The sequence below is a fragment of the Streptomyces griseus subsp. griseus genome (assembly GCF_000720255.1).
GTDB classification, from domain to species: Bacteria; Actinomycetota; Actinomycetes; order Streptomycetales; family Streptomycetaceae; genus Streptomyces; species Streptomyces griseus_I.
On the sequence record NZ_JOJE01000039.1, the window covers coordinates 57672 to 113331 of the forward strand.

Genomic DNA, 55660 nt, shown 5'->3' on the forward strand with positions numbered 1-55660 from the left:
CCCTCCCCCGAGCCAGCCGCTTCACATCCAACGCCCCTTCCTCCAGCGCCGCGACCCAGGCGTTCCCCCACCAGGTCTGCGCGAACCGGGCGTCGTCACCGGCCGACCCGCGCGCCGGGAACGCCGGGAACGTGCGCCGGAGGTCACCGTCGCGGGCCGGGACGCCCATGGATCGAGGGTGCTCCTTCTCGGCCGAGCTCAGCGCCGGCGCGGGGCTGCCGGCTTCAGCGGAAGCGACCGCCTCCCCGGGTTCCTGCCCCGCATCCGACGGCATGCGAAAGGCACCCGCGAGCAGACTCCGCAGGTCACGTGCGGCTCCGCCACCGGGTGCGTGGTGATGACGCGGTCCCTCGGGACCCGCCTCGGGGCTCAAGCCACCGGATTTCGAGCCACCCCCCGGGCCTCCGGCGGCAAGGTCGTGACTCCGGGCACCGCCTGTGCGGCCGGCCTTCCCGCCCCGGTGTCCAGCGCGAAGCGCGTCCGTCCCGGACGACCGTCGGGGCTCGGGCTCGGGATCGGCTTCCTTCCGGAGCTGCGACGCCTCGGCCCGGGCAGCCCGCAACGCCTGCCGGGCAACATCACCAGGACGCTCACCCCGCACGACCCCACCGGAGACATCAGGCGCGGCAGGCACGTCAGGCGCGCTGGGCACATGCGGAGCGCTGCGCACACGTGGAGCGTTGGGCACACGTGGAGCGATCGGCACATGTGGATCGTTTGGCACATGTGGATCGTTTGGCACATGTGGATCGTTGGGCACGCCAGTCCCATCGGGCACGGCAGGCACACCGGGCACACCAGCCCCATCGGGCACGTCAGGCACATCGGGCACGGCCCCGGCGTCCGGGCCCCCCTCCTCCGCACCACCCGAGTTCTCGCCCCCCGCCCCGCGCCGCCCGGCGAGCGCCTGCCGCAGTGCCGCGCGGGCAGCGTCCGCAGGTCGGACCACGTCCCCCGGACGCGCCACATCACCGGAGGGCGGCCGGACCGGCTCCGGCGATCGAACCCGATCCGAGTGGCCCTCGGGCTCCTTCGGAACCGAGCCATGACCCTCGGCACCCTCCGCGCGCTCGCCGACAGGCTCTCCCGTCTCCCCCTTCGCCCGTTCCCGCGCAGCCCTCAGCGCTCGGCGTGCCGCATCCGCGGGGCTCGTGCTCTCGGCGCCGCCCACGACCCTTTCGTCGGCGCCCGCCCCACCCACCGGCGGCTCTTCCTGCCCGTCGGTCATCTCGCTCACGCCTCCCTCCGCAGCCTGACCAGGTCGGACAGTTCGCGGTCGGTCAGTTCCGTGAGGGCCGACTCGCCGGAGCCGAGGATCGCGTCGGCCAGGGCGCGCTTGGATTCGAGCATCTCGGCGATGCGGTCCTCGACGGTGCCCTCGGTGATGAGGCGGTGGACCTGGACGGGCTGGGTCTGGCCGATGCGGTACGCGCGGTCGGTGGCCTGCTCCTCGACGGCGGGGTTCCACCAGCGGTCGAAGTGGACGACGTGTCCCGCGCGGGTGAGGTTCAGGCCGGTGCCGGCGGCCTTGAGGGACAGCACCAGGACCGGGGTCGTTCCGTCCTGGAAGCGGTCCACCATCCGTTCGCGCTCGGGGACGGGTGTGCCGCCGTGCAGCAGGTCGACCGGGATCGCGCGTACGGCCAGGTGGGAGGCGATCAGGCGGGCCATCCCGACGTACTGCGTGAAGACCAGCGCGGAGCCGTCCTCGGCCAGCAGTGTGTCCAACAGCTCGTCGAGCAGGGCCAGTTTGCCGGAGCGGGCGGCGAGGCTGTCGCCGGTGGCGGCCTCCTCCTTGAGGTACAGCGCCGGATGGTCGCAGATCTGTTTCAGCGCGCCGAGCAGCTTGAGGACCAGGCCCCGGCGGGCGATGCCCTCCGACGTCTCGATGGCCAGCATCGACTCCCGCACCACCGCTTCGTACAGCGCGGCCTGTTCACGGGTGAGGGGGACGGGGTGGTCCGACTCGGTCTTGGGGGGCAGTTCGGGGACGATGCCCGGGTCGGACTTCTTGCGGCGCAGGAGGAAGGGACGCACCAGGCGGGCGAGACGGTCCACCGCGTCCGTGTCCTCGCCGGTCTCCACCACGCGCGCGTGCCGGGCGCGGAAGGACTTCAGGGGGCCGAGGAGGCCCGGGGTCGTCCAGTCCAGAAGGGCCCAGAGTTCGGACAGGTTGTTCTCGACGGGCGTGCCCGTCAGGGCCACGCGGGCGGGCGCCGGGATGGTGCGCAGCGCCTTCGCCGTGGCCGAGTGGGGGTTCTTGACGTGCTGGGCCTCGTCCGCGACGACCATGCCCCACCGCTGCGCCGCCAGCATCGGTGCCGCCGAGCGCATCGTGCCGTACGTGGTGAGGACGAAACCGCCGGTCAGGTCGTCCAGGGTGCGGTCCGGGCCGTGGAAGCGGCGGACAGGGACGCCGGGCGCGAAGCGGGTGATCTCCCGCTGCCAGTTACCGAGCAGGGAGGCCGGGCAGACCACCAGGGTCGGCTCGCTGCGGGCCCGTTTCAGGTGCAGGGCGATGAGGGTGATCGTCTTGCCGAGGCCCATGTCGTCCGCGAGGCAGCCGCCGAGGCCGAGGGACGTCATGAGATCGAGCCAGGCCAGGCCGCGGAGTTGGTAGTCGCGCAGGGTGGCGTGGAGGCCGGCCGGCGGGTCGGCCGGCCGCGGACCGGCCGTGAGCCGGTCGCGCAGTGCGGCCAGGGCACCGACGGGGACCGCCTCCACCGTCTCCCCCTCCACCTCGGCGGTGCCGGTGAGGGCGACGGACAGCGCGTCGACCGGGTCGAGCAGGCCGAGTTCCCGTTTGCGGGCCTTGCGGACGAGGGCCGGGTCGACCAGGACCCACTGGTCCCGGAGACGGACGACCGGTCGGTGGGCCTCCGCGAGGGCGTCCATCTCGGACTCCGTGAGCGGGTCGCCGCCGAGCGCCAACTGCCAGCGGAACTGGAGCAGTTCCTCGCCCTCGAAGAAGCCGGTGCCGTCGGTCGCCGAGCCCGGAGCCGGTCGTACCACCGCGGCCGCGCTCAGATCGTGCGCCAGGTCCCTCGGCCAGTGCACGGCGACTCCGGCGGCCGCGAGCCGGGTGGCCGCCCTGCCGAGCAGGTCGCCCAACTCGTCCTCGGACAGGGTCAGGACGTCGGGCGCGTCCTGGTCGGCGAGCCGGGCGAGCGGTGGCCAGACGCGGGCCGCGCGCCGTACGGCGAGGGCCGCGTCCACGCGCGCGCGGGGGCCGAAGGAGGCGTCGGCCTCACCGGCCCACAGCGCGGCCGCGTCGGCGACCAGAGTGGGGTCGGCGAGGCTGTGCACCTGGACGATCGCCGCGCCCGCGGTCCGCACCGCGCCGGCCTCGTCGAACAGGTCGTACGCGGAGAGGTCCAGGCGCAGTGAGATCCGCACGCCCGTGTCCATGCCGGCGGCGACCTCGGCGGCCCACTCGTGCGCGTCGGGCAGTCGGTGGGGGCGGCGGTCGGCGAAGGGTTTCCCGGCGGAGTGCGGGGCGGCGGGGGTACGGGGCAGGGTGTCCGCGACGGCGTCCAGGAAGGCACGGACGAGCGCCTCCGGCTGGGGCAGGCGCAGTGGGCCGGCGCCGGGCAGCGGGACGGCATGGCCCTCGGCCGGGAGGGCCGCGGCGACCGCGCGGAGGTGGGCGACGTCGAAGGGATCGAGGGGGCCGGCGCGCCAGGCGTCGTGTCCGGTGGCGGTCAGGCCGGGCAGCAGACGGCCGCGTGCGGCGAGCCGCAGGGCGTGCAGCGCGGCCGCGCCCCAGCAGGCGGTGGCGGGGTGGGCGGCGGGATCGTGGCGGGCGCGCACGAGCAGCGGGAGCGCCTCGGCGAGCGGGAGGGACACGGCGGGGGTGGTCCTGCGCCGCACGCCCGCGCCGTGCCGTCGTACGACGGTGAGCTCCATGAGTGCGGTGGGCAGGTCGCCGCCCTCGGGGTCCCAGAAGGCGACCCGTCCGTCGCGCGGGAGCGGTGCGGGAAGGAAGACGGCCGCCAGACGCACGGGGACGGGCTCCCTCGTGTCCCCGGACGCCCCGGCCCTCCCGGTCACCGATGCCGTGTCGGTCATGCGCTCCTGTTCACCTCCCGCCCGCGAGTCGGATCAGACGTCTTCGACTCTACGGGCGGGGTCTGACAATCGGCCCCGGCGATGGGTTCGTGGGTCGGCAGGTCAGGGGACCGTGCGGGAGACGACGTAGACCATCGGGTGGTCCGGGTCCGCCAGGTTGACGACGATGTCGTGGGTGGGCGCCGGGTTCTTCCGCGTGCGGACGAGACCCCACCACGGGCCGGGCCCGGCGAACTTCCAGCCGGTGATCTTCTGGTCGCGCCGGCTGATGGCGATGTCGTCCTGCTTCAGCCGGGTCCGGTCGGTGTCCAGGGCCTCCAGGAAGACGTCGAGGTTGGGGGCGGTGGTCTGGAACTGGACGTAGAGACGGCTGGTCTTCCAGTTGTTCGTCTCGTAGTAGGCGACCTTGGTGGACAGGTGCGGGACGGGCACCTGGTAGAGGCGGCGCTGCACGGTCGACGGCCAGCCCGCGGTCAGACCGGTCGCCGAGTACTTCGCCTCCTTGTCCTTGCCGCTGTCACGGCTCTGGTTGGCGGAGATCACCAGGTAGCCCGCCGGCACGCCGATGAGCAGGACGATGATCAGAAGAGTGATCGCCCTGCGGCGGATCATGTGGCGGCGGTCCTCGGTCGGCCGGGGTGGCTCGTCCGGGGGCGCGGCCTGGTGGGGCAGCGAGGCCGTCATGCCGTGTCCCGGCTACGGCGGACGGCCTCCGCGTACCGCTCGTAGCGCTCGTAGCGCTCCACCCGGCGCCGCTTGGCGCGCCGGAAGCGCCGGGCGACCAGCCGGGCGAGGTCGGCGGCTCCGACCATGCCGGCCTCGGGACCGAGCTGGGCGCGGACGATACGGGCCTCGGGGCGGTAGCCGCGCCCGGTGAGGTGGCGCTTGAAGGCGTCCCTCGCGGGGCCGATCAGCAGGTCGTCGGCGGCCGAGACCCCGCCGCCGATGACGAAGCAGGAAGGGTCGAGGGCGGCTGCCAGGTTCGCGATGCCGACGCCGAGCCACTGGCCGATGTCCTGGAGCAGTTCGACGCACATGGCGTCGCCCTCACGGGCCAGCTCGGTGATCATCGGGCCGGTGATGTCGCCGATGTTGCCTTTGACGTGCTCGATGATCCCGTACGCCACCGGGGAGTCGGCGGCGGCCAGCTCGCGCGCCTCGCGCACCAGTGCGTTGCCGGAGCTGTACTGCTCCCAGCAGCCGCGGTTGCCGCACGGGCAGCGGTGGCCGCCGGGGACGACCTGCATATGGCCGAACTCGCCCGCCACGCCGTACTTGCCCCGCTTGACCTGGCCGTCCTCCAGGATCGCGCCGCCGATACCGGTACCGAGCGTGATCATCACCAGGTGGTCCTCGCCGCGACCGGCGCCGAAGCGCCACTCCGCCCAGGCGGCGGTGTTGGCGTCGTTGTCGACGAGGACGGGGACGGAGAGGCGATCGGAGATGCGGTCGCGCAGCGGCTCGTTGCGCCAGGACAGGTGCGGGGCGAACAGGACCCGGTTGCGGTCGGCGTCGACCCAGCCGGCGGCGCCGATGCCGACGGCGTGCACGTCGTGCCGGTCGGAGAGGTCGAGGACCAGCTCGACGATGGTGTCCTCGACGACCTTCGGGCTCTTGGACTTGTCCGGGGTCTCGGTGCGGACCTTCTCCAGGATGTTGCCGTCGGCGTCGACGACGCCCGCCATCACCTTCGTACCGCCGATGTCGATGCCGACCGTGGGCACGCGGGGCGCGGTCAGGAGCGAGCGGCGCTCCCGGGTGCCGACCGTGCGGAGTGCGGGGGCGCGCCGGGAACCGATGGGGGCGCTGAGGTCGCGGTAGGTGCTCATCGGGGCTGATTCTGCCTCACGGGGGTGTGGGGTGCGGTGCGGGGGAGCCTCGGGGGTGCCGCCTCCTCTGCCGGGTGCGGATGCGTTGTGGCTGGTCGCGCCCGCGCGGCGGAGCCGCATATGACACAGCCCCGCGCCCCATGGGCGCCTACCCGCGTGTGTCCCGGATCATCGAGCGGGTTTCCGCCTGCCGGACCCTTGTCCGGACAATGAGACCAACGAGGCGGGCGCGGGTGTCCCCGTCAGGGCCGCACCAGGAGCTGGAACTCGAAGGAGTAGCGGCTCGGGCGGTAGGTGTGGTCGCCGAACTCGACCGCGCGGCCGGTGTCGTCGAAGGTCGTGCGCTGCATGGTGAGCAGGGGGGCGCCCTCGGGCTCGGCGAGTCGTTCGGCCTCGGCGGCGGTGGCGGCGCGGGCGCCGATGGACTGGCGGGCGCTGTGCAGGGTGATGCCGGCGGACCGCATGAGCCGGTACAGCCCGGTGGCCTCCAGTTGCGCGGTGTCCATGTCGAACAGGCCGGTGGGGAGGTGGTTGCACAGGTACGCCATCGGCTCGCCGTGCGCCAGCCGCAGCCGCTCCACCCGGTGTACGTCGCTGTCCTCGGCCACGCCGAGAGCGGCGGCGACCTCGGCGGTCGCGGGGACGACGGTGTTGACGAGGACCTTGGTCGCCGGACGCTGTCCGGCCGCCTCCAGGTCGTCGTAGAGGCTGCTGAGCTCCAGGGGGCGCTTGACCTGGCTGTGGACGACCTGGGTGCCGACCCCGCGACGGCGCACCAGGAGGCCCTTGTCGACGAGCGACTGGATGGCCTGGCGGACGGTCGGCCGGGACAGGCCGAGCCGTGCGGCGAGCTCGATCTCGTTGCCGAGCAGGCTGCCGGGGGTCAGCGTGCCGTGCTCGATCGCGGCCTCCAGCTGCTGTGACAGCTGGAAGTACAACGGCACGGGGGAACTCCGGTCCACACGGAGTTCGAGCTGCACGGTCGGGTCCACATCTGGTTTCGGCACGGGCCGAGCGTAGCTCTGTGGCCGGTTGACGGGAAGTTGTGTAGTTCGATTGTCAGGACATGCGCATTGACATCGCCGTGGCTCCGTGGCCACTTTGTTTTCATGCGCATCGGTGTCATCGGTACAGGTCGCATCGGGACGATCCACGCCCGCACACTCAGCCGTCACCGTGAGGTCGGTTCCCTGATCCTCACAGACGCCGACCCGGCGCGCGCGCAGGAGCTCGCGGGACGGCTCGGGGAGACGGCGGCGCCGGGAATCGACGAGATCTTCAGGTGGGGCGTGGACGCGGTGGTCATCACCACGGCCACCCAGGCACACGCCGAACTGATCGGCCGGGCGGCGCGTTCGGGGCTTCCGGTGTTCTGCGAGAAGCCCATCGCGCTGGACCTGTCGGGGACCTTACAGGCGATCGGGGAGGTCGAGACGGCGGGAACGATCCTGCAGATGGGGTTCCAGCGGCGCTTCGACACGGGCTACACGGGTGCCCGGGACGCGGTGCGGTCGGGGCGGCTGGGGCGGTTGCACACGGTCCGGGCGGTGACATCGGACGAGTCGCCGCCGGCGGCCGCGTGGCTGCCGCTGTCCGGCGGGCTGTTCCGGGACGCGCTGATCCACGACTTCGACGTACTGCGCTGGGTGACCGGGCGCGAGGTGGTGGACGTGTACGCCGCCGGGTCCGACGCGGGACCGGCGATGTTCCGCGAGGCGGGGGACGTCGACACGGCCGCGGCGGTCCTCACCCTGGACGGCGGTACCCTCGCGACGGCGACGGCCACCCGGTTGAACGGCGCGGGCTACGACGTCCGCATGGAGCTGGCCGGGGAGCTCGACCAGATAGTCGTCGGCCTGGACGACCGTACGCCGATCGCCTCCACGGAACCCACCGGACCACCCGCCGCCGACAAGCCGTGGAGCGGCTTCCTGGAGCGGTTCGGGCCCGCGTACGAGGCCGAGCTGGCCGCCTTCGTCGAGGTGGTCCGTGGCGAGCGGGCCAACCCGTGCGACGGCCGCGAGGCGTTGCAGGCGCTGCGGATCGCCGAGGCCTGCGACAGATCCCGGCGGGAGCGCAGACCGGTGCGCCTGGCGGAGGTCGCGGGCGGGTGAGGCTGCGCTGCGCGGTCCTGGCGGAGGTCGCGGGCGGGTGAGGCTGCGCGCGGCGCTGGTGAGGTCACGGCGGGTGAGGGCGCACGGCCTCGGCGGCGGTCGCGGAGGTTGAGGCCGAGCTGCGCGAGGCCGAGGCGGACCGCGTCATCGCGCTCGCGAGGAGGCCGCCGGACTCGGAACGCGGCTTCTCGCCGCGCCGCCGACCAGCCGGGGTGCGGCTTCCTGAAACGGTTCGGGCCCGCGCAGCGACCGAGCCGCCCCCCTCGGACCGCGGAGGCCCCGACCGATCCCGGCGGGAGCGCAGACCGGTGCGCCTGGCGGAGGTCGCGGGCGGGTGAGGCTGCGCTGCGCGGTCCTGGCGGAGGTCGCGGGCGGGTGAGGCTGGCCAGGTCGGGGGCGCGGTCGAGCAGGGTGCGGATCGCGGCGCGGGCTTCGAGGCGGGCCAGGGGTGCGCCGAGGCAGTAGTGGATGCCGTGGCCGAAGGCGAGGTGGGCGCGGGCGTCGCGGTGGATGTCGAAGCGGGCGGGGTCCGGGTGGCGGGCGGCGTCCCGGCCGGCGGCGGCGAGGCCGACCATCACCGCCTCGCCCTGCCCGATGGGGGTGCCGCCGATCTCCAGGGGTTCGGCCGCGTACCGGAAGGTCGCGTTCTCCACCGGCCCCTCGTAGCGCAGCATCTCCTCGACCGCGCCGTCGATCAGGGTCATGTCGGCGCGCAGGGCCGCGAGTTGGGCGGGATGGGTGAGGAGGGAATGGACACCGTTGGCGATGAGGTTGACCGTGGTCTCGAAGCCCGCGATCAGCAGGATGTAGGCCATGCCGCGCAGCTCTCCCGGGGAGAGCCGGTCGCCGTCCTCGGCGGTGGTGCGGATCAGGTCGCTCAGCAGGTCGCCGCTCGGCCCGGCGCACCGCTTGTCCTCGATCAGCTCCCGGAGGTACGCGGCGAGCCGGACGAACGCGTCGTGCTCGCTGTCCGCGCTGGTGGGCGCGACGGCCTCCGTCGTCAGCTTCCGGAACTCGGTGCGGTCCAGCTCGGGAACGCCGAGCAGTTCGCAGATCACGGTGAGCGGCAGCGGATAGGCGAACGACTCCACGAGGTCGGCACGGCCCCGTGGCAGCATCGCGTCCAGCAGTTCGTCGGTGATCTGCTGCACCCTGGGCCGCAGCTCCTCCACCCGCCGCGGGGTGAACGCGCGGGACACCAGCGCGCGCAGCCGGGCGTGCTGGGGCGGATCGGCGACCAGCAGGTACTTGCCGATCATCTGCTCGTCGAGGAACACCACCCCGATGCGGCTGCCGTCCTTGGCCAGCCGGGGGTCGGCGAGCGCGGCCCTCGCCTCCTCGTGCCCGACGACGAGCCAGGTCTCGTGGTGCGCGTCGGGCGGGGGCAGCCGCACCCGGTGCACCGGCCCGCGCTCCCGCAGCAGCGCGTACACCTCGTGCGGGTCCTGCCGGAACCCGGCGCCGAACTCGCCCAGGTCGACCACGTCCACCATGACGCTCCCCCTCCCGTCACCGTTCCAACGCGTGGCAGCCGCGCTCAGTGCCCTTTGTCGTCCAGAAGTTCCGCGTCGTACGCCAAAAGGGCGATCTGCACCCGGTTGTTGAGGTCGAGCTTGGCCAGGATGCGGGAGACGTGGGTCTTGACGGTGGCGACGCTCATATAGAGCCCGGCGGCGATCTCCGCGTTGGACAGGCCCCGGCCGACGGCGACGGCGACCTCGCGTTCGCGGTCGTTGAGGACGGCGATCCGCTCACGCGCGCGGGCCCGGCGGGTGTCGGCGGTCGCGCCGGCCGCGTGCCGCATCAACTGGCGGGTGACGGTGGGCGACAGGACGGGGTCGCCGGCCGCCACCCGGCGCACGGCGTCGAGGATCTCGGCGGGCGGGGTGTCCTTGAGGAGGAATCCGGCGGCGCCCGCGCGCAGGGCACGCAGCACCTGCTCGTCGGCATGGAAGGTGGTGAGGACGACGACCTGAGGGGCGTCCATGCGGCGGCGCAGCAATCGCGTGGCAGTCAGACCGTCCACCGAGGGCATCCGGATGTCCATCAGGACGACGTCCGGGCGGGTGCGGTCGACGAGGGCCTCGACCTCGCCGCCGTCAGCGGCCTCGCCGACGATCTCGACGTCCTCGGCGCCGCCCATCATGAAGGACAGACCGGTCCGCACCAGGGGGTCGTCGTCGACGAGGAGGAGTCTGATGACTGTCATGGGGCTTACGTAATCACGGGACACGGCAGGCGTGTTGACGCTTTTGCCGGGTGCGTCGCGGGGGTCGGAGGAGGCCTTCCCGTTCACCCCCACGGCAGCCACGCCCGCACCGTGAAGCCGCCGTCCTCGCGCGGCCCGTGCTCCAGGCGGCCCCCGGCCAGCGTCGCCCGTTCCGTCAGGCCGATCAGGCCCTGGCCGGAGCCGGGGACGGAGGGGACCTCGCCTGCCGGGGCCGGATTGCCCACCGACACGGTGAGGCCCTCGCCCGGCGCTCCCGTGACCGCGACGGTCACCTCCGTGCCGGGGGCGTGCTTGCGGGCGTTGGTGAGGGTTTCCTGGGCGATGCGATAGGCGGTGCGGCCGATGGAGGCCGGGACGGTGTCGGGGTCGGTGACCCGGCTGTCGAGGACGACCTTCATCCCCGCCGCACGCGACTCGGCGACCAGCGCGTCCAGTGCGCCGAGCGTCGGCTGGGGTCGCCCCGCGTCCTCGGACTCACTCGCGCGCAGTACGCCGATGATCTCCCGCAGGTCCTGAAGGGCCTCGTGGGCGCTCTCCCGGATGACACCGGCCGCCCGCGCGACCTCCTCGCGGGGTGCGTCCGGCCGGAACTCCAGCGCGCCCGCGTGCACACTGAGCAGGGTCAGCCGGTGCGCGAGCACGTCGTGCATCTCCCGGGCGATGGCCTCGCGGGCCAGCCGCTGCGCCTGTTCGGCGCGCAGCCGCGCCTCCGTCTCGGCACGCCGGGTGCGGTCCCGCAGGCTCAGCAGGAGCTGCCGTTTGGACCGCGCGAACAGGCCCCAGCCGATGGTGGCGACGGTGAGCAGGCCGGTGAGGGCGACCACGACCTGGTACGACGCGTCGGGGTCCGGGCGCCACCGGAAGAAGAGCGGCAGCAGGGCCAAGCAGGCGCCACCCACCCAAGCCACGTACCGCATCGGCCGGTGCACGGCGAGGGTGAAGAGGGCGACCAGACCGGCGCCGCCCGCCGAGTTCGACAGGAAGCCGACCGGGACCATCGCGACCGCGAGCCCGACCGGCCAACGGCGGCGCAGCCAGACCGCGGCGCAGGCCAGAGCACCCAGGGCCTGGTCGAAGACGGCCATGGCCCGCGGGAGGTCCGGCTCGTCGTGCACGGTCTCCGCGCCCGCGAGAGCGATACCGACGGCCAGGAAGAAGCAGGAGAAGTCGACGATCCAGTCGCGCGCGGTGCGCCGGGGGCGCCCGCCACGTGCCGCGTCGGGGTCGAACTCGTGGACCACGGCGGACGGAAACAGCCATCGCCGCCCCGCGAACGCCGGAGGGCTGTGCGCCGGCCTGTCACCCATCACGGTCGGCAAATCTATGCGGGAGGCGCGCCTTCCGCTCCGCATCGGACGGGACGACCGACCAAAGTCGCGCCGCCGCGGACTTTCGGCCCGCCGGCCCTGCGACGACGGCGACTTCCGCCGGACGTCATCCCGCCCCGCGGCCGATGCGGGTGGGGGGTCCGCGGGGCGAGGGTCTGCTTCATGAAACAGGTGCTGGAGATAATCGGGTTCATCGCCTTCGTGCAGGGCGTGATGGGCCTGTTGCACGAGTTCGCCCACTGGGACGTGGGTCTGCTGCAACGTCTTGACTTCCTCGACGGTCACGGCGTCTTCGCGAGCGTCGTGCTGATCGTGCTGGCGGTCGCGCTGTTCGCCGTGGCAGAGAGCCGGAAGCCGGGTTGAGACCGGACGCCGGGTTTGGACCGGAAGCCGGGTTGAGACCGGAAGCCCACCCGTCCTTCCAAAGACGTCTACGGCCTGACGGTCCGGCACATGCGTCAGGCCGTGTGCCCCGACTGATCGCGTACCGCCCGACCGGAAGCGACGCGTGGGGTGCCCGCCGACCGCTTCTGACCGGCACCCCACTCGTGCCGACGGGTCAGGCTTCGGACACCGTGCCCTTGAGCCTGCGCGGCAGCGAGACAGCGAGAGCCCGGGTCGCGGCCTCTTCCGTACCACGGTCTCCCTCCTCGTACCGGCCCCGCAGCTCCGACACGACTCCGAACACCGCCGCCGTCATGGGCACGGAGAGGAGCATTCCGAGGACACCCGCGACCGAGGCACCGGCCGTGAGGGCCAGCAGAATCACCGCGGGGTGCATCTGCAGAGTCCGGCTCTGGATCATCGGCTGCAGCACATTGCCCTCGAGGAGCTGCACCACGAACACGACACCCAGGACCCACAGCGCGCTCCCGAGACCACCGTCGGCGAAGGCGACCAGGACCGCGACCGCGCCGGACAGGAGCGCGCCGAGGTAGGGGATGTACGCACCGATGAACACCAGTGCCCCGAGCCCGACCGCACCCGGTACGTCCAGGACGAGCAGACCGACAGTGATGCAGACGGCATCGATGAAGGCGACGATCGTGGTGCCGCGCATGAAGCCCTCGATCGCCCGGAAGGCGCGACGGGCCATCACCTCGAGCGTTCCACCGGAGCCCCGGGGGGCGAGCGAGTGCAACGCGGCGACGGCCCGGTCGGAGTCACGCAGGAAGAAGAACATGAGCAGGATCGCGAGCGTGCCCGTCGTGGCCATCTCGACGACCACGCTCACGCCGCTCAAGAGGCCCGAGACGGCGGTGCCGCCGAACTTCGACACCAGGTCCTTCGCGTTCGCGGCGAGACCGTCCAGGGGTGCCCCCGCCACTCCGAACCTCTCCTCGAGCGACGCGGCCGCGTCGCGCAGAGAGGAGATGATCTGGTCACCCGTGTCGATGAGGGCGGCCACCACGATGTACGCCACCCCACCCATGACCACGACGACGGCGGCACAGGTCAGCCCGGCGGCCAGCGACTTGTTGATCCTCATCGCGATCAGTCGGCGGTAGAGCGGGCCGAGCAGGGCCGCGCCGAGCAGCGCGAGCAGAACCGGCGTCACGACGGTCTCGAACGTGACGCAGAACCACACCACCACGGAGATGACACCGCTGACGAGGAGTACCAGAGCGCTCGCCGCGGCCACGCGTCGGGCGATCCCGTGGAGTGGGTTGTGCCGGGGCTCCGTCCGACGCCGGTCGGTCCGCCCCGGCCTGTTCATGGACGCGCCCGTGGTCCTGATCAGCGGACGCGTGCGGTGCATCGGCCTTCGCGGTCCAGATCCCCCGCTGTGTCTGCCCACTCTGCTCTTCTCCGCTCGCACGTGGCCGAATCCGACGACCACACGTCCCATGGGGGAGGTCGCCACGACGGGCTGCATGACCCAGCACTCAAACTAGGCGCGGAAATCCGGCCGCCCACGGCACCCGGGAAGCGAATACGCCACCGCCGCCTCCTACTTCGGTACTGGCGGCGCTCCTTCCGAGGCACCCGGGGCGGTACCCCGGTACTCATCGACCGGGCGTTCTCAGTCGCTCCGGCCCCGGTCACCCGACACGGGGACGAACGGGCGCATGGTGTCAGTGCGACTCACGGGTCACCGTCGAACCGCTGGAGCCGACCAGGAAGTCCAGGTCGGCGCCTGTGTCGGCTTGCAGGACGTGGTCGACGTAGAGGCGTTCCCAGCCGCGGCGGGGGGCGGCGAAGCCGTCGACGGTGGCCTGATCGGGCTTGCGGGCCGCCAGTTCGTCGGCGGGTACGTCGACGTCGATGCGGCGGGCCTCGACATCGAGGGTGATGACGTCCCCGGTCCGCACCAGGGCGAGGGGGCCGCCGGCCGCCGCCTCCGGGGCTACATGCAGCACGACGGTGCCGTACGCGGTGCCGCTCATCCGGCCGTCGCAGACACGGACCATGTCACGCACACCCTGTTCGAGCAGCTTCTTCGGCAGCGGCATGTTCGAGACCTCGGGCATCCCCGGGTAGCCCCTGGGGCCACAGCCGCGCAGGACGAGGACGGAGTCGGCGTCGACGTCGAGTTCGGGGTCGTCGATGCGGGCGCGGAAGTCCTCGATCGAGTCGAAGACCACCGCCCGGCCCCGGTGTATGAGCAGATGCGGGGAGGCCGCGGCCGGTTTGATCAGCGCCCCGTCGGGCGCGAGATTGCCGCGCAGTACGGCGATGCCGCCCTCGGCGACCAACGGTTCGGCGCGGGTCCTGATGACCTCGCCGTCCCAGATCGGCGCGTCTTCGAGGTATGCGACCAGCGGTGTGCCGGTGACGGTCAGCGCGTCGGGGTCGAGCAGATCGCGCACTTCGCGCAGTACGGCGAGGAGCCCGCCGGCGCGGTGGAAGTCCTCCATCAGGAAGCGTCCCGCCGGCTGCAGGTCGACCAGGACCGGTACGCGCGAGCCGATGCGGTCGAAGTCGTCCAGCGACAACTCGATGCCCAGCCGGCCCGCGATCGCCAGGAGATGGACGACCGCGTTCGTCGAGCCGCCGATCGCGGCCAGGGCAACGATCGCGTTGTGGAAGGACGCCTTGGTCAGGAACGTGCCCGGCCGCCGCTCCGCGCCCACCATGTCCACCGCCAGCCGCCCGGTGTGGTGCGCGGCCTCCAGCAGCCGGCTGTCGGGGGCGGGGGTTCCGGCCGTACCGGGGAGCACCGTGCCCAGCGCCTCCGCCACCAGGGCCATCGTCGACGCCGTGCCCATGGTGTTGCAGTGCCCGCGACTGCGGATCATCGACGACTCCGACCGGGCGAACTCCTCCTGGGAGAGCGTGCCGGCCCGGACCTCCTCCGACAGCTGCCACACACCGGTGCCGCAGCCCAGCAGGCTGCCGCGGAAGGTCCCGTTGAGCATCGGACCGCCGGGGACCACGACCGCGGGCAGATCCACCGAGGCGGCGGCCATCAGCAGCGACGGGATCGTCTTGTCGCAGCCGCCGAGCAGCACCACGCCGTCGATGGGGTTGGCCCGCAGCATCTCCTCCGTGGCCATCGCGGCCATGTTGCGCCACAGCATCGCGGTGGGCCGCACGTTCGTCTCGCCGAGTGACACCACCGGCAGGTCCAGCGGGATCCCGCCCGCTTCGTACACGCCGTTGCGCACCGAGGCGGCGACCTCGTCCAGGTGCGCGTTGCAGGGGGTCAGGTCCGAGGCGGTGTTGGCGATGGCGATCTGCGGCCGGCCGGTGAAGGCGTCACCCGGAACGCCCCGTCGCATCCATGCCCGGTGGATGTAGGCGTTGCGGCCCTGCCCCTCGTACCACTGCGCGCTGCGGAGCCTCACCCTGGAGCCCCTTCCAGTAATCGGTACGGCAATCTAGAGTCTGGAACGCCATGAAGCATACGCAGACATCCGACGAATCGACAGACCCCGGCGAGGACAGCGCGACAGGCCCCGACGGCGGCCGTCTCGTCGGCTCGGACCGGGTGCTCGCCGTCCTGAGGGAACTCGCGCGGTATCCCGACGGTGTGGGACTGGACGAGGTGACCCGGGTGATCGGCAGTCCCAAGCCGACCGTGCACCGGGCGCTCGGCGCACTGCGCCGCGCCGGACTGGCCGACCAGGACGACCGTGGCCGTTATGTGCTCGGGGACGAGTTCCTGCGGATGGCGTTCGCCCACCACGAGGCCCGTCCCGATCATGTCCGCGTCCGTCCGGTCCTCGAGGCGCTCGCGCACCGGTTCGGCGAGACGGCTCACTACGCCGTGCTCGACGGCCGGGAGGTCGTCTACCGCGCCAAGGTCGACCCGCCCTCCGGTGCCGTCAAGCTGACGTCGACGATCGGCGGCCGCAACCTCGCCCACTCGACCGCCGTCGGCAAGCTGCTCCTCGCCCGGCACCTGGGCACCCTCGACGAGGTCAAGGCGTGGATGGACGGCGCTGACCTGGAGCGCCTGACACCCCGGACGCTGTGTACGGCCACCGATCTGCACCATGGGCTCAGGGCCACGGTCGAACAGGGCTACTCATGTGACGACCAGGAGAACGAGATCGGCGTCAACTGCCTCGCCCTGCCCGTGTACCTCACCTCGCCCACGACCCCGTCCGGGGCGGTGAGCATCAGCGCGCTCGCCTACCGGATGCCGCTGACCACCCTGGTGGACGCGCTCGACGAGATCCGCGCCCTGCTCGGTCCGCTCGGCGAACCCCACTCCTGACTTACCGCCACTCCCCATCGCCACTCCCCATCGACGCACCCCATCGACCCACCCCATCGACCCACCCTGGAGACAGCCCCGTGTTCCTCATGCGTATTGGCGCCCCCGGCGCCGAGAAGCCCGTCGCCCGTGTCGACGACGAGACCTATGTCGACCTCTCCGACGTCGTCACCGACTTCGACGAGGCGTTCTTCGGGTCGGGCGGCATCGACCGCGTCCGCCCCGTCGTCGCCGAGCGCGCGGAGGCGGGCCAGGTGTCCCGTTTCGCCGGAGAACGCGTCGGCGCTCCGGTCGCGCGCCCGCACCAGATCCTGTGCATCGGCCTCAACTACCGCGACCACGCGGCGGAGAGCGGCATGCCCGTCCCCGACGAGCCGATCCTGTTCACCAAGTCGCCCAACACCCTGATCGGCCCGAACGACGACGTGCGCATTCCCCGCGGGTCCACCAAGACGGACTGGGAGGTGGAACTCGGCATCGTGATCGGCCGCCGCACCAGCTACCTGGACTCGGTGGCGGAGGCACGTGACGCCATCGCCGGATACGTCGTCGTGAACGACGTCAGCGAGCGCGCCTTCCAGCTGGAACGCGGCGGGCAGTGGGCCAAGGGCAAGTCCGCGGAGACCTTCAACCCCGCCGGCCCGTGGCTCGCCACCAGCGACGAGATCGACGACGTGCTCGACCTCGGCATGTGGCTGGACGTCAACGGCGTGCGCCGGCAGACCGGCAGCACCAAGACGATGATCTTCGACCCGTACTTCATCGTGCACTACCTCAGCCAGTTCCTCGTCCTGGAACCCGGCGACCTGATCAACACCGGTACCCCGCCCGGGGTCGGCATGGGTCTCACCCCGCCGACGTATCTCCAGGCGGGTGACGTGATGGAGCTGGGTATCAAGCACCTCGGCAGCCAGCGTCAGCTCGTACTCGGACCCCGGTGAGCCGTCGCCTCATGCGCGCCTTCGTCCTGACCGCCCCCGGCCAGTACGAGGTCCAGGACCTCCCGGCGCCGGTGGCCGGCCCGGGCGAGGTCGTCGTCGACGTCGAGCGGGTCGGCGTGTGCGGCACCGACATGGAGTTCTTCACCGGCGAGATGGCCTACCTGCACCAGGGACACTCCTCCTACCCGATGCGGCCGGGCCACGAGTGGGCCGGGCGTGTCGCGGCGGTCGGCGACGGCGTCGCCCCGGGCTGGCTCGGCCGTCGTGTCATGGGCGACACCATGCTCGGCTGCGGCGCCTGCCGCCGCTGTCTGCGCGGGCGCCGGCACGTGTGTGAGGAGCGGCAGGAAGTCGGTATCCGCGGGGGCCGGGCCGGGGCCCTGGCCGAGCAACTCGCCGTTCCGGCCTCGTCGTTGCACGCCCTGCCCGGCTCCGTCGACCCCGTGCTCGGCGCGCTCGTCGAGCCGGGCGGCAACGCTCTGCGCGCCGCCCGGGCCGCCGCACCCCGGCCCGGGGACCGCGCCCTCGTCCTCGGTCCGGGGACGATCGGTCTGCTGACAGCGATGTTCCTCCGGGCCGCCGGCGCCGAGGTCCACCTGATGGGCACGACCGCAAGCTCCCTCGCCTTCGCCCGCGGGCTGGGCTTCGCACACACATGGACCGAGGACTCTGTTCCGGACCTGCCCTTCGACGCGGTCGTCGACGCCTCGAACGCCGCCCATCTGCCCGCGCGGGCACTGGAACTCGTCGAACCGGCCGGACGCCTCGTCTACATCGGGCTGGCCGGCGGACCCAGCCGCATCGACACCCGCGCCCTCGCCCTCAAGGACGCCACCGCGGTCGGCGTCCTGTCCGCCTCCCCCGGCCTCGACGCCACCATCCGCGCCTACGCCGACGGATCCGTCGATCCCAGGCCGCTCGTCGCCGCCACCGTCGGCCTCGCCGAGGCCGGCTCAGTCCTCGCAGGCGAACGCCCCGCGAACGCCGGGCCCGGCCCCAAGATCCACGTCGACCCACGATCGACTGCACGGTGAGCCCGGCCCCATAGCGACTTCCACGGCGCCGGCGCGATCGTCACCGGCGGCGGCAACGGCGGCATCGGGCCGCCACGGCCGCCCTGCCGCCCTGCCGCCCTGCCGCCCTGCCGCCCTGCCGCGAGAGCGTGGGGCGCGGGTGGCCGTCCCCGGCCCCGGACACCGACAGCGCCCCGGCGGGGGTGCATGCCCTGCGGGGGGCGATCCGGCACGCGGCGGCGGCAGGAGCCCCCCGGACGGCCGCACCAACAGCCAGGTCGCGGTACGCCGAGGGCTGGTTCCGCTCACTCACAGTCCATGGGGCGACGATGGCTCGGCGGGGGCGGCGGAGACGGAGGGAGGCGGAGGCGAAGACGGATGAGGTTGTCGATCGTGGTCACCGGAGAGAGCTGCCGATGCCGAAGGGAATCGGACATATGAGCCAAGGGTGACGGCCCCCCGTTCGGCCGGTCAGGACCCTTCCGTGCCGCCAGACTCCTAGGAGGGAACGCTCCGGTGGGGCGTGCATATGGGCGATACGGGGTGGGCGTGACCGAGCGCGGTAGGGCCGACCGTGCCGCTCCGGGCGAGACGGGGCTGGGTGTGACGGATCACGGCGTCCATCGCGCACGCACGGCAACGGGGGACGGGCCGGGTGGGCGAAAGTACGGCAACGAGCAGCGGCGGGACGATGGGCCGGCGCGTGCGGTGCCGCGGCACGTAGCCTGCGTGATGGACGGCAACGGCCGCTGGGCTCAGCGGCGTTCGCTTCCACGAACGGCGGGCCATCGGGCTGCGGAGACCACCGTCATCGACATCATCGAGGCGGCCCGGTCGGCCGGAGTCGAGTGGCTCAGCCTGTACGCCTTCTCCACCGAGAACTGGAACCGCCCCGGCACCGAGGTCGACTACCTGATGCGCCTGGTCCGCCGGGTTGTGCGCAAGCACGCACCACTGCTTCTCGCCCGCGGCATCCGCTGCCGCTTCCTCGGGGCCGCCGACCCGCGCATTCCCGGGGAGCTGGCCCAGGACTTCGACGATCTGGCGACGCTGACCGCCGACAACCAGGGGATGACGCTCACCGTCGCCTTCGACCACGGTGGACGCCGAGACATCGTCGAGGCCGCCAGGTCGCTGATCCGCAACGGGACACAAGCCGACGAGGTGACCGAGCGGCTCTTCGCGGACCACCTGCCGTTCCCCGACACCCCCGACGTCGACCTCGTCATCCGCACCTCCGGCGAGCAGCGCATCTCCAACTTCATGCTCTGGCAGGTCGCCTACGCCGAGTGGGTCTTCCCTGAGGCGCTCTGGCCGGACTTCCGGGCCCCTGACTTCCTCGCCTGCCTGCACACCTACCGGCGCCGTGACCGCCGCTTCGGCGGCGTCCCACCCCAGACGAACGGAGACCCGTCATGACGACTGGAACCACGGGAACGGCCGACGAGACACCCCTGTTCGCCCCGGAATCGCAGTTCCGTGCCTTCTTCGACGACCCGCGCTGGGCGCTGGCCATAATCCGCGCCACCGTGCTGGAGGCCGCCCACCCGCAGATCGGCGCCGCCCTCGCCGACAACTCCACCTTCGTCGCCCACCCCTGGCGTCGGCTGCGCAACACCTTCCTCAGCATGCGGCGCATGTTCGACGCCGACCCAACGGTACGTGAACGGGAGGCCGCCCGGCTCAACAGGCTGCACGCCCGCATGAGCGGCTCCGACACCCGCGGCCGCGCCTACGACGCCATGGACCGCGCGACCCGCGCCTGGGTGGTCGCCACCCTCTACGAGAGCGCCGTGACCATGTGCCGACTGAGCGGTCAGCCGCTCGACCAGGACACCATGGAGCGCATGTACGCCGAGTACCGCGCCTTCCTCGCCGCGCTCGACGGCGACGCCGGGGAACTACCCGAGGACCTGAACGACTTCTGGCGGTACTTCGACAGGGTCGTCGAAAACGAGCTGGAGAACACCGAGGCAGCCCGCATCATCCTCTACCGGCTCTTCGACCACCTGCCCGCCCCGGCACTGCTCGACGGCGCGCCGACACTGTGGGCGGCCGGCCGGGCCGTCGTCGGTCCGCTCCTCGGTGCGATCACCGTCTCCTCGCTCCCCGAGCCCTACCGGCGCAAGGCCGGCCTGCCCCAGATGCCCGGCGCCCCGACCCTCATGCAGGGCGCCTACCTCGCCGCCGGGCTCACCCGTTTCCTGCCCGAGGGCTGGATCAATGCCGAAACCATCATCGAGGCCCTCTCCCTCTCGCCCGACAGCGACGACCCCCGCGCCCGGACCGTGACCGCGCTGCGCGCCCGCATGAAGCGCGCATCGGCCCTGCTCCGCCTCCTCACACCACTGAGCGGTGACACGGGCCCCGACCAGGTCCCGGCTACCTCGGCGGCCACGGGAGAAGGCCGGCGCTCGGCGGAGGAGTTCTTCCGTCAGGTGCTGGACCAGACCGGCGACGGCCACCTCGACTGGCCTGACCTCGCCGCCATGGCACGCGAACTGGCCACCCGCCTTGACCTGGACGAACCCGAGGAGACCCGGCTCTACGACGCCTTCGCCGCCTGGTGGCGCGAGCTCCAGGCCGCCCTCGACACGGACGGTGACGGCCGTGTCAGCGCCGACGAGTACGCCGCTGCCGTACCCTCCCTCGCCGGTCCCGCGCTCATCCGCGTCGCCGAGGTGCTCTTCGACGCCACCGACAAGGACGGCAGCGGGACCATCAACGCGGACGAACACCGGGCGCTCTTCCGCACCGCCTTCCACCGCGACCTCACCACCACTGACGGCACCTACGGCCGCAGCGCCTTCGTGGGCGACTTCCTTTCCTTCATGTCCGGCCGCCGCAGGAACACCGCTTATGACCCCCTTCTCGCCGACGCCTGACGAACTCGCGCATGTTGGCGGCCACGGCTGCACGCTTCGTACCCACGCCCGGATTTGTGGCTCAGGTGGCGGCGAAATCTCCTCGAGCGGCAGGACCTCCTGGGCGCGCGCTTCTCGTCCACGTACTCGTCGCTTTGGTGGCGTCGGCAGCTAGCCGGTGCTGTGACCGGGAAGGTTCACCGGAGTCGAGAGTGGACGGGTCGTTTGGTGGGCGTTGGTGATCGCGAAGGCGGCCAGCTTCCCTTCCGTTGCGGTGAGGGTCTGGCCCGCCCGCACGGTACGCACCTCAGCAAACTGAGTCGGATGCAGCACGACATCGGATCGCCTCGCTCGTCCGGTTCGATCAGCGCCAGCAGTGCCGGACGCAGCTCCGGATTGATCTGCGATCCTCTTGCGGTCTCCGCCCGGCCGCCGCACCCGCCCCAGAGGCTCCTCGCCCGCCTGCAACGTCCGGGATGCGCACACCACATCAACGAGCCAAGGGACGGGAAGCAACACCTTGATGATCTGCAAGCCCTTAGTACGAGCCGTACTCCGGGCGGCCCGCCAGGTCGTACGACTGGATGGAGACGCCCGCGGCGGTGATGCGGCCTGCGGTGTGGCGGAAGGCGGTGGGGAGGCTGCCCTCCGTGAAGAGGCGGCGGCCGGCGCCGAGGACGACCGGGAAGGTCATCAGGTGGACGGTGTCGACGAGGTCGAGGGCGAGCAGTGAGCGGGCGAGGGCGCCGCTGCCGTGCACCTGGAGCTCGCCGTCGGTGCGCTCCTTGAGTGCGGTGACCTCCTTGGCGAGGTCACCGGCGATCACGGTCGTGTGGGCCCAGCCGGGGTCGGTGAGGGTGCTCGAGGCGACGTACTTCGGCAGGCCGTTCAGCTTCGAGGCGATCGGGTCGGCCGGGTCGGTCATCTTCGGCCAGTAGGAGGCGAAGATGTCGTAGGTGCGGCGGCCGAGGAGGAACGCGCCGACGCGGTCGAAGACCTCGGTGACGAAGCGGCCGAAGTCCTCGTCGCCGTACGGGACGCTCCAGCCGCCCTGGTCGAAGCCCCCGCTGGTGTCCTCCTGGGGGCCGCCGGGGGCCTGGTAGACGCCGTCGAGGGTGACGAAGGTGGTGAGGACGAGCTTGCCCATGGCGGGTGCCTGCCTTCCGGGGGTTGGGTCGCTGGACGACAACTGTCATCAGCTCAGACCCCACCGGCACCCGCAACTCATCGCCTCAGCCCGCGTTGGTCGAGAACAGCCCGCCCGTCGGGCCCTGCTTGTCGCCGCCCTGGGCCTTCTTCAGCGCGTTGGCGAGGCTCTCGATGGTGAGGGACTGGAGGATCACGCGGCCGTTGCCCTCCAGGGTGGCCAGGGAGAGACCCTCGCCGCCGAACACGGCGTTCATGAGGCCCTGGCGGTTGAGGCCGCCGACGCGCTGGACGCCGTACTGGATGCCCTCCTCGAAGGCGACGAGGCAGCCCGTGTCGACCTCGATGCGGCCGCCGAAGTCGGCCGGGTCGAGGTCGATGAAGTTGCCCGCGCCGGCGATGATCACCGTGCCGCGGCCGGTGAACTTCTCCAGGATGAAGCCCTCGCCGCCCTTCGTGCCGGTGCGGCCGCCCTGGAAGGCGATGCCGAAGTCGACGGTGGACTCGGCGGCCACGAAGGCGTCCTTCTCGGCGAACCACGCGCGTGTGCCGTCGAGCTCCAGAGCGCGCATCTCGCCGGGGAGGACCCCCGCGAAGCCGACGGTGCCCTCGCCGCCCTGCGCGGTGAAGTACTGGAACGCCAGCGACTCACCCGCGAGGGCGCGCTGGCCGACCTGCATGGCGGTGCCCATGGCTTGGCGCAGCATGCCGCCCATGCCGCCGCCGCCCACACCGCCGCCGCCCACACCGCCGCTGCCCGAGCCGCCGCCCTGGGACCCGCCGCCGCCGCTGCCGGACGGGCCGGACAGGCGGGTCTCCATGGTCACGTTCGCCGTCTTGAACAGGAACTTCCCGGCTTCGCAGTACACGGTCTGGCCGGGACTGAGGTTGACCACCGCCATCTGCATGGCGTTGCCGACGATTTCTTGCTGAAGAGTCACGACCGGAGAACGCGGGAGGTGGAGGGAAGAGTTCCGGGACCCCGAGGTCGACGTCCGTTCGCCGCCAGCGCGTGGGCGGGCCGGCCGCTGGGATGGACCCATGACAACCATCTACGGAACCCTGAACGGCAAGGCGGCCCTGGTGACCGGCGGCAGCCGGGGCATCGGTGCGGCGACCGCCCTGCGGCTGGCCCGGGAGGGCGCTGACGTGGCGGTGACGTACGTGAACGGCAAGGAGGCGGCCGCGGACGTGGTACGCGCCGTGGAAGACCTCGGGCGGCGTGCGGTCGCCCTGCGGGCGGACTCCGCGGACGCGTCGGAGGCGGCGGACGCGGTGCGCCTGGCCGCGGAGGCGCTGGGCGGGCTCGACGTGCTGGTGAACAACGCCGGCGTCGGGCTGCTCGGGCCTCTGGAGAGCCTGTCGCTCGCCGATGTGGACCGGGTGCTCGCCGTGAACGTCCGGGGCGTCTTCCTGGCCTCCCAGGCCGCAGCCGCCCGCATGACCGCCGGAGGCCGCATCATCACGGTCGGCAGTTGCATGGCCCAGCGGGTCCCCGGCCCCGGCGGCACGCTCTACGCGATGAGCAAGTCGGCGCTCACCGGTCTGACCAAGGCGCTGGCCCGGGAGCTCGGCGGCCGCGGCATCACGGCGAACGTCGTGCACCCCGGTCCGATCGACACCGACATGAACCCCTCGGACGGGCCGTACGCGGCGGGGCAGGCGCAGATGACGGCCGTGGGCCGCTTCGGAACGGCCGACGAGGTGGCGGCGACGGTCGCCCACCTGGCCGGAGCCGACTATGTCACCGGCGCCGAGTTCTCCGTGGACGGCGGCCACGCGGCCTGACGGCGCGGCGGGGGTTTCCTGCCCCCGCCGCCCGACGCCGGACGGGCTGGAGCAGTGAACCGGCGCCGGCGGGCGATCCTTCGGTCGACGGAGCGCAGTGGTGGCTCGGCGGGCCCGGGGGCCGGAGCCGGAGACCCCAGGGGCAGTCAGCCGCCGAGTTCCTGGTGTCGGGCCGACAGGCGGCTCGCGCCCTCCTCCGTCAGGGACCCGAACAGGCGCAGGCGGGAGATGCCTCCGTCCGGATATATGTCCACGCGCGCGTGCGTTCCGATCGCCGGGGTCGGGAGGACGAAGCGGTGGTTGGTGTCGGGCTGGAGGCGGGCACGGGGGAGGAGCTCCGTCCACTCGCCGCCCTCGCCGTCCCTGACGGAGACCGAGGCCCAGCCCGCGCTGTTGCCCTTCAGGTACGCCGTGTCGATCTCGAGCGCGCGGATCTGGGACTGGGCGGCGAGCCGGTAGCTGATCCAGTCGTTGCCCTGGTCGCGGCGGCGCCGTGTCTCCCAGCCGTCGTCCATCTTGCGGGAGCGGCCGGGCTGGATGGTGTTGGTCGCCGGGGAGTAGAAGAGGTTGGAGGCGTCCTCGACCCGGCCGCCGTTCTCCAGGGCGACCACGTCGAAGGTGCCGAGCACCGCCAGCCAAGCGGGGTCCGGGACGACCTCGCCGTACACGCGCAGGCGCGCGATGCCGCCGTCGGGGTGCTGGTTGACGCGCAGGTGGGTGATGCGCTGTTCGACCGAGACGGAGAAGCCGTTCGCCGCGTGACCGCCCACCGGGGTGCGCGGGACCAGCGTCGTCCACTTCACGTCGTCGCCGAGGAGGTCCTCCGGGGACGGGGAGCCGGGCATGGACGTGCCCTCGACCGAGACCGCCTGGGGGTAGTTGCCCCGGAAGTGGGCCGTGTCGACGACGATGCCGCGGACGACACCGGGTGCGCCCAGACGGACCAGCGCCCAGTCGTGGTCCTCCGCCGTCGGCCAGGGGTGGTCGGCCGAGGCTCCGCGCCGGCGTCGGGTCTCCCAGCCGTCCATGATCTTGCCCTTGTGCCCGAAGTGCTCGGGGTCGAACTCGGCCCGGCCGGGCAGCAGCAGGTTCTCGCGCTGGGCGAAGAACTCGTCGTTGGCGGCGATCACACCGGCGCCGAGCTGCCGGTCGGCGAGGTTGGCGTGGTGGGTGAAGGGGAAGTCGGCGGTGCGGTGGTCCGCGTAGGGGTCACCGCCTCCGTAGGGGCTCGCGTCGCCGGTGAAACGAGGTATCGCCGTCACAGTGATCAGGGCTTCCTTTCGGGAGTCGGCCGGTGCGGGCGCGGGGGCCACGCGGGTCAGTGGGGCCTGGTGAGCAGTCGTCCCTTCGGTGCGGTGAACTCGCCACCGGCGACGATGCGTTCGCCGCGCAGCCAGGTGGACTTCACGACGCCGTGGAGGGTGCGGCCCGCGTACGCCGTGACGCGGTTGCGGTGCTGGAGGGCGGCCGGGTCGACGGTGAAGGTCTCGTCCGGGGCGAGGACGGCGAAGTCGGCGTCGCGGCCCGGCGCGATGGCGCCCTTGTGCGCGTCGAGTCCCACCAGTTCCGCCGTGCGGGTCGACATCCAGCGGACCACGTCCTCCAGGCCGTGGCCCCGCCTGCGCGCCTCGGTCCACACCGCTGCCAGGCTCAGCTGGAGGCCCGAGATACCGCCCCAGGCCGTCGCGAAGTCCGGCGTCTTGAGGTCGGCCGTCGACGGGGAGTGGTCGGTGACCACGCAGTCGATGGTGCCGTCCGCCAGTGCCTGCCAGAGGAGGTCCTGGTTGGCGGCCTCGCGGATGGGCGGGCAGCACTTGAACTCGCTGGCTCCGTCCGGGACCTCCTCGGCGGTGAGGGTCAGGTAGTGGGGGCAGGTCTCGACCGTGATGCGGACGCCCTCCGCCTTGGCCGCGGCGATCAGCGGCAGCGCGTCGCTGGAGGACAGGTGCAGGACATGCACGCGCGCGTGCAGGCGCTTCGCCACCTCGATGAGCCCCGCGATGGCGGAGTCCTCCGCGTGGCGGGGGCGGCTGGCGAGAAAGTCCGCGTAGCGGGGGCCGCCCTGCTGCGGGGCGGTGTCGAGGTGGTGGGGGTCCTCGGCGTGCACGATCAGCAGGCCGTCGAAGCCGGCGATCTCCGTGAGGGAGTGGCCGAGCCTGCCCTGGTCGAGGTGCGGGAACTCGTCGACACCGGACGGGGACAGGAACGCCTTGAAGCCGAAGACCCCGGCGTCGTGCAGCGGACGCAGCTCCTTGACGTTGTCGGGCAGCGCACCGCCCCAGAAGCCGACGTCGATGTGTGCCTTGGCGGCGGCGACCGCCTGCTTCGTACGGAGGTGGTCGACCGTGGTGGTCGGCGGGAGGGAGTTGAGGGGCATGTCGACGAGGGTGGTGATGCCGCCGGCCGCGGCCGCGCGGGTGGCGGTCCAGAAGCCCTCCCACTCGGTGCGGCCCGGGTCGTTGACGTGGACGTGGGTGTCGACCAGGCCGGGCAGCAGGACGTGGTCGCCGAAGTCCTCCAGGCGGGCGCCCTCGGGGAGGGGCCCGTCGTGGGGCAGGACGGCCGTGATCCTCCCGGCGGAGACGGTGACCGAGGCGGCACGCGTCCCTTCCGGAGTCACGACCCGCGTGGAGCGCACCACCAGTTCAGCGTCGGACACCCGAACCCCTTCCTTCCGCTCGCTCAGGAGGATTTCCACGAAACGGAATTCAACTTTCTGTTGAAGGAGTCTTCACTCCCGCCGACGCGCCGTCAAGGGCACACTTCTCCACAGTGCACCTCCCACAGCCGTCCTGTACGTTTCCACAAGACGGAATCAGAATTCCGGTAAGCAGAACGTAGCTACGCACCAGCAGGGAGTCAACCGACTGCCGGGTAGGCTTCTGCCTCCTGCCAGCCCCGAAAGGAACGCGCCGTGCCGACGTCCAGCGCCAGCACCACCGACTCCGCCAGGTCCGCCGGCGGCGGGGTCCAGTCCCTCGAGCGCGCCTTCGATCTGCTGGAGCGGATGGCGGACGCGGGCGGCGAGGTCGGGCTGAGCGAACTGTCCGTGAGCAGCGGGCTGCCCCTCCCCACCATCCACCGCCTGATGCGCACCCTCGTGGCCTGCGGTTACGTCCGTCAGCAGCCCAACCGCCGGTACGCGCTCGGCCCCCGCCTGATCCGCCTCGGCGAGTCCGCCTCCCGGCTGCTCGGCACCTGGGCCCGCCCCTACCTCGCCCGGCTGGTCGAGGAAACCGGCGAGACGGCGAACATGGCGCTGCTCGACGGGGACGAGATCGTGTACGTGGCGCAGGTGCCGTCGAAGCACTCGATGCGCATGTTCACCGAGGTGGGCCGGCGCGTGCTGCCGCACTCCACGGGTGTCGGCAAGGCGCTGCTCGCGGGATTCCCGGACGCCGAGGTGCGCGCCCTGCTGGGCCGCACCGGGATGCCCGCCGCGACGGAGAAGACGATCACCACCCCGGACGGCTTCCTGGCCGCGCTGCAGGACGTCCGGCGCCTCGGCTACGCGGTCGACGACAACGAGCAGGAGATCGGCGTGCGGTGCCTGGCGGTCTCCGTGCCCGACTCCCCCACCGCCGCGGCCATCTCCATCTCGGGCCCGGCCGGCCGGGTCACGGACACGGCGACGGACCGGATCGTGCCGGTGCTCCAGCAGGTGGCGGTCGAACTGTCGGACGCCCTGGCGAACACCGCGCCGCCGGCGTAAGGACCCATGGGCGGGCCACGCCGACCCGTTCGGCCCGGCTCCGGGGGCAGGCTCGGCGCGAGGCTCCTAGCGTGTGGCCAGAGACCGGCGACGAAGCGAGGTACCCATGCTGCAGGAGAGCAAGACCTGGTCCTCGGGAAACTGGCACGTGAAGGCGGGCCAGGGCGAGGATTTCGTCGAGCGCTGGCAGGAGTTCCTCACCTGGACCAAGGAGAACAACGACGGCTTCCTCGGCGCCCGCCTGATCCGCAACCTGGGCAGCCCGCAGTCCTTCGTGTCGTTCGCCGCCTGGCAGGACCTCGACTCGATGCGCGCCTGGCAGAGCTCGCCGGAGTTCACCGAGCGTCTCGCAGCCTGCCGGGCCCTGTGCGAGGACATGCAGAGCGGCGGCTACGAGCTGGCCTGCGCCGTCTGAGCACCACCCGCGCCCCGCCCCCGGGCCCTGGGTCACCGGCGCGGCGGCTCCCCGAACCGCTCCACCGCGCTGCGCACGTTCCCGAGGCTCGTCGACAGTGCGCTCACCGAGCCGATCGCCCCGGCTATCAGGAGCAGTGAGCGACGCAGCCGGGGGATCTCCGGGACGCCGTGGGTCGTCATCGCGGCGAGGGCGGCGAGTTCGTCCTCGGCTATGGCCCGGTCGGGGAAGTCGGCGGGGTGCGCGGCGAGTTCACGGCGCAGGCGGGACACAGCCGTCCGCAGTCCCGTCACCCTCGGATCCTCGTCGCTGCCGGTCACTGGTCTTTGCCCCAAGCTCCGCAACACAGCTCTCCCCCCAGGAAACGCCGTCGTGCACGTGCCTCGTGATCTTCGTCCGCGATCCCCTCGTGCGCCCCGTGGCGCTGGTCGGGCACCGGGAGACGCGGGTCAGTAAACGCCACCCGGGCCCGGCGCGCCACCACACGGACCGAAATTCAGCCCGGGGAAACCGTGCGGTCGCCCCGGGGTCAGGTATGCAGGACGTATGACGCAAAAGGAAGACCTGGTGGCCGGGTTGGTCCTCGCCGCGGGCGGCGGGCGGCGGCTCGGCGGACGACCCAAGGCGCTCCTGGACCATCGGGGGCGACCGCTCGTCGAGTACGCGGTCGGAGTGCTGCGTTCGGCCGGCTGCGCGCGCGTCCATGTGGTCCTGGGGGCGGCCGCCGACGCCGTACGGGAGCGGGCGGCGCTCGACGGGTGCGCGCTGGTGGAGAACCCGGCGTGGGAGCGGGGCATGGGGTCCTCCCTGCGAGCGGGGCTCGACTCGCTGGGCGGGACGGGGGCGCGGGCGGTGCTGGTCTCGCTCGTCGATCAGCCCGGCATCGGTGGCGAGGCGGCGGCGCGGGTGCTGGCCGCGTACCGCGACGAGACGTCCCTGGTGGCGGCGGCCTACGACGGAGTGCGCGGGCATCCCGTGCTGTTCGGCGCGGCCCACTGGGCGGGCATCGCGTCGGCTGCCACCGGCGACCGTGGGGCACGTGACTATCTGAAGGCCCACGAGGAGGCGCTCACGCTCGTCGAGTGCGGGGACGTGGCGCGGCCCTTCGACATCGACACGCCGGAGGATCTCGCGCACCTCGAGTGAGGAGTATCTCGACATCAACAAAGCATTGAACTTCCACGATAAGGAAACTAGTATCCATTTTTGCAAGGGCACCTGGTGCCACGCTCGCTGAAGGAAGTGACAGCTCATGTCCGCACCAGCGCCGTCCCCGCTGGCCATCGTCGACGCCGAGCCCCTGCCGCGGCAGCAGGAGGTCCTCACCGAAGCGGCACTCGCCTTCGTGGCCGAGCTGCACCGGCGCTTCACCCCTCGCCGTGACGAGCTTCTCGCCCTCCGGGCCCGGCGCCGCGCCGAGATCGCCCGCACCTCCACGCTCGACTTCCTGCCGGAGACCGCCGCGATCCGCGCCGACGACTCCTGGCAGGTGGCCCCCTCCCCCGCGGCCCTCGACGACCGCCGGGTGGAGATCACCGGCCCCACCGACCGCAAGATGACCATCAACGCCCTGAACTCGGGCGCGAAGGTGTGGCTCGCGGACTTCGAGGACGCCTCCGCGCCGACGTGGGAGAACGTCGTCCTCGGTCAGCTCAACCTGATCGACGCCTACACCCGCAGCATCGACTTCACCGACCCGAAGTCCGGCAAGTCGTACGCCCTGAAGGACAACAGCGAGCTCGCCACGGTCGTCATGCGGCCGCGCGGCTGGCATCTGAACGAGCGTCACCTCGTCGACGCCGACGGCAACCAGGTCCCGGGCGCCCTCGTCGACTTCGGCCTGTACTTCTTCCACAACGCCAAGCGCCTCCTCGGCCTCGGCAAGGGACCGTACTTCTACCTCCCCAAGACGGAGTCGCACCTGGAGGCCCGCCTGTGGAACGAGGTGTTCGTCTTCGCGCAGGACCACCTCGGCGTCCCGCAGGGCACCGTCCGCGCCACCGTCCTCATCGAGACGATCACCGCCGCGTACGAGATGGAGGAGATTCTCTACGAACTGCGCGAGCACGCCTCCGGGTTGAACGCCGGCCGCTGGGACTACCTGTTCTCCATCGTCAAGAACTTCCGTGACGGCGGTGCCAAGTTCGTCCTGCCGGACCGCAACGCGGTCACGATGACGGCCCCGTTCATGCGGGCGTACACCGAACTCCTCGTCCGCACCTGCCACAAGCGGGGCGCGCACGCGATCGGCGGTATGGCCGCGTTCATCCCCTCGCGCCGGGACGCGGAGGTGAACAAGGTCGCGTTCGAGAAGGTCCGCGCCGACAAGGACCGTGAGGCCGACGACGGTTTCGACGGCTCCTGGGTCGCCCACCCCGATCTGGTCCCCATCGCCATGGAGTCGTTCGACCGGGTCCTCGGCGACCGGCCCCACCAGAAGGACCGGCTGCGCGAGGACGTCGACGTCAAGGCGGCCGACCTGATCGCGGTCGACTCGCTGGAGGCCAGGCCGACCTACGCGGGTCTGGTCAACGCCGTGCAGGTCGGCATCCGTTACATCGAGGCCTGGCTGCGCGGGCTGGGCGCCGTCGCGATCTTCAACCTGATGGAGGACGCGGCCACCGCCGAGATCTCCCGCTCGCAGATCTGGCAGTGGATCAACGCGGGCGTCGTCCTCGACAACGGCGAGCAGGTCACCGCCGAGCTGGCCCGCGAGGTCGCCGCCGAGGAGCTGCGCAACATCCGGTCGGAGACCGGCGAGGAGGCCTTCGCGGCCGGCCACTGGCAGCAGGCCCACGACCTGCTCCTGCAGGTCGCCCTCGACGAGGACTACGCCGACTTCCTCACGCTCCCGGCGTACGAGCAGCTGCGCGGCTGAGCCTCGGGAGACCTCACCGGTCCGAGTGGCCCAGGGACTTCCCCGGGGCCACTCGGTCGCGTACGAGCTTCTTCACGGCCGTCGGCTCGGGGAAGCCCTGCTCCCGGCGGTCCCAGACGACCTCGTCATTGACCCGGACGACGAAGACCCCGCCCTTGCCCGGCCTCAGGGCCAGCTCCGTCAGCTCGGCCTCGAACGTCGTGAGCAACTCCTGGGCCAGCCAGGCGGCGCGGGGCAGCCAGCGGCACTGGGTGCAGTACTCGATCTCCACACGCCGGCCGTCCGTCATCCGAGGTGCACCGACCAATCCTGTTCCGCCGCCGGCTTGCCGTGCAGGTCGGGCACCCGCTTGAGCCAGTTCGGGCGACCCTGCTGCGTCCTCGCCGTGCGGCGGGCCTCATCGGCGGCGAGTTCCTCCCGGGTGGGGAAGTCGGTGGGGAGCCATGCCGCGGACGTCCGCACGCGCGCGTGGAGGTGGTCCACGTACGCCGCGCGGGCCTCCTCCGGCGTGGCGAAGCCGGGCTCGTCGGCCAGCCAGGCGTCCGGCACCTCGTCCACGATCGACCGCAGCAGCTCCTCGGTCACCCTGGGCGCCAGCTCCGCGTCGGCGGCCCGTACCTCGGGGCCGTAGCGACCGAGGGCGTGGTGGCGGAAGTCGTAGGCCTTCGCGGGGTCGGCGGCGTCCCAGCGGTGGTGGAAGACCAGGGCGGCGCCGTGGTCGATGAGCCACAGGCGCGGGGGCACGGTCCCGAAGGTCGGCCAGACCATCAGGTTGGAGCTGTGGACCGTGCGGTCGACGTTCACGGTCAGGGCGTCCAGCCAGACGATCCGGCCCGCCTCCAGCGGGTCCACGCGGGAGACCTCGGCGACCTCCGGGGTGAAGTCCTTCGCGCCCGGCAGGTAGTCCATGCCGAGGTTGAGTCCCGCGCTGGCGTCGTGGAGTTCGCGCAGCTCCTGATGGGGCTCGTCGTCGGCGATCGCCGGGTCGAAGTGCACGAGGACCAGCTCCGGGAACCGCAGCCCGAGGGCGCGCGCCAGCTCACCGACGATCACCTCGGCGACCAGCGCCTTACGGCCCTGCGCGGAACCGGTGAACTTCACGACGTACGTGCCCAGGTCGTCGGCCTCGACGACGCCGGGGACGGAGCCACCGGAGCGCAAGGGTTCGACGTAGCGGATCGCTGTGACCTCTCTCAACACTTTCGAAGGTCCCGTCGCATGTTCACCTTATATTCCACGACTACCTCCGAGGGCTGACAATCCGGGGAAACGCCCACGATCACCCTTGAGGAGAATCTGGGAGTTCCGACTGGCACGCTCGCCTCTCTTTCTCCCCAGCAGTCCGTCGAGGGCCGTGCGCCCCTTGCTCCCGGCCTCCGGCATGAAGTGAGCATAGTAACCAGCGAACGAGCAGGGCCTCACCCACGCTGTCAGGGCTGACGGCGGGTTACCTCCTCTGACGGCGGAGAGCCACCGTGGCCCGTCCATCCCTGGATGCGCCGACCAGGCACACGGCTCCCCCGGTGAGAGGGCTTGATGACTCCTTGGGTGGGACTTGGTTGTTGTCGGTCGATCTCGGGGGAAATCCATGAGGGCCGACTGATCGAGTGTGAAGAGACCATCGACAACATCCGCAAGATTTGCGGCGGATGACCTGGAAGGTACTGTCTCCGCGCTGGCCACCGGACGAACACGCCCTGTCGCCGCCACCACGGGGGCGGCGACAGGGCGCCGGCCTCCCCCAGGACACCTCAACCGAGCTGCGTGAACATGACCCCAGACGTCGTCTCCGTCCGCCCCGACATCTGGCACGCGGCAAAGGTCTTCTCCCTCTTCATCGCGTTCTTCGCGCTCAGAGCGGCCCTGTCCCGCGACACCGTCGACCGATGGATCCTCGTCGGTGGCACGGCGTTCCTCATTGCCGCGCTCGTGATCCTTCGCCGGCTCTTCGTCGTCACCATCACCTCCGACACGGTCATGGTGCGACAGCCGCTCCGCACTGTCTCGATCAGCACGGACGAACTCCGGTCGGTGTCGGCAAAGGCGCTCAGCCGACGCCCGCCCATGTGGGCACTGACCCTGGTCGGCGCCGACGGGACACACACCACGACAAGCATGACGTTCGTGGCCGTGGCCGAGCGCAGGCGGTTGCTCGCGGCCATCGAACAGCGAACGGCTCCCGGCGTCGTGCGGCGGGACGACGCCCTGCCGGCCATGATCGCCGAGGAGGACCCCACACCTGACTGACCGTTGCCGGATGCTGCGACGGCGGCGCTGGGCCGGGTTCCAGGATGCACATCCTGCCGGACGCGAGCGGACTGCCCCTCCTCGTCGGCGACCCGACCCCCACAGCGGCCGGTGTTTCACGCCGCAGCGCCCGCACGCGGACAAAGCCCATGACCGGGCTGATCTGTGTAGATGGCTCGTCAGTGCGTTGGTGCGCGGGCGTCACTTCTTCTTCTTCAACGCGGACGGCTTGTGCACCGCGGAGCGTCCGGACTTCTCGCTGCGGACCTGGTACTGCGGGTCCTCGGGCGAGGCCGACACGGTGCGTCCCGCGGCTTCCGTCCGCTCGGTGATCTCCTTCTCCACCTCGCCCTCGGCCTGGCCACCGTGGCTGCTCCAGGCGACCTTGTCCCCCTTTCCCAGCTTCTTTCCCCCGCTACGGCTCTTCGCCATGGCGTTCTCCTCGCTGCGCGCCGCGTACCGTTCGACGACGGCTCGATGCCTCTCCTCCAGGGTGCGGGCTCGCCGTCCGCGTCGCAGCCCGCGAGCGGGCGGCCGCGGACCGGCCTAGCGTGCGGCCAGCGGGTTCGGCAGCGGCAGGTAGCGGGCGTCGGCGCCGTCCGCGCCCGTCCAGCGCAGCAGGAGGTTCGTCTTGCCGGGGAGGGTGGGTGAGGTGAGCAGCTCGGCGGTCTCGGGGAGGTCGTGGCGGGCGAGGACGCGGCGGGCGGCGGGCCAGGGGTCGAAGCCGGGGTGGCGTTCGGCGAGGGCGCCCGCGATCTCGGTGAGGTGGTTGACGACCAGGCAGTACACCAGGCGCTCCCAGCCGGCGGCCCGCGGGACGTCCGGCAGCAGCTTGACGCCCTCGGCGTCCCGGAACAGCGCCTGCGCGGGCATACCGTCGGCGTCGACGGCGACCAGGGTGTTCTGGAGGTGCGCCTCCAGGACGACGCCGTGTTCGGCGAAGGCCGCCAGGGCGGGCGGCACGACGGCCCCCAGGTACGCCTCCCACCAGGCGTCCGGGGCGGTGGTGTCGTCCAGGGGGCTGCCGGCGAAGCCCTCCACCAGGCCCGCGGCGAGCAGCGGGGTCGTGCCGGGCCGCAGATGCGCGCGCAGGCCGTCGCGGACCAGGACGGCCAGCTCCTCGTAGGCGAAGTCGGCGGTGCGGTAGCCGCGGTCGCTCAGCCAGGCCGCCGGGCCGTCGAACGCGGTGAACGCCTCGTGTGCCGCCCGGTCGGTGCGGCGGAGTTTCAGCAGGTCGTGGCGCCAGAGCCGACGGATGTCGTTGGTGATGCGGACGTCCAGACTGAACTTCAGGAACAGGTCGCGCTCGGGTGCGTACAGCGTGCGGACCGCCGCTGTCGGCCAGGCCTCGCTCGCGGTGGTGCCCAGGCGGACGAGCCGGCCGTCGGCGAAGGCGTCGGCCAGTCGCGGTCCGAGCAGATCGAGCTGCCAGGGGTGGGCGGGCAGCAGCCGGTAGCCGGGAGGGGCCTCGCCGAGGGCGTCGAGGGCGGTGGTGTCGCCCTCGTCGACCACGGTGTCCTCGCGCACGCCGAGCAGGGCCGGCGGGAAGCCGGCGTAGGCCTCGGGGGCGTACGGCAGCCAGGCGGCGACGGGCCCGCCGCCGCGGGCCTTGGGCGCGGGGTGGTGGGGGTGGCCGGTGAGGAGGGACTGCTCGGAGCGCCGGTACGGGTCGTCGGGCGGGGTGGCACGCGCGCGTGCGGCGAGCAGCGCGGCGACGGCGTCGCGGCTGTCGGTCATCTCGACGGGCAGGTCGTGGTTGGACAGGCCGGTGTGGCGGCGCAGCTCCTCGGCGACGAGCTTGACGAGTTCGGGGTGGCCGAGACGGTGCCAGGCACCCAACGTGTACACCTCCGGGTCGGCGGGCCGCCGCTCGCCCCGCACCCGCAGCAGCCGGCCCCCGCCGGGCAGCCGGTACACCCGCCGTCCGTCCCGGTCCGGCAGCTGCTCGGCCACCTCCCGAAGGAGGCAGTTGAGCAGGGGCGCGGCCGCGTAGGCGTCGGCGCGCCGGGCGATGTGCGCCGCGGCATCATCGTGTGCCGGGGCGTCGTCGCCGGCGGGCGGGGGCAGGAGGTCCACGCGATCCACTCGTTCCTACGGTGCCGTCGGACGGAGACGATCAGTATCACCGCCTTCACGTCATACCGTGACGCCCGACTCGTACGACTCGTACCCGAGGAGCCCGCCCGTGCACCCTGTCCCCGCCGCCGAGGCCGAGGTCGCGGCCGACCTGGCCGCCGTGCGTCCCGACCTCGGCGCACGGTACGCGGCCGAGCTGCCCGGTGCCCGGGCCGCCGTGCTGACCCGCCTGTGGCGAGCGCTCGCCCATGAGCCGCTGCCGTGGATCACCGGCCGTGAGCGGGGCAGGGACGGCCTCACCCTGCGCCTCGCCGACGGCCGCCGGCTGCACGGGCCGCACCCGGACCCGTACGCCACCTCCGCCTACGTGACGACGGTGCGGCTGGAGGAGGTGGCGTACGACCGTCCCGCACGACTGCTGACCGGCCTCGCGGTACCGCACGGGGCGGCCTTCGCGGCGGAACTCGACCACAGCGCGGCGTCGTTGGCGTTGTCGCGAGCGGGACAACCGCCCCACTCGGACGCGTGGCCCGCCCGACCGTGGGAGTGGGAGCAGCGGGTGGTGGACGGGCATCCATACCATCCCAACTGCCGTTCCCGGCCCGGTTTCTCGGTGGCCGAGCAGCTGGCGTACGGGCCGGAGCACCGGCCGCTGGTGGAGCTGGGGCTGATGCCGGTCCCGGTGGAGGAGTGCCTGGTGACGGGGGTGTGGCCACAAACGTTGCGGGACGGGGGGCGGCTGCTGATCCCGGTGCATCCGTGGCAGGCGGCGCATGTGCTCAAGGCGCCCCGCGCGGAGGGGCTTCCGGCGCAGCGCGTCCTGGCCGCGCATCCGCTGCTGTCGCTGCGCACCCTCGCCCTGCCGGACGGGCCGCATGTGAAGACCGCGTTGAGCGCCCGGCTGACGTCGTCGGTGCGGGACATCTCGGTGGGGTCGATCGCGCTGTCCGCGACGCTGTCGGCCTTCGCGCAGGCGCTCGCGGAGCGCACGGACGGACTCCTGCACGTCACGCGCACCCTGGGCGCCGCCACCGCGAACTCCCCGGATCTGGCAGCGGTGTTGCGTGAGTCACCGCAGTCGTACACGGCACCCGGAGAACATGTGGTGCCGGTGGCCGCCCTGGCCGCCACAGGGCTGCCCGGCTCCCGCGACTGGCTGGCCGACTTCGCGCGGCTCGCCCTCACCGTCGGGTTGCGGCTGCTGGAACTGGGGGTGGCGCTGGAGGCACACGGCCAGAACCTGCTCGTCGTGCTGTCGGCGACGGGCGCCCCGCTGCGGCTGGTCTACCGCGACCTGGCAGACGTCAGGATCAGTCCGGCCCGGCTGGCCCGGCACGGCATCCCGGTGCCGGAGCTGACCGGACGGGTCGTCACGGACGATCTGCCAACGCTGCGGCGCAAGTTGTTCGGGTCGCTGGTGGCCGGGGCGCTGGCGGGGGCGGCCGGCTCGGGCGAGGCACTGGGCGCGGCACTGGAGACGGCCGTACGGGAGCTGCCGCGCACGCCGGACGTCGTGGCGCTGTGCGAAGCGCCGCTGCCGGTCAAGGCGTTGACGTTGATGCGGTTGTCACCGGGGGTGAGCGGCGATCAGTGGGCGGAGCTGCCCAACCCCCTGAGGGGACCCTCGTTTTGAAGCGGGGCGCTCCTGATCAATAGGATCCGCCGATGATCAGAACACAACGGCTGGCGGCGGGCGTCTGCGCCCTGCTCGCCGCGCTCGCCGCCGGGATCGCGTTCCCGGCCCCGGCGTCCGCCGACGAGACCACCGCCAACGCGCCGAAGGTCGACCTCGTCCTCGACGTGAGCGGTTCGATGCGGGCCAGGGACATCGACGGCCAGTCGCGGATGGCCGCGGCGAAGCAGGCCTTCAACGAGGTGCTGGACGCCACGCCCGAGGAGGTCAGACTCGGCATCCGCACCCTCGGCGCCAACTACCCGGGCGACGACCGCAAGACGGGCTGCAAGGACACCGCCCAGCTCTACCCGGTCGGCCCGCTGGACCGCACCGACGCGAAGACGGCGGTGGCGACCCTCTCGCCCACCGGCTGGACGCCGATCGGCCCCGCCCTGCTGAAGGCGGCCGGCGACCTCGACGGCGGCGAGGGCTCCAAGCGGATCGTGCTGATCACCGACGGCGAGGACACCTGCGCCCCGCTCGACCCCTGTGAGGTGGCCCGCGAGATCGCCGCCAAGGGCATCGGCCTGACCATCGACACGCTCGGCCTGGTGCCGAGCACCAAGCTGAGCCGGCAGCTCAGCTGCATCGCCGAGGCGACCGGCGGCACGTACACCTCGGTGGAGCACACCGCCGAACTCACCGACCGTGTCAACCAGTTGGTCGACCGCGCCGCCGACCCGGTGGTGACGCCGGTGGCGACGCAGGGCGCCGACGCGTGCGCGAAGGCGCCCACGCTCAAGTCGGGCCTGTACACCGACCGCGAGGAGTTCGGCCAGCAGCGCTGGTACCGCGTGGACGTCCTCCCGGGTCAGGAACTGCGTGCCTCGGTGAGCGTGGCGGCCGACCGGGCCGTCAACCCCGACTACGGGACGCTGCTGCGGGCCGTCACCGCGCACGGCCGTGAGATCGTGCGCGGCGAGGCCGCCGGCAACGGCCGTACGGACGTCATCTCCACCGGACTGCGCTACCCGAAGGCCGAGCGGGACGACGACGGCGACAAGCCGGCCGCCGAGACCGTCTGCCTCCAGGTGACCAACTCCTTCTCGGCGGCCTCCAGCGTGAAGAGCACGCCGGGCATGCCGCTGGAGCTGACGATCGACGTGGTGGACGGGCCGAGCAACGCGAGCGACGTGGCCTCCTTCGGCCTCGGACGCGGCTGGTGGCTGCTGGGCGCACTGGTGCTGGCCGGCTTCGTCGCCGGTCTGCTGTGGGGCTGGCTGTCGCGCTGGCGGATCGCGGTCTGGAGGACCAACTGATGCGAATCACACGTGTGTTCAGTGCTCTGAGTGTGACCCTGCTGACACTCGGGCTCGCCGCGGGTCCCGCGGCGGCCGACTCCTCGCCGTCCGCGAGCCCCTCGGGCGACGACTCCGCGCCGACCCAGGCGGGCACCTCGTTCCGTACGGCCGCGGAGGTCGAGCAGGGACAGACGGCCACGGCGAGCGGCTCGACCGGTGACTATTTCTACTGGTCGTTCCCCGCGGACGCCGAGCAGCGCCCGACCGTGAAGGCGACGGTGAAGCTCCAGGAGACGCACGGCGCGCAGACCTGGCAGATAGACGTGTACGACGGTCTGCGCCGCCGCCAGGCCTGCCAGTACGGGGCGCAGACGCGCGCCGCCGGTCCGGGTGCCTCCTCCGTCGAGCTCACGTGCGTGCTGCGGACGGTGCGTGCCTGGTCGGAGACCTGGGCGAACGACCCGCTGCCGGGCACCTACTACATCCGGCTCACGGCCGTCGGGGTGACCACGGCCGACCTGGGCCTGCCGGTGAGTGCCGAAGTGCGGGCCGACTCCAAGGACATGGGTGGCGCGGCCGCGGTGGACGGTTCGCTGGCCGAGCCGCTGGTGCCGGGGATCGCGGTCACGTCACAGAAGGACGACGACGGCGACAAGGACTCCTCCGACTCCGCCGTCCTGTCCGCCATCGAGCCCGAGGACGGCTGGTCCTCCGGCTGGTGGTCCGACCGCTGGGTGTGGACCGCCGTGGGCGGTGTGCTGGCCGCGCTGGCCGGCATCGGCGGATACGCGCTGACGCGTGGCTCGGGACGGCCGTCGCGGGTGCCGCCGGGCGCCTGAGACGTCTCTGAGGAGTCGTCACCACCCTGCGCGTGAGGGCCCGCTGCACACAACAGCAGCGGGCCCTCACTCATGCCTCGCGCAGCACCTTCGCGAGTGTGCCCTCGCCGCTCACCTCGACCCGCCCGTCGCGCACCGCGTCCGCCAGGCTCAACTCCCCCCGGGCCAGTGCCGCACATGTGTCGCCGTCCAGGACCAGCCGGGCGTCGGGTTCCGCGGGCGCGGGCCCGTCACCGTAGACCGGGCCGTCCTGGGCGCCGACGAACAGGTGGAAGTCCCCTTCCTCCAGCCGCACTTCGAGGAGGCCCTCGCCCTCCAGGCACCGCAGCAGCGGCAGCGCGAACCAGTGGGCGCGGACCGCGTCCGTGGGGCGCCGCTCGCCGAGCTCGGGCCCTCCCCACTCCCCCAGTGCCTGCAGCACCGGCAGCAACTCACGTCCGCGTGCGGTGAGTTCGTAGACGTAGGCCGCGCCCGGCGGCGGCAGCCTGCGTCGAGTGGCGATCCCGTCCCGTTCCATGTCCTTCAGCCGTGAGGCGAGTACGTCCGTGCTCACGCCGGGCAGGTCCGCGTGCAGGTCCGTGTAGCGGCGGGGGCCGGCCAGCAGTTCCCGGACGATCAGCAGGGTCCAGCGGTCGCCGACGACGTCGAGCGCGCGGGCGGCGGAACAGTACTGGTCGTAGCTTCGGCGAGGTGACATGCGACGCAGTGTAGACATGTTGTTGGACTTTCCAAGCTCGAACTTGGTAAAACCAAGCAACACACCGAACCGGAGGGGCGAGCGCGCATGGAGTTCCGGCAGTCGAACAAGCTCAGCGAGGTCTGTTACGAGATCCGCGGCCCCGTGATCGAGCACGCGAACGCGCTGGAGGAGGCCGGCCACAGCGTGCTGCGCCTGAACACCGGCAACCCCGCGCTGTTCGGCTTCGAGGCGCCGGAGGAGATCCTCCAGGACATGATCCGGATGCTCCCGCAAGCCCACGGCTACACCGACTCGCGGGGCATCCTCTCCGCCCGCCGGGCGGTCGCCCAGCGTTACCAGACCCTGGGTCTGGCGGTCGACGTCGACGACGTCTTCCTCGGCAACGGCGTCTCGGAGCTGGTCTCCATGGCCGTACAGGCACTGATCGAGGACGGCGACGAGATCCTGATCCCGGCCCCGGACTTCCCGCTGTGGACCGCGGTCACCACGCTGGCCGGCGGCAAGGCGGTCCACTACCTGTGCGACGAGCAGGCCCACTGGTACCCGGACCTGGACGACATGGCCTCCAAGATCACGGACCGCACGAAGGCCGTGGTCATCATCAACCCCAACAATCCCACCGGCGCGGTGTACCCGAAGGAGATCGTCGAGGGCATCCTCGACCTCGCCCGCCGGCACGGGCTGATGGTCCTCGCCGACGAGATCTACGACCAGATCCTCTACGACGACGCCGTGCACCACTCGGCCGCCGCCCTCGCCCCCGACCTGGTGGTCCTGACCTTCTGCGGTCTGTCGAAGACATACCGGGTGGCGGGCTTCCGCTCCGGCTGGATGGTGGTGACCGGGCCGAAGCAGCACGCGCGGGACTATCTGGAGGGCCTGACCATGCTGGCCTCCATGCGCCTGTGCGCCAACGCGCCCGCCCAGTACGCCATCCAGGCCGCGCTCGGCGGCCGCCAGTCCATCCACGAGCTCACCGCGCCGGGCGGCAGGCTGCACGAGCAGCGGGACGTGGCCTGGGAGAAGCTCAACGAGATCCCGGGCGTGTCGTGCGTGAAGCCGAAGGGGGCGCTGTACGCCTTCCCGCGCATCGACCCCAAGGTGCACCCGATCCACGACGACGAGAAATTCGTCCTGGACCTGCTGCTGCGGGAGAAGATCCAGGTGGTCCAGGGCACGGGCTTCAACTGGCCGGCCCCCGACCACTTCCGCATCCTCACGCTGCCCCACGCGGACGACCTGGACGCGGCGATCAGCAGGATCGGGCGGTTCCTGAGCGGCTACCGTCAGTAGCGCCTCGTAGCCTGGGGTCATGGGTGATCTCTTCCTCGTCCGGCACGGCGAGACCGAGTGGTCGCGCTCGGGCCGGCACACCGGGTGGACCGACGTCCCGCTGACCGAGCACGGCCGGGAGGAAGCCCGCCGGCTCGTCCCACTGGTCCGCTCGCACCGGATCGGCGCCGCGTTCGTCAGCCCCGCACAGCGGGCCAGGGAGACGGCCGAGCTCGTCGGACTGCACGACGTACGGGTCGACGCCGACCTGCGGGAGTGGGACTACGGCGGGTACGAGGGGGTCACGACCCCCGAGATCCAGCGGACCCGGCCGGGCTGGTTCCTGTTCACGGACGGCGTGGCACCCGGGCCGCCGGACCACCCCGGCGAAACCCCGGACCAGGTCGGGGAGCGCGCCGACCGCGTGCTGGCCGAGGCGGACGCGGCCCTCGCCACCACCGAGGGCGCGGTCGTCCTGGTGGCCCACGGGCACTTCCTGCGCGTGCTGACCGCCCGGCGGCTCGGACTGTCGGCGGCGCACGGAGCACTGTTCCAGCTGGCGACGGGGACGATGAGCCGCCTGAGCACGGAGCACGGGCGGCCGGTGATCGCCGGGTGGAATGTCAGACCTCCGTCGTAGTCTCGGAAACAGGTGGGTGCCATGCCCCCCGGGACGGGAGGGAGCACGCCGTGACACGACCGCCCACCGCCGCGCAACGGCGTGTCATCGACGCCGCCGACCCGGTCACCGGGCGGCTGCGGGGTACGGCTGCGCAGTTGGCCGCCCTGGTGAAGCACGGGCTCGCCTTCCGGCACCCGCGTCCGCCCCATGACCACTTCCTGACCCCGGCGGGGCATCGGATACGGGAGGCGGTGCCCGAGGCTCCCGAGCCCCCGAAGCCCGCCGCATCGGGCGTCTTCACCGCGCGCGTCGGCGGCGAGGAGGAGCCGCCGGAGCACTCCCCCGCCCGTGTCCGCGAGGTGCACAGCGCCTGGCAGGGCCTGCTGGAGCTGCGCCGGATGACCAACCCGGACGGCGCCACCGACCGCCCGTGCGGCTGGGAGCGCACGCATCTCGTGCAGGCCGCCGCACTCGCCCTGGAGGCGGCCGGACACCGCCCCGCCGGGCAGGACGGCGACGGCTACCGGGTGCGCGCCACCCCGCAGCCCGAGGCCGTGGCCGTGCGCGAACCCGACCCCGAGGCGCTGCGCGGGTGCGCGGCCACGCTGGAGGCGGCGGGCTGGCAGGCCGGCGAGTACACGGAACCCCGCACGAGGGCTCGATATCTACTGGCGTCGCCGCGCCGGGCGAGATGAGCATGCCAAGATCGAGAGAAAGGGGAAGCCATGACCGAGCCGTTCTCCGTCCCCGTGACCGTTCGCGGCTACGAGACCGACGTCCAGGGACATCTCAACCAGGCCGTCTACCTCAACTACGCGGAGCACGCCCGCTGGAGCCTCCTCCAGGCGGCGGGAATCAGCCAGTCCGGCCTCATCGGCAAGGGCGTGGGGCCGGTGGCCCTGGAGACCACCATCCGCTACCACCGGGAACTGCTCGCGGGCGACGAGGTCGAGGTGACCTGTGCCTTCGACTGGGGAGAGGGAAAGACGTTCCGCATGCGGCAGGCGATCCGCAAGACCGACGGCACGGTGGCGGCCGAGGTCATGGCCGTCGGCGGACTGCTGGACCTGGAACAGCGCAGACTGGTGGCGGATCCACGGGAGTACTTCAAGGAACTCGCCGCGGACCCGGCCATGTTCGGGCTCTGAGTTCCTACACGTCGACCAGTTCCGGCCGGTGCTCGGTGTCGTAGGACGCACGCGACTCGGCGATGTAGACGCGGTTGCGTTCGGCCCATTCGGTGAGCCGTTGCAGCGTCTCGTGCAACTCGCGGGCCACCTGGGTCAGTTCGTACTCGACCCGCGGTGGCACCGTCGGGTGCACCGTGCGGGTCACCAGCCCGTCGCGCTCCAGGTTGCGCAGGGTGAGGGTGAGCATCCGGCGGCTGATGCCCTCGATACCGCGCTCCAACTCCGTGAAACGGATGGGGCCGTGCGCGGCGGCGACCAGGATCTGCACGCTCCATTTACCGGAGACCCTGTCAAGAACTTCACGGACCGGGCACGCGTGCGCGTTCACGACCTGCGGGGTAACACCGGTGTTCCTCTGGGACATCGGACTGCCTCCTTATGCCGGCCTCCATGGTCATTCACGATGTTCCCCGTTACAAGTCGTGCACCAAGAGCACGCATCGGAACCCATGGAGATCGCGGAGGCCACGCCGCCATGACGGCCCTGACCGAGTCCCGGACACGAACCACCCGGACACGAACCACCCGGACGAACCCTGCGACGCGACGGACGTACTCCCGCTGGGCGGCCCTCGTCGTCCTGTGCGCGGGAACCCTGATGACGATCCTGGACGGCGACATCGTCACCGTGGCGATGCCCGCCATCCAGAGCGACCTCGGCTTCAGCGGGCCCGGGCTCGCCTGGGTCGTCAACGCCTACCTCATTCCCTTCGGCGGACTGCTGTTGCTGGTCGGCCGGCTCGGCGACCTCGTCGGCCGCAAGCGGATGTTCACGGTGGGGCTCGCCGTGTTCACCGCGGCCTCGGTGCTGTGCGGGGCCGCGACCGGCCAGGGCCTGCTGATCGCGGCGCGCGCCCTCCAGGGCGTCGGCGGGGCGATGACCACGGCAGTGGTCCTCGGCATGCTGGTCTCGCTGTTCCCCGAACCTCGCGAACAGGCCCGTGCCATCGCGGTGTTCAGCGCGGTCGGCGCGGCGGGCGGAGCACTCGGCACGTTCCTCGGCGGGGCGCTGACCCAGACGGTCGGCTGGCACTGGATCTTCCTGATCAACCTGCCCATCGGGGTGGTCGCCTGGCTCGCCGCACTCCGGGTGCTCCCGGCGGAGCGGGGATCCGGGCTCGGCGAGGGCGCCGACTACCCCGGCGCCGCGCTGATCACCGGAGCACTGATGCTCACCGTGTACGTCATCGTCGGCGCCGGCGACCGCGGCCTCACCGGCACACTGCTGCTGGGCGCCCTCGCCCTCGCCCTGTTCGTGGCGTTCACGCTCCACCAGGCCCGGGCCGCCCGCCCGCTGCTTCGACTGCGGCTGTTCGGCTCCCGGCTGCTCAGCGGCGCGAACGCCGTGCAGATCCTGATGGTGGGGACGATGTACGGCTTCCAGTTCATCGGCGCGCTGTACCTCCAACGCGTCCTGGACTACGGCGAGTTGATTACGGGCCTGGCGTTCCTGCCCGCGCCGGTCGCGATCGGTGCGCTGATGCTGGGCCTGTCGGCGCGGACGATCGGCCGGTTCGGTCCGTACCGCGTGCTGCTCGCCGGACTCGCCCTCATCGTCGCCGGGATGGCGCTGCTGAGCCGGGCGCCCGTGGCCGGTTCCTACGCGGCCGACGTCCTGCCGCCGCTGCTGCTGCTCGCCGCCGGGTTCGCCGCGGCGATGCCGGCGCTGACCGGGCTCGCCATGTCCGGAGCACGCGAGGAGGACGCCGGTCTGGCGTCCGGGCTGTTCAACACCACCCAGGTGGTCGGTGGTTCCCTGGGCCTGGCCGTGCTGTCGACCCTCGCGGCGAGCCACACGGACCGCCTGCTCGGCGACGGCGCAACGCTGCTCCCGGCCACGGCGGACGGCTACCAGCTGGCGTTCCGGGTGGCCGCGGGCATCGCGGTGGCGGCCCTCGCGCTGGCGGCGGCGGTGCTCAGGCCACGACCGACACCGACCGCCGACTGACCGCCACCCCGCCCCTCACGCAGGCTCGAACGCCTCCCGGTGGTCCTCGGCCCACTCCCGGTACGTCCGTGCCGGCCGCCCCAGTACCTCCCGTACGTCCTCCGTGACGACGGCGTTGCCACCCGCGCGTACGAAGGCGCTGCCGGCCAGGACGCCCTCCGCCTGTGCCTCGCCGAGGCCCCAGGTGCGCAGGAAGTCACGGGTCTCGTCCGGCGTGAGGGTGTGTGTCGGGACCGTGCGGCCGAGGACTTCGGCGAGGACGGCGGCCTGGCCGGGAACGCTGATCGTCTCGGGCCCGGTCAGCGTGTACGTCCGCCCGGTGTGCCGCTCCTCGACGAGGGCCCGTACCGCCACCTCGGCCACGTCACGCGGGTCGATCACTCCCTGAAGCCCGTCACCGGTGAGGTTGGGCACCGGCTCGCCCGCTCCGATCGGCCGCGCCCAGCTCAGCGTGTTGGATGCGAAGGAGGAGGGGCGCAGGACCGTCCACTCCGCCCCGCTCTCCCGTAGCGCCCGCTCCCCGGCCAGGTGCCAGGTGCCGGACAGGCCCACCTCGGGGTCGCCCGTCCCGATCGCGGAGAGCTTCACCAGCCGGCCCACCCCCGCCGCCCGGGCCGCGGCCACCAGATCCTCGTCGTGCCGCGTGTCGGGGCCGGGGACACCCACCAGGAACGCGGCCGTCACGCCGGACATCGCCGCGTCCAGCGAGCCCTGGTCGAGGTAGTCCCCGCGCACCACCTCCACCCCGGGCGGCACCTGGGCCCGCGCCGTATCGCGGGTCAGCGCGCGCACCTTCTCCCCACGGCCCGCGAGTTGTCGTACGACGTCACTTCCGATGGTGCCCGTGGCACCCGTCACCAGGATCATGACCCCAACGGTGGCCGCCGGACGCCCCCGGTCTCTAGGAAATACCGGCACGGTTGCGAGACCCCCGCGGGCGGTCCGCGCGCTTACGGTGGGAGGATGACGAACGCCCTCGCCGAGCGCCCCCTGACCGTCCCCGACGACCTGCGTCCCTGGATCACCGGCATCGAATCGGTAGCTGTCCAAGGGGAGTTGCCCGAGTCGTTCACCCATGTGCCGGACACCGCGACGCAGTTGGTCGTACGGGTCGAGGAGGACGGCCGGCGCGACGCGCTCGTCGTCGGCCCGCGCACCCGCGCCTCGTACCACACGGACGCCGACCGGCGGGTGCGGTCCTGTGTGCGACTGCGCCTGGGGCCGGGGACGGTCCGCCCGCTGCTCGGCACCCCGGCGGTCGACCTCGTGGGACAGGTCCTGCGGCTGGCCGCCTTGCCGACGGTCACGGCACGCCGACTCGCCGCGGATCTGATGGAGTTGACGGCGGAGGAGCTGCCCGCCCATCTGGCGCGCGCACTGCCCGGCCGGCTCGCCCCGGCCGTCGACCCTTCGCGCACCCGGCTGCTGCGCGCCGCCGTGGACGCCCTGTCCACCCGCCCCGGACGCTCCCCCGCCCAGGTCAAGGACGTGGCACGCGAGTTCGCGGTCAGCGAGCGGCAACTGCGCAACCTCTTCACCGAGGGCGTCGGCCTCTCCCCCAAGCACTACGCCCGCATCGACCGCGTACGGCACGTCCTGACGCATGCGGAGACGGCCCCGTGGGCCCAACTCGCCGCCACCACCGGCTACTACGACCAGTCGCACATGACGTCGGACTTCCGCACCCTGATGGGCGTACCGCCGCGCTCGTTCTTCACGGGGCGGCTGCCGCGGCCGCGGCCCTGTCAGTAGGTGTTCTTCAACCCGTTTCCCTGTGCTGGGTCCCGCTGACCTGCGTGGACGCGACGGCCGGCGTCGATAGGGTGTCGCCATGCCGTATTCGCCGATGCCGCTCCAACTCGACACCGCACGCCTGACGTTGCGTCAGTGGACCGAGTCCGACATCGACGCCCATCGCGCGCTCGTCGCCGAACGGGGTGGTGGTATGCCGTCGATCGAGGAGAACCGGCGGATGATCGAGGATCAGCGGGCTGCGTCGGCGCTGACAGGGATCGCTCTGCTGCCTGTCATCCGCCGCGAGGTGGGCGACTTCATCGGGTATTGCGGGCTCACTGTCGGTCGGGCTTCTGTTGACGAGCCGGAGATCGCCTATGAGCTGTTCCGGCGCGTGCACGGCCAGGGCTATGCCACCGAGGCGGCGTCCGCGGTGCTCGACGCGGCGATCGCGACTGGGCGGAAACGGCTCTGGTCGACGGTGCGTCCCTGGAACGCGCCATCGTTTCGCGTCCTCGAAAAGCTTGGGTTCCAGCGCGACCATGTCTCTGCCGAAGACAGTGGCGAACTGGTGTGGCTGACCCGTTGCCTGCCGTAGGAGACGCGCTGCGGTCAGTTCGGAGTGGCTCCGCCAGGTCGGAGGCACCACCGGCCCCTGTCCTGGCTCGGGCGCGGCGGGCAGGATGGCCCTCGTGATCCACTCCTTGGATGATGCCGCCTCGTTCCACGACCTGTTCGCCACACACTCTCGCCTGACCGACTTGGTCCTGGCGCCCGATGGGAGGCGCCTGATAAGACCGGAGTGCCCGGGCTCAGCCCTGCGCGGCGATCCGTGCCAGTCGCTGGGCCTGCGCCCGTGTGGAGCGTGCGATCGCGTCCTCGTCGGCCGTGCGGAGCCGCCCGTTCTCCACGACCTGGCGGCCGTTGACGAACGACGCCGTGACCGGGGCCGGCGCGCCGAAGACCAGCGCCGTCACCGGGTCGGCGATGGAGGCGTGGGCGAGGGTGTCCAGCCTCCAGAGCACGAGGTCGGCGAGCTTGCCTGGCTCCAGGGAGCCGATCTCGCGTGCGCGGCCCAGGACTTGGGCACCGCCGAACGTGCCCAGGCGCAGGGCCTGACGGGCATTCAGGGCGGCCTCGCGGTGGGCGCCCAGGCGGTTGATGAGCAGCGCGTTGCGCAGCTCGGTGTGGAGTTCGCCGGACTCGTTGGACGCCGTACCGTCGACGCCGAGACCGACGGGGATGCCGGCGGCGAGCATGTCGGGGACGCGGGCGATGCCGGCGGCGAGGCGGGCGTTGGAGGACGGGCAGTGGGCCACACCGGTCTTCGTCCGGGCGAAGGCCGCGATGTCGGAGTCGTTCATGTGGACGCAGTGCGCCATCCACACGTCCTCGCCGAGCCAGCCGGTGGACTCGAAGTAGTCGGTCGGGCCCATCCCGAACTGCTCGTGGCAGAACTTCTCCTCCTCGACCGTCTCCGAGCCGTGGGTGTGCAACCGTACGCCGAGACGGCGGGCCAACTCGGCTCCCTGCCTGAGCAGTTCGGTGGAGACGGAGAAGGGGGAGCAGGGGGCGACGGCCACCTGGGTCATCGCGTCGAACGAGGTGTCGTGGTGCTCCTTGACGGTCTCCTCCGTTGCGGCGAGGGCGCCGTCGAGGGTCTCGACGGCGAAGTCCGGCGGCAGGCCGCCGTCCTTCTCGCCGAGGTCCATGGAGCCGCGGGCGAGGGTGAAGCGGACGCCCATGTCTCGGGCGGCGCGGATGATGGCGCCGGAGAGGTCGCCCGAGCCTCGCGGGAAGACGTAGTGGTGGTCCATGGCGGTGGTGACACCGCCCCGGGCCATCATCGCGAGCGAGCCCTCGGCGGCCGCCCGCACCATCGGTTCGTCGATGCGCGCCCACGTCGGGTACAGCGCGACGAGCCAGTCGAAGAGGTTGTGGTCGGTGGCCAGGCCCCGGGTGATCCACTGGTAGAAGTGGTGATGGGTGTTGACCAGGCCGGGGGTGACCAGGTGACCGGTGGCGTCGATACGCCGGTCGACGTTCTCCAGGCCCTCGGGGGCCCTGCCCGCGCCGAGCGACTCGACGCGGTTGCCGGCGAGGACGACGTACCCGGTCGCGTACTCGGTGTCCTCGGCGTCGACGGTGGCGATCGCGGCGTTCTCGATCACGGTGCGATGGGCTGCTGCCATGGTTCGTCCTTCAGAGGTTGGTGAGGTCCGCCGGGATCTTCGCCTCGCGGCCGTCCCGCAGGACGGTGGCCTCGATCAGGCCGTACGGGCGGTCCGCGGCGAGGTACACGGCTCCGTCGGCGGTGTCGTTCTTGAGCCCGAACGGTTTCAGGTCCACCAGGAAGTGGTGTTTGTTCGGGAGGGAGAAGCGGACCTCGTCGATCTCGTCCCGGTGGTCGATGATCCGTGCGCCCATGGCGTAGAGCGTCTGCTGGAGCGAGAGGGAGTAGGTCTCCGCGAAGGCCCGCAGCAGGTGCCCCTTCACCTCGGCGTACGACAGCTCCCAATCAGGGGCTTCCTGTCCGTCGTCGGTCCAGTTGAAGCGCCAGCGGCCGGAGACGTCGGTGGCGAGGATACGGTCGTACGCCTCGGGCAGTGTCGTGTACTTGTCCTTGACGTAGCCCCAGAACTCCGAGTCGGTCGAGTTCATGACCGTCAGGTCCTTGAGCCCGGAGACGACCTCCCACGCGGAGCCGTCGTAGGTTATCTGGGCGAGCCGGGTCTCCTGCCCCTTGCGGACGAAGGAGTGCGCGCCCTCGCCGGAGTGCTCGATGCGCTCCCAGGCGTACTCCTCGATACGGATCCGAGCCGTTCTGATCGGCTCCTGCGAGGTCACGAAGTGGCGGGCGAGGTGGATGCCGAACTGCTCGGCGGATTCGATGCCGTACTCCTTGGCGAACGCGTACACCGTGTTCTTGGTGGTGTCGGTCGGCAGGACGGTGGCGTTGGAGCCGGAGTAGTGGACCTCGTCCATGTCGCCGGAGAGCGACACGGAGACGTTCAGGTCCTTGATGTGGTGGGTGGCGCCGTCCCGCGTGATCTTGACGACTCGGTTCTCGGCCTTGCCGTACTGGTTCGGTCCCAGGATGGGCATGGAGCTAGCTCCCTCGGTATACGGAGTAGCCGAACGGGTTGAGCAGCAGCGGTACGTGGTAGTGCTCGCCCGGCACCACGGCGAACGTGATCGCCACCTCCGGGAAGAACACCCCGGCACCGCTGTCCCGATTCGCGGGGGCGTCCTGCTGCGCATCGGCTTGCTTCTTCTCGAAGTACGGTTCGACGGCGAAGTCGAGCCGTACGTGGGTCGTTCCTTCCGGCGGTGCCGGAAGGTCCTTGCACCGTCCGTCCGCGTCTGTCGCGGAGCCGCCGAGCACCTGCCAGTCGGCCGCTCTGCCGCTGCGGACGGAGAGGTGGACGGCGACGCCCTCGGCTGGGCGGCCGACGCTGGTGTCCAGGATGTGCGTGGACACGGAGGCGGTGGTGCCGGTGCTCATGATCGGGCGTCCTCTGCGACGAGTCGGGCCAGCCGGATGCGGTTGATCTTTCCCAGTTCGGTGCGGACGATCTCCCGCTCCCGCTCGGGCGTGTTGCCCATCCGCTCCTTGACCGCGTCGCGCATCTGCTCGCCGGTCAGGCCGGTGGCGCAGATGAGGAAGACGTGACCGAAGCGGTGCTGGTAGGCCAGGTTCAGTTCCAGCATCTCCGCCCTGAGCTCGTCGGAGGCGCCGGCCATGCCGCGCTGCTCACGGGCCGACGCCGGGTCGCCCGGTTCGGGGCGGCCGATGGGCGGGTGCCCAGCCATCGCCTCCTCAAGTTCGGCGACGGTCAGTTCGGCCATGGCGGCGTCGCTCGCGGCACCGAGGGCGTCGGCGGTGGCGTAGGGACGGCCGGCCAGCACGCGCCGGGCCCACGCCCTGGCGGCACACGCCTCGTGGAGGGCGGCGAGGGCCGACGACTCCTCGAGTTCATTGAACCGGGCCAGGCCCATGGGCATGGAGGTCGAAGTCACGGGGCCAGCTAACGCCTCCCCCCAACCTCACGTCAACACTTTGTTGAAAATTCCGGGGTTGCGGGCCGAGGCCCCTCCGCCGCTCAGCCCTTCTCCCGGTTGAGGTAGTTGTAGACCGTGAAGCGGCTCACCCCGAGCGCGCTCGCCACGGTCTCCACACCGTGCCGTACGGAGAAGGCGCCGCGCGCCTCGAGCATCCGTACGACCTCCTGCTTGGCCTTGCGGTCCAGGTCGGCCAGGGGCCGGCCCTTTTTGCGCTCCATGGCGGCCAGGATGTGGTCGAGGGAGTCGGCGAGCTGGGGCAGCCGCACGGCGACGACATCGGCGCCCTCCCAGGAGAGCACGACGTCGTCGGGTCCGGCCTCGTCGGGCGGGAGCATCTCGCCGCCCATGGCGTCGACCAGCGGCTTCACAGCCGTGATGAACGGCTCGTCCCCGATGCCGGTCACTCGCCCTCCCCGACGACGTTGACCTGGAGCGAGATCCGGGTGGCGCCGGCTTCGAGGGTCTTGCGCAGCAGGGCGTCCACGGTGGTGAGGACCGCGTCGGCGCGCCCTTCCGCGGTGTTGCCGAACGGGCCGACGTCCACGGCGTCCAGATCTGCCGCCTCGACGACCTCGCGCGCCACCAGCGCGTGCGCGGGCGCCTCGTCGAGATCGAACGGCTCGGTCGTGAACTCCACTCTCAATCGCACGCGCCCAACCTAACGCGCGGTACGGCTTTCCGCCGACCGCTCTTGACAAGCCCTGACCAGCGACGACAAGTTTCCAATAAAAAGGACTTAATTTCCGTAATGCGGAATAATCCAAGGCGGAAGTGAGCGTCGGCTCTGGGATTCGCGGAGCAGCAGCCCGTCGCACCGCCACGGCCCTTCCGGCGTGCGGATCAGGGCCCGGCGCAGCAGCCTGAAGCCATGGGAAACCCGACGCAGTACCCGCACATCGTGGTGCACGCCCCGGCCCTGGACGGCTCCCGCCGAGTCACCTTGGGCGACGAGCCCCTCGGTATCGCCACCCACCTGGACGATGTCGTCGAAATCCTCCGACTGGCCGACCTGGACCGGATCGAGGTCGAGGAGAGCGACCTGATCGAGTGGCAGGGCGGAGGCCCCGACGACTGGCCGGGGTTGTCGGAACCCCATGAGCGGTGAACACGCGTACGGCACCGGTCGTAGACCGACTACGGAATCCTCAAATCAAGCTCTGAAACGGCGCCGAAAGGCTTCAACCACTCCCCTGTGCGGGCACATTGTCGTCACACGGGGCCCGCCGGCACGGGGGCGGCGGGTCCCGGTACGGGGGTGATGTGATGGACGGCGCGGAGACGGCGCGGCTGGAGCCGCACGAGATCGCGCTCCTGCGGGGCGGTCCCCGCGCCGCCGTCACGGTCGCCGTGGTGGGTCTGCAGCTGCGGGGCGAGGTGGAGCCCGGCCCGCCGGGGACGGCACGTACGACTCCCCTCGTCGCGGACGCGGCCCCGGGGCACTCCCGGCCTCCCCTCCCGCCGCTGGAGAGCGCGGTGCGCGCCTGCCTCGAAGAGCCCCGCGAACCGCGGAAGTTGGCGCGGCGGTCCGACATCCGCCTGGCGGTGGCCCTGATGCGCGTCCCTCTGGCGGACGCCGGTCTGCTGCGCTACCCGCTGCTCGGCCCGACCTTCGCGGCCCGCCGTCATCTGCGCGACCTTCAGCGGCAGCACCCCCTGCCCACGGGCAGGCACGGTCTGACGGACCACGACAAGCTGCTCGCGGTCGCCCTGCACGGCGAGGCGGCCCTGCGGGCGCTCTTCCCGCGCTTCGCCCTGCGGGCGGGACTCCTCGCCCGCGCCGAGGTGGCGGACAAGGGGTTCCACGGGCGTCCCCGGGGCGGCGGAACGGGCGGCGCGGGCCTCCCCTCGTCGTACTACTCCTGCGGCGGCGGGGGCGGCGGCACGGACTGAGCACGGGAGAAGGCCGTACACCACCCTTCTCCCGCGTGGCGTCTCAGACCTTCAGCGCCTTGATCGAGGTCGGCGCATGGTCCGGCTCGGTCGCCCGTTCCTCGAACTCGACCACGTTGCCGATGTCGTTGGTCGTCGACCTCGCGATGTCGGTGACGTGCTCCAGGATCACCTCTACGACGACCGGGACCCGGTACCCGGCGGCGAGCTTCTTGGCCTGCTCGAAGGCCGCGCCGAGTTCGTCCGGGCCGGTCACTCGGATCGCCTTGCAGTCGAGCCCTCGGCGGCCTTGACATGGTCCAGGCCGTTACGCCGAGTTCGGGCGCGCCGACGCCGCCCCGCGGCGAGCATTCCGACGCCCTACCGATTTCCGTATAGCAGAATTTGACTTCTACTATCTGGAAGAAATGTAAGAGGGTGCCCGGAGAGCGTCAAGAGTCGGCCGAAGGAGGCGGGAAGGTCGGCCGAAGGAGGCCGAGAGACGGACAGGCAGGGGGTTCGTGGGCGACGATGGGGCCATGTCCGAGAGCGTGTCCGTGCGCTGTCCGGCCTGCCGGCGCGAGCATCTCTACGCCGCTCCGTCGTACCCGTGCGTGTGCGGCGCACCCGTCCGGCCGCCGCTCGACACCGCCGGGACCGCGACCGCGGTCACCCACCAGGTGTGGGACGAGCAGTGGGTCAGCCTGCGCTGCGCTTCCTGCGGCCGCCGGGACGAATGGCCCCGGCCGGAACTGGGCTGCCCGTGCGGGACGGTGCTGAGGGTGCCGGTCATGTCCTCCGCCACCACGACCGACGCCCGGCCCCCGACCACAACGGAACCGGCACGTGCTCGCCGGGTCCTCCAGCCGGTCACGATCCGTACCCCGCGCGACGCCGCCACCGCCGCCGCGCTGTACCTGCGCAGCCTCGGTTACCAGGACATACGCCGGGCCGACCAGCGCCCGCCGTCGGGCATCGGGCTCGCCGCCCGCGGGCTGCTCGCCCAGGTCGACCCGGCCATCCGTCCCGCGTCCCTGCGCGATGTGGAGTGCCTGTGGCTCACGGCCATGACGGAGTCCGCGGCCTGCGTCCACTTCTCCCTCGCCGGCTACACCGACGAGGCCCGCGCCCGCGCCGAGGGCCTGGACATCCCCCTGTTCGTCCTCGAACTCAACGGCATCCCCAAGCCGTTGAACGCCCCGGCGGTACGGCTGGACGCGTCGGGAGCGCAGGACAGAAACCGGTGATCAGGATTCACGGACGACGTGCGCGCCCGCTTCGTTCGATACTCGCCGTATGCGCATCCGCCCCGCGGCCCCGGTCGAACTCGCCGCTCTCCAGGACATCGAGCGCGCCGCCGGTGCACCCTTCCGTGCGGTCGGCATGGTGGAGATCGCCGAGGACGAGCCGCTCGCGTCAGCCGTGCTGGAGCGCTACCGCCGGGCGGGGCACGCCTGGGTCGCCGTCGACGGAGCGGACCGGCCCGTCGCTTATCTGATCGGGGAGCCGGTGGACGGGGCGTTCCACGTTGAGCAGGTCTCGGTGCACCCTCGTGCCGCCCGCCGGGGTGTGGGCCGGGCCCTCCTCGACCACGCGGCGGTCCGTGGCCGGGCCGAGGGCCTGGCCGGGCTGACCCTGACCACGTTCACAGAAGTCCCGTGGAACGCCCCGTACTACACCCGCCTCGGCTTCCGCACGCTCCCGGAAGCCGAGCTCACCCCGGGCCTTCGCGCGATCCGCGCCGCGGAGGCGGAGCACGGTCTCGACCGGTGGCCGCGGGTGTGCATGGGCAGGGACTGACCTGCCGGGCGCAGGGCCTCAGTCCCTGTACGTCTCCCGCAGCTCCACCTTCCGTACCTTGCCCGACACCGTCATCGGGAAGGAGTCCAGGATCGCCAGTCTGCTGGGGATCTTGTAGTGCGCCAACCGCCCCTCGCAGTACGCGCGCACCTCCTCCAGGGCCGGCGGGTCGGCCGGGTCGCGCGGGATGACGCAGGCGAGGACCTCCTCGCCGTACCTCTCGTGCGGAACGCCGATGACCTGGACGTCCTGGATCTTGGGGTGGCCGTAGAGGAACTCCTCGATCTCGCGGGGGTAGATGTTCTCGCCGCCCCGGATGATCATGTCCTTGATGCGGCCGACGATCTCGACATATCCGTCCTCCCGCATGACCGCGAGGTCGCCCGTGTGCATCCAGCGCCCCGCGTCGACGGCTTCGGCGGTCTTCTCCGGCTCGTTCCAGTAGCCGAGCATCACGCTGTAGCCACGGGTGCACAACTCGCCCGCCTTGCCGCGGAGTTGTGTCACGCCGGTCGCCGGGTCGACGACCTTGACCTCGATGTGCGGCAGGACCCGGCCGACCGTACCCGTGCGGTGCTCCAGGTCGTCGTCACGGCGGGTCTGGGTGGAGACCGGCGAGGTCTCGGTCATGCCGTAACAGATGGACACCTCGGCCATGTTCATCTCGGCGACCACCCGTTTCATCACCTCCACCGGGCAGGGCGAACCCGCCATGATGCCGGTGCGCAGGGAGGAGAGGTCGTACGTCGCGAAGTCGGGGAGGTTGAGTTCCGCGATGAACATGGTCGGGACGCCGTAGAGGGAGGTGCACCGCTCCCGCTGGACCGCCTCCAGGGTGGCCCTCGGTTCGAAGGAGGGGGCCGGGATCACCATGCAGGCGCCGTGGGAGGTGGCCGCCAGATTGCCCATCACCATGCCGAAGCAGTGGTAGAAGGGCACCGGGACGCAGATCCGGTCCTGCTCGGTGTAGGCGATCATCTCGCCCACGAAGTAACCGTTGTTGAGGATGGCGTGGTGGGAGAGGGTCGCCCCCTTGGGGAAGCCCGTGGTGCCCGAGGTGTACTGGATGTTGATCGGGTCGTCGCAGGACAAGGGCTCGAACGGCACCGGTGTCCCCCGCGCGATCAGCGCTTCCCAGCTCGGGTCCCCGATGTACACGGTCTCCCGCAACTGCGGGCATCTGCCCCGCACTTGCTCGACCATCGCCCGGTAGTCGCTGGTCTTGTGACTGAGGGAGGCGAAGAGCAGGGAGACGCCGGCCTGGTTGAGGACGTACTCCACCTCGTGCGTGCGGTAGGCCGGATTGATGTTCACCATGATCGCGCCGATGCGGGCGGTGGCGTACTGGACCAGGACCCACTCGGGACAGTTGATCGCCCAGATGCCCACCCGG

At 71.7% G+C, this 55660-nt stretch carries 55 protein-coding genes and 2 pseudogenes (2 of these 57 only partly in view); 27 read left to right on the plus strand and 30 right to left on the minus strand.

Going from position 1 to position 55660, the window contains the following annotated elements; translation table 11 throughout:
• The 5 genes from IG99_RS46485 to IG99_RS35115 all read right to left on the minus strand — a co-directional run.
• A protein-coding gene (locus IG99_RS46485) for an SWIM zinc finger family protein (RefSeq protein ID WP_463607346.1) crosses the window boundary here: on the minus strand, nt 1–688 show its 5' portion. 1100 nt of this gene lie to the left of the window's left edge; 688 of the gene's 1788 nt are visible here — the first part of the coding sequence; it begins with the start codon at nt 686–688; its stop codon lies beyond the left edge, outside the window.
• Between the two features lie 545 nt (nt 689–1233).
• Nucleotides 1234–4068, minus strand: coding sequence for a DEAD/DEAH box helicase (locus tag IG99_RS35100; RefSeq protein ID WP_037681387.1), 2835 nt, complete (start codon nt 4066–4068; stop codon nt 1234–1236).
• A 102-nt stretch (nt 4069–4170) separates the two neighbouring features.
• Nucleotides 4171–4752: a hypothetical protein gene (locus IG99_RS35105; protein ID WP_037681389.1), complete on the minus strand. Its 582-nt coding sequence runs from the start codon at nt 4750–4752 to the stop codon at nt 4171–4173.
• A complete protein-coding gene (locus IG99_RS35110) occupies nt 4749–5897 on the minus strand; it encodes an ROK family glucokinase (RefSeq protein WP_037681392.1) in 1149 nt (382 codons plus the stop codon). Before IG99_RS35110 ends, IG99_RS35105 begins: the two co-directional genes overlap by 4 nt.
• 242 nt (nt 5898–6139) lie before the next feature.
• On the minus strand, nt 6140–6877 hold the full coding sequence (locus IG99_RS35115) for a GntR family transcriptional regulator (protein ID WP_107056100.1): 738 nt from the start codon (nt 6875–6877) through the stop codon (nt 6140–6142).
• A gap of 129 nt (nt 6878–7006) precedes the next feature.
• Between IG99_RS35115 and IG99_RS35120 the strand changes: the two genes are divergently transcribed.
• Nucleotides 7007–8011 (plus strand): Gfo/Idh/MocA family protein, encoded by a 1005-nt coding sequence (locus IG99_RS35120; RefSeq protein WP_037681396.1) that lies wholly within the window; start codon nt 7007–7009, stop codon nt 8009–8011.
• A 383-nt stretch (nt 8012–8394) separates the two neighbouring features.
• On the opposite strand, the pseudogene IG99_RS35125 reads toward IG99_RS35120, so the two are convergent.
• From IG99_RS35125 to IG99_RS35135, 3 genes and pseudogenes are all read right to left on the minus strand, one after another.
• Nucleotides 8395–9504, minus strand: a pseudogene (locus tag IG99_RS35125) (cytochrome P450 family protein); the annotation flags it as partial.
• Nucleotides 9505–9548: 44 nt separating this feature from the next.
• A complete protein-coding gene (locus IG99_RS35130) occupies nt 9549–10220 on the minus strand; it encodes a response regulator transcription factor (RefSeq protein WP_037681398.1) in 672 nt (223 codons plus the stop codon).
• Between the two features lie 83 nt (nt 10221–10303).
• Entirely contained in the window at nt 10304–11548 is a 1245-nt protein-coding gene (locus IG99_RS35135; protein ID WP_037681400.1) for a histidine kinase, read from the minus strand.
• A 183-nt stretch (nt 11549–11731) separates the two neighbouring features.
• On the opposite strand from IG99_RS35135, the gene IG99_RS35140 reads away from it, so the two are divergent.
• Nucleotides 11732–11932 (plus strand): hypothetical protein, encoded by a 201-nt coding sequence (locus IG99_RS35140; RefSeq protein ID WP_037681403.1) that lies wholly within the window; start codon nt 11732–11734, stop codon nt 11930–11932.
• A gap of 196 nt (nt 11933–12128) precedes the next feature.
• Here the strand turns inward: IG99_RS35140 and IG99_RS35145 are convergent, their stop codons facing one another.
• Both IG99_RS35145 and IG99_RS35150 read right to left on the minus strand, forming a co-directional pair.
• Nucleotides 12129–13286 carry an AI-2E family transporter gene (locus IG99_RS35145; RefSeq protein ID WP_051866267.1) on the minus strand — a complete coding sequence of 386 codons (1158 nt, stop codon included), beginning with the start codon at nt 13284–13286 and terminating at the stop codon, nt 12129–12131.
• A 358-nt stretch (nt 13287–13644) separates the two neighbouring features.
• The gene (locus IG99_RS35150) at nt 13645–15357 is read right to left on the minus strand and encodes an IlvD/Edd family dehydratase (RefSeq protein WP_037681405.1); all 1713 of its coding nucleotides are present in this window, start codon (nt 15355–15357) and stop codon (nt 13645–13647) included.
• A 50-nt stretch (nt 15358–15407) separates the two neighbouring features.
• Between IG99_RS35150 and IG99_RS35155 the strand changes: the two genes are divergently transcribed.
• The 5 genes from IG99_RS35155 (at nt 15408) to IG99_RS35175 (ending at nt 21071) form a co-directional block, all read left to right on the plus strand.
• Complete coding sequence (locus IG99_RS35155; RefSeq protein WP_037681407.1) at nt 15408–16232, plus strand: IclR family transcriptional regulator; 825 nt, start codon at nt 15408–15410, stop codon at nt 16230–16232.
• Nucleotides 16233–16312: 80 nt separating this feature from the next.
• Nucleotides 16313–17173: a fumarylacetoacetate hydrolase family protein gene (locus tag IG99_RS35160; RefSeq protein ID WP_037681411.1), complete on the plus strand. Its 861-nt coding sequence runs from the start codon at nt 16313–16315 to the stop codon at nt 17171–17173.
• 11 nt (nt 17174–17184) lie between these two features.
• Complete coding sequence (locus IG99_RS35165) at nt 17185–18207, plus strand: zinc-dependent alcohol dehydrogenase (RefSeq protein ID WP_037681414.1); 1023 nt, start codon at nt 17185–17187, stop codon at nt 18205–18207.
• Between the two features lie 687 nt (nt 18208–18894).
• A complete protein-coding gene (uppS, locus tag IG99_RS35170) occupies nt 18895–19605 on the plus strand; it encodes a polyprenyl diphosphate synthase (protein ID WP_267882584.1) in 711 nt (236 codons plus the stop codon).
• Complete coding sequence (locus tag IG99_RS35175; protein WP_037681419.1) at nt 19602–21071, plus strand: oxygenase MpaB family protein; 1470 nt, start codon at nt 19602–19604, stop codon at nt 21069–21071. The genes uppS and IG99_RS35175 overlap by 4 nt, the downstream gene beginning before the upstream one ends.
• Nucleotides 21072–21588: 517 nt before the next feature.
• On the opposite strand, the gene IG99_RS35180 is transcribed toward IG99_RS35175, so the two are convergent.
• The gene (locus tag IG99_RS35180) at nt 21589–22197 is read right to left on the minus strand and encodes a dihydrofolate reductase family protein (RefSeq protein ID WP_037681420.1); all 609 of its coding nucleotides are present in this window, start codon (nt 22195–22197) and stop codon (nt 21589–21591) included.
• A gap of 85 nt (nt 22198–22282) precedes the next feature.
• Complete coding sequence (locus IG99_RS35185; protein WP_078948105.1) at nt 22283–23137, minus strand: AIM24 family protein; 855 nt, start codon at nt 23135–23137, stop codon at nt 22283–22285.
• A 100-nt stretch (nt 23138–23237) separates the two neighbouring features.
• Between IG99_RS35185 and IG99_RS35190 the strand changes: the two genes are divergently transcribed.
• Nucleotides 23238–23984: an SDR family oxidoreductase gene (locus tag IG99_RS35190; RefSeq protein WP_037681424.1), complete on the plus strand. Its 747-nt coding sequence runs from the start codon at nt 23238–23240 to the stop codon at nt 23982–23984.
• 146 nt (nt 23985–24130) lie between these two features.
• Here IG99_RS35190 and alc read toward each other — a convergent pair whose 3' ends face one another.
• Nucleotides 24131–25246: an allantoicase gene (gene alc / locus IG99_RS35195; protein ID WP_037681427.1), complete on the minus strand. Its 1116-nt coding sequence runs from the start codon at nt 25244–25246 to the stop codon at nt 24131–24133.
• 56 nt (nt 25247–25302) lie between these two features.
• Nucleotides 25303–26643: an allantoinase AllB gene (allB, locus tag IG99_RS35200; protein ID WP_037681428.1), complete on the minus strand. Its 1341-nt coding sequence runs from the start codon at nt 26641–26643 to the stop codon at nt 25303–25305.
• A gap of 255 nt (nt 26644–26898) precedes the next feature.
• On the opposite strand from allB, the gene IG99_RS35205 reads away from it, so the two are divergent.
• Both IG99_RS35205 and IG99_RS35210 read left to right on the plus strand, forming a co-directional pair.
• On the plus strand, nt 26899–27696 hold the full coding sequence (locus IG99_RS35205) for an IclR family transcriptional regulator (protein ID WP_037681430.1): 798 nt from the start codon (nt 26899–26901) through the stop codon (nt 27694–27696).
• Between the two features lie 106 nt (nt 27697–27802).
• Nucleotides 27803–28111 (plus strand): antibiotic biosynthesis monooxygenase family protein, encoded by a 309-nt coding sequence (locus tag IG99_RS35210; RefSeq protein ID WP_037681433.1) that lies wholly within the window; start codon nt 27803–27805, stop codon nt 28109–28111.
• A 32-nt stretch (nt 28112–28143) separates the two neighbouring features.
• Here the strand turns inward: IG99_RS35210 and IG99_RS35215 are convergent, their stop codons facing one another.
• Complete coding sequence (locus IG99_RS35215; RefSeq protein WP_037681436.1) at nt 28144–28458, minus strand: DUF5955 family protein; 315 nt, start codon at nt 28456–28458, stop codon at nt 28144–28146.
• 199 nt (nt 28459–28657) lie between these two features.
• On the opposite strand from IG99_RS35215, the gene IG99_RS35220 reads away from it, so the two are divergent.
• Complete coding sequence (locus IG99_RS35220) at nt 28658–29257, plus strand: nucleotidyltransferase family protein (RefSeq protein WP_037681440.1); 600 nt, start codon at nt 28658–28660, stop codon at nt 29255–29257.
• Between the two features lie 106 nt (nt 29258–29363).
• The gene (gene aceB / locus IG99_RS35225; protein ID WP_037681444.1) at nt 29364–30989 is read left to right on the plus strand and encodes a malate synthase A; all 1626 of its coding nucleotides are present in this window, start codon (nt 29364–29366) and stop codon (nt 30987–30989) included.
• Nucleotides 30990–31002: 13 nt separating this feature from the next.
• Here the strand turns inward: aceB and IG99_RS35230 are convergent, their stop codons facing one another.
• Both IG99_RS35230 and IG99_RS35235 read right to left on the minus strand, forming a co-directional pair.
• Nucleotides 31003–31278, minus strand: coding sequence for an Rdx family protein (locus tag IG99_RS35230; RefSeq protein ID WP_037681447.1), 276 nt, complete (start codon nt 31276–31278; stop codon nt 31003–31005).
• A complete protein-coding gene (locus tag IG99_RS35235) occupies nt 31275–32189 on the minus strand; it encodes a HipA family kinase (protein WP_037681450.1) in 915 nt (304 codons plus the stop codon). Before IG99_RS35235 ends, IG99_RS35230 begins: the two co-directional genes overlap by 4 nt.
• Nucleotides 32190–32759: 570 nt before the next feature.
• On the opposite strand from IG99_RS35235, the gene IG99_RS35240 reads away from it, so the two are divergent.
• A complete protein-coding gene (locus IG99_RS35240; RefSeq protein WP_037681451.1) occupies nt 32760–33236 on the plus strand; it encodes a hypothetical protein in 477 nt (158 codons plus the stop codon).
• A 201-nt stretch (nt 33237–33437) separates the two neighbouring features.
• Here IG99_RS35240 and IG99_RS35245 read toward each other — a convergent pair whose 3' ends face one another.
• Both IG99_RS35245 and IG99_RS35250 read right to left on the minus strand, forming a co-directional pair.
• Nucleotides 33438–33668, minus strand: coding sequence for a hypervirulence associated TUDOR domain-containing protein (locus tag IG99_RS35245; RefSeq protein ID WP_037681453.1), 231 nt, complete (start codon nt 33666–33668; stop codon nt 33438–33440).
• Between the two features lie 114 nt (nt 33669–33782).
• A complete protein-coding gene (locus tag IG99_RS35250) occupies nt 33783–35321 on the minus strand; it encodes an IucA/IucC family protein (protein ID WP_037681454.1) in 1539 nt (512 codons plus the stop codon).
• A 100-nt stretch (nt 35322–35421) separates the two neighbouring features.
• Here IG99_RS35250 and IG99_RS35255 point away from each other — a divergent pair, with 100 nt between their 5' ends.
• The 3 genes from IG99_RS35255 to IG99_RS35265 are packed head-to-tail and all read left to right on the plus strand — an operon-like array spanning nt 35422 to nt 39067.
• Nucleotides 35422–36945 (plus strand): IucA/IucC family protein, encoded by a 1524-nt coding sequence (locus IG99_RS35255; protein WP_037681456.1) that lies wholly within the window; start codon nt 35422–35424, stop codon nt 36943–36945.
• Between the two features lie 32 nt (nt 36946–36977).
• Entirely contained in the window at nt 36978–38246 is a 1269-nt protein-coding gene (locus IG99_RS35260) for a VWA domain-containing protein (RefSeq protein WP_037681458.1), read from the plus strand.
• Nucleotides 38246–39067 carry a hypothetical protein gene (locus tag IG99_RS35265; RefSeq protein WP_037681460.1) on the plus strand — a complete coding sequence of 274 codons (822 nt, stop codon included), beginning with the start codon at nt 38246–38248 and terminating at the stop codon, nt 39065–39067. The genes IG99_RS35260 and IG99_RS35265 overlap by 1 nt, the downstream gene beginning before the upstream one ends.
• Nucleotides 39068–39137: 70 nt before the next feature.
• On the opposite strand, the gene IG99_RS35270 is transcribed toward IG99_RS35265, so the two are convergent.
• On the minus strand, nt 39138–39764 hold the full coding sequence (locus IG99_RS35270; RefSeq protein ID WP_037681463.1) for a winged helix-turn-helix transcriptional regulator: 627 nt from the start codon (nt 39762–39764) through the stop codon (nt 39138–39140).
• 87 nt (nt 39765–39851) lie between these two features.
• On the opposite strand from IG99_RS35270, the gene IG99_RS35275 reads away from it, so the two are divergent.
• Genes IG99_RS35275 through IG99_RS35290 form a run of 4 tightly spaced genes read left to right on the plus strand, consistent with a single transcriptional unit; the run spans nt 39852 to nt 42809 of the window.
• Nucleotides 39852–41060: a pyridoxal phosphate-dependent aminotransferase gene (locus IG99_RS35275; RefSeq protein WP_037681465.1), complete on the plus strand. Its 1209-nt coding sequence runs from the start codon at nt 39852–39854 to the stop codon at nt 41058–41060.
• A gap of 19 nt (nt 41061–41079) precedes the next feature.
• A complete protein-coding gene (locus IG99_RS35280; RefSeq protein WP_037681467.1) occupies nt 41080–41679 on the plus strand; it encodes a histidine phosphatase family protein in 600 nt (199 codons plus the stop codon).
• Between the two features lie 50 nt (nt 41680–41729).
• Nucleotides 41730–42356 carry a hypothetical protein gene (locus IG99_RS35285; protein WP_037681468.1) on the plus strand — a complete coding sequence of 209 codons (627 nt, stop codon included), beginning with the start codon at nt 41730–41732 and terminating at the stop codon, nt 42354–42356.
• Between the two features lie 30 nt (nt 42357–42386).
• Nucleotides 42387–42809: an acyl-CoA thioesterase gene (locus IG99_RS35290; RefSeq protein WP_037681470.1), complete on the plus strand. Its 423-nt coding sequence runs from the start codon at nt 42387–42389 to the stop codon at nt 42807–42809.
• Between the two features lie 4 nt (nt 42810–42813).
• Here IG99_RS35290 and IG99_RS35295 read toward each other — a convergent pair whose 3' ends face one another.
• Nucleotides 42814–43215, minus strand: coding sequence for a winged helix-turn-helix transcriptional regulator (locus IG99_RS35295; protein ID WP_037681471.1), 402 nt, complete (start codon nt 43213–43215; stop codon nt 42814–42816).
• Nucleotides 43216–43449: 234 nt separating this feature from the next.
• Here IG99_RS35295 and IG99_RS35300 point away from each other — a divergent pair, with 234 nt between their 5' ends.
• Nucleotides 43450–44799, plus strand: a complete 1350-nt coding sequence (locus IG99_RS35300; RefSeq protein WP_234312064.1) for an MFS transporter — start codon at nt 43450–43452, stop codon at nt 44797–44799.
• A 15-nt stretch (nt 44800–44814) separates the two neighbouring features.
• On the opposite strand, the gene IG99_RS35305 is transcribed toward IG99_RS35300, so the two are convergent.
• Nucleotides 44815–45666: an NAD(P)H-binding protein gene (locus IG99_RS35305; RefSeq protein WP_037681473.1), complete on the minus strand. Its 852-nt coding sequence runs from the start codon at nt 45664–45666 to the stop codon at nt 44815–44817.
• Nucleotides 45667–45762: 96 nt separating this feature from the next.
• Between IG99_RS35305 and IG99_RS35310 the strand changes: the two genes are divergently transcribed.
• Nucleotides 45763–46551, plus strand: a complete 789-nt coding sequence (locus tag IG99_RS35310; RefSeq protein WP_037681475.1) for an AraC family transcriptional regulator — start codon at nt 45763–45765, stop codon at nt 46549–46551.
• Between the two features lie 79 nt (nt 46552–46630).
• Entirely contained in the window at nt 46631–47131 is a 501-nt protein-coding gene (locus IG99_RS35315) for a GNAT family N-acetyltransferase (RefSeq protein WP_037681478.1), read from the plus strand.
• Nucleotides 47132–47345: 214 nt separating this feature from the next.
• Here IG99_RS35315 and IG99_RS35320 read toward each other — a convergent pair whose 3' ends face one another.
• From IG99_RS35320 to IG99_RS35345, 6 genes are all read right to left on the minus strand, one after another.
• Complete coding sequence (locus IG99_RS35320) at nt 47346–48725, minus strand: 8-oxoguanine deaminase (RefSeq protein WP_037681480.1); 1380 nt, start codon at nt 48723–48725, stop codon at nt 47346–47348.
• A 10-nt stretch (nt 48726–48735) separates the two neighbouring features.
• On the minus strand, nt 48736–49638 hold the full coding sequence (gene pucL / locus IG99_RS35325) for a factor-independent urate hydroxylase (RefSeq protein WP_037681483.1): 903 nt from the start codon (nt 49636–49638) through the stop codon (nt 48736–48738).
• Between the two features lie 4 nt (nt 49639–49642).
• Nucleotides 49643–50038, minus strand: a complete 396-nt coding sequence (gene uraH / locus IG99_RS35330; protein WP_037681485.1) for a hydroxyisourate hydrolase — start codon at nt 50036–50038, stop codon at nt 49643–49645.
• Nucleotides 50035–50553, minus strand: coding sequence for a 2-oxo-4-hydroxy-4-carboxy-5-ureidoimidazoline decarboxylase (gene uraD / locus IG99_RS35335; protein WP_037681488.1), 519 nt, complete (start codon nt 50551–50553; stop codon nt 50035–50037). The genes uraH and uraD overlap by 4 nt, the downstream gene beginning before the upstream one ends.
• A gap of 83 nt (nt 50554–50636) precedes the next feature.
• Entirely contained in the window at nt 50637–51002 is a 366-nt protein-coding gene (locus tag IG99_RS35340; RefSeq protein ID WP_037681491.1) for a helix-turn-helix domain-containing protein, read from the minus strand.
• A complete protein-coding gene (locus IG99_RS35345) occupies nt 50999–51247 on the minus strand; it encodes a YkoF family thiamine-binding protein (RefSeq protein ID WP_037681493.1) in 249 nt (82 codons plus the stop codon). Before IG99_RS35345 ends, IG99_RS35340 begins: the two co-directional genes overlap by 4 nt.
• A 219-nt stretch (nt 51248–51466) precedes the next feature.
• On the opposite strand from IG99_RS35345, the gene IG99_RS35350 reads away from it, so the two are divergent.
• Both IG99_RS35350 and IG99_RS35355 read left to right on the plus strand, forming a co-directional pair.
• Complete coding sequence (locus tag IG99_RS35350) at nt 51467–51703, plus strand: hypothetical protein (RefSeq protein ID WP_037681495.1); 237 nt, start codon at nt 51467–51469, stop codon at nt 51701–51703.
• A gap of 158 nt (nt 51704–51861) precedes the next feature.
• Nucleotides 51862–52488 carry a hypothetical protein gene (locus IG99_RS35355; protein ID WP_037681497.1) on the plus strand — a complete coding sequence of 209 codons (627 nt, stop codon included), beginning with the start codon at nt 51862–51864 and terminating at the stop codon, nt 52486–52488.
• A 43-nt stretch (nt 52489–52531) separates the two neighbouring features.
• Here IG99_RS35355 and IG99_RS35360 read toward each other — a convergent pair.
• Nucleotides 52532–52820: pseudogene (locus IG99_RS35360) on the minus strand (glyoxylate carboligase); the annotation flags it as partial.
• A 186-nt stretch (nt 52821–53006) separates the two neighbouring features.
• On the opposite strand from IG99_RS35360, the gene IG99_RS35365 reads away from it, so the two are divergent.
• Together IG99_RS35365 and IG99_RS35370 are read left to right on the plus strand one after the other, a co-directional pair.
• Nucleotides 53007–53714: a hypothetical protein gene (locus IG99_RS35365; RefSeq protein ID WP_037681504.1), complete on the plus strand. Its 708-nt coding sequence runs from the start codon at nt 53007–53009 to the stop codon at nt 53712–53714.
• Nucleotides 53715–53763: 49 nt separating this feature from the next.
• Nucleotides 53764–54267 (plus strand): GNAT family N-acetyltransferase, encoded by a 504-nt coding sequence (locus tag IG99_RS35370; protein WP_037681505.1) that lies wholly within the window; start codon nt 53764–53766, stop codon nt 54265–54267.
• Nucleotides 54268–54285: 18 nt separating this feature from the next.
• Here the strand turns inward: IG99_RS35370 and IG99_RS35375 are convergent, their stop codons facing one another.
• A protein-coding gene (locus IG99_RS35375; RefSeq protein ID WP_324606157.1) for an AMP-binding protein crosses the window boundary here: on the minus strand, nt 54286–55660 show its 3' portion. Its footprint extends 242 nt past the window's final position; the window shows 1375 of its 1617 coding nt (coding positions 243–1617); its start codon lies off the right edge, out of view — the gene reads right to left on this strand; it ends in the stop codon at nt 54286–54288.

Bases quoted from the DNA above. Each gene is read 5' to 3' on its own strand.
- IG99_RS35300 (WP_234312064.1), top strand. From the start codon at position 43,450: ATGACGATCCTGGACGGCGACATCGTCACCGTGGCGATGCCCGCCATC.
- IG99_RS35220 (WP_037681440.1), top strand. From the start codon at position 28,658: ATGACGCAAAAGGAAGACCTGGTGGCCGGGTTGGTCCTCGCCGCGGGC.
- IG99_RS35210 (WP_037681433.1), top strand. From the start codon at position 27,803: ATGCTGCAGGAGAGCAAGACCTGGTCCTCGGGAAACTGGCACGTGAAG.
- uraH (WP_037681485.1), bottom strand. From the start codon at position 50,038: ATGAGCACCGGCACCACCGCCTCCGTGTCCACGCACATCCTGGACACC.
- IG99_RS35260 (WP_037681458.1), top strand. From the start codon at position 36,978: ATGATCAGAACACAACGGCTGGCGGCGGGCGTCTGCGCCCTGCTCGCC.
- IG99_RS35130 (WP_037681398.1), bottom strand. From the start codon at position 10,220: ATGACAGTCATCAGACTCCTCCTCGTCGACGACGACCCCCTGGTGCGG.
- IG99_RS35270 (WP_037681463.1), bottom strand. From the start codon at position 39,764: ATGTCACCTCGCCGAAGCTACGACCAGTACTGTTCCGCCGCCCGCGCG.
- IG99_RS35350 (WP_037681495.1), top strand. From the start codon at position 51,467: ATGGGAAACCCGACGCAGTACCCGCACATCGTGGTGCACGCCCCGGCC.
- IG99_RS35165 (WP_037681414.1), top strand. From the start codon at position 17,185: ATGCGCGCCTTCGTCCTGACCGCCCCCGGCCAGTACGAGGTCCAGGAC.
- IG99_RS35240 (WP_037681451.1), top strand. From the start codon at position 32,760: ATGACCCCAGACGTCGTCTCCGTCCGCCCCGACATCTGGCACGCGGCA.
- IG99_RS35145 (WP_051866267.1), bottom strand. From the start codon at position 13,286: ATGAACAGGCCGGGGCGGACCGACCGGCGTCGGACGGAGCCCCGGCAC.
- IG99_RS35245 (WP_037681453.1), bottom strand. From the start codon at position 33,668: ATGGCGAAGAGCCGTAGCGGGGGAAAGAAGCTGGGAAAGGGGGACAAG.
- IG99_RS35310 (WP_037681475.1), top strand. From the start codon at position 45,763: ATGACGAACGCCCTCGCCGAGCGCCCCCTGACCGTCCCCGACGACCTG.
- IG99_RS35280 (WP_037681467.1), top strand. From the start codon at position 41,080: ATGGGTGATCTCTTCCTCGTCCGGCACGGCGAGACCGAGTGGTCGCGC.
- IG99_RS35320 (WP_037681480.1), bottom strand. From the start codon at position 48,725: ATGGCAGCAGCCCATCGCACCGTGATCGAGAACGCCGCGATCGCCACC.
- IG99_RS35180 (WP_037681420.1), bottom strand. From the start codon at position 22,197: ATGGGCAAGCTCGTCCTCACCACCTTCGTCACCCTCGACGGCGTCTAC.
- IG99_RS35175 (WP_037681419.1), top strand. From the start codon at position 19,602: ATGACGACTGGAACCACGGGAACGGCCGACGAGACACCCCTGTTCGCC.
- IG99_RS35105 (WP_037681389.1), bottom strand. From the start codon at position 4,752: ATGACGGCCTCGCTGCCCCACCAGGCCGCGCCCCCGGACGAGCCACCC.
- IG99_RS35365 (WP_037681504.1), top strand. From the start codon at position 53,007: ATGTCCGAGAGCGTGTCCGTGCGCTGTCCGGCCTGCCGGCGCGAGCAT.
- IG99_RS35275 (WP_037681465.1), top strand. From the start codon at position 39,852: ATGGAGTTCCGGCAGTCGAACAAGCTCAGCGAGGTCTGTTACGAGATC.
- IG99_RS35230 (WP_037681447.1), bottom strand. From the start codon at position 31,278: ATGACGGACGGCCGGCGTGTGGAGATCGAGTACTGCACCCAGTGCCGC.
- IG99_RS35355 (WP_037681497.1), top strand. From the start codon at position 51,862: ATGGACGGCGCGGAGACGGCGCGGCTGGAGCCGCACGAGATCGCGCTC.
- IG99_RS35155 (WP_037681407.1), top strand. From the start codon at position 15,408: ATGAAGCATACGCAGACATCCGACGAATCGACAGACCCCGGCGAGGAC.
- IG99_RS35135 (WP_037681400.1), bottom strand. From the start codon at position 11,548: ATGGGTGACAGGCCGGCGCACAGCCCTCCGGCGTTCGCGGGGCGGCGA.
- IG99_RS35370 (WP_037681505.1), top strand. From the start codon at position 53,764: ATGCGCATCCGCCCCGCGGCCCCGGTCGAACTCGCCGCTCTCCAGGAC.
- IG99_RS35295 (WP_037681471.1), bottom strand. From the start codon at position 43,215: ATGTCCCAGAGGAACACCGGTGTTACCCCGCAGGTCGTGAACGCGCAC.
- IG99_RS35265 (WP_037681460.1), top strand. From the start codon at position 38,246: ATGCGAATCACACGTGTGTTCAGTGCTCTGAGTGTGACCCTGCTGACA.
- IG99_RS35190 (WP_037681424.1), top strand. From the start codon at position 23,238: ATGACAACCATCTACGGAACCCTGAACGGCAAGGCGGCCCTGGTGACC.
- IG99_RS35140 (WP_037681403.1), top strand. From the start codon at position 11,732: ATGAAACAGGTGCTGGAGATAATCGGGTTCATCGCCTTCGTGCAGGGC.
- pucL (WP_037681483.1), bottom strand. From the start codon at position 49,638: ATGCCCATCCTGGGACCGAACCAGTACGGCAAGGCCGAGAACCGAGTC.
- IG99_RS35290 (WP_037681470.1), top strand. From the start codon at position 42,387: ATGACCGAGCCGTTCTCCGTCCCCGTGACCGTTCGCGGCTACGAGACC.
- IG99_RS35110 (WP_037681392.1), bottom strand. From the start codon at position 5,897: ATGAGCACCTACCGCGACCTCAGCGCCCCCATCGGTTCCCGGCGCGCC.
- IG99_RS35305 (WP_037681473.1), bottom strand. From the start codon at position 45,666: ATGATCCTGGTGACGGGTGCCACGGGCACCATCGGAAGTGACGTCGTA.
- IG99_RS35315 (WP_037681478.1), top strand. From the start codon at position 46,631: ATGCCGTATTCGCCGATGCCGCTCCAACTCGACACCGCACGCCTGACG.
- IG99_RS35100 (WP_037681387.1), bottom strand. From the start codon at position 4,068: ATGACCGACACGGCATCGGTGACCGGGAGGGCCGGGGCGTCCGGGGAC.
- IG99_RS35120 (WP_037681396.1), top strand. From the start codon at position 7,007: ATGCGCATCGGTGTCATCGGTACAGGTCGCATCGGGACGATCCACGCC.
- aceB (WP_037681444.1), top strand. From the start codon at position 29,364: ATGTCCGCACCAGCGCCGTCCCCGCTGGCCATCGTCGACGCCGAGCCC.